We start from the raw sequence: 57,671 nt of genomic DNA on the forward strand, positions 1-57,671 counted from the left end.
TCATTGAGCCGATGTCTGTAACGTTGAATGCGATTCTTCCTGGATTTGCGGAACCGGTATCTGTGGTTGCATCAAATCCTGCCTCTGCAAGGAAAGATAATTCAAATCCATCTACATCAGACACGATAATATGATTACCATCTGTGCGGTATGTCGCCTGTGGGCCAAACATTGAATCTACTGCACCACCTGTTTTATGGACGTCAACCACTGCATCTGTTCCAACACTTTCAACAACTGCTGCATCGCCCCATGATGTTGTATCAAAACCAAGTGCCTGTGCAAATTCTTTTGACGAAAACTCAATCTTCAAATCTGCCTGAGCACCATATTTCAATGACCGAATTGAGAAGCCTGAGCCATCAGCTGGGTTAGAAATAATAGCTCCTGCAAGCTCGCAAGTATCTCTTAATAATTCATAAACACCTTCGCCTGATGTTCCTTGTGTAAGCGATACGCCCTTTCCATTGATAGTAATTGTTCCTGACATTCCAAGGCCAGAGCCTTCGCTGTGTGAAACAACATCGCCAGAGCTATTGTTTGTAACTTCCTGAACCCAAGTTGTGTTGTTAATAAACTCTTTGAAATCTGTACTTGCAACTGTATTAACTGTAGTTGTAGATGTTGTATTATCGTAACTATTAACTGTTGAACTTGTCACTGTTGTAGCACCTAATGGTGATACTCCAGATGTTCCTCGGGTTGCAGCCTGATTAATTGTAATCTGATAAACTCCAGCTGGAACTGTATTAGATGTCTGAATACGAGTTGCATGTTCAGCATAAGTTCTATTATCAAGTGAACCATTTAAAAGGTTGATTGTGTTGAACTCTGTTGTTTCTGCTACTCTATCAATTTCCTCTAAAAGAGAATCTATTTCTTTTTGAATTGTCTCACGCTCTGAATCTGAGTTTGTGCCATTTGCAGCTTGAACCGAAAGCTCTCTCATACGCTGAATCATATCTGTTACTTCATTAAGAGCACCTTCAGCTGTTTGAAGTACTGAAATTCCATCGCTACTGTTTGTTGAAGCTTTACCTAATCCATCAATCTGTGCCTGCATTTTGCCCGCAATAGCAATACCAGATGGATCATCTGATGCATGATTGATGTTAAATCCTGAACTTAACTTTTCCATTACATCTGCAAGGGAACTTTCTGTACCAAGAAGTTGGTTGTTGGTAATCACCGCTGACATGTTATTGTTAATTCTCATAGTTGCCTCCTAAATAGCCGTAATAAAAGCAAGTCTAGCATCCGTGCGGTGTATTTGAAATTGTTAGGTCTTCCATGTCCTTACACATTTAATATCGGACGAGCCCCCTTAAACTTAACCCAATATATGCAACTTTTCAGGTATAAAAAATGCAAGACCTTGTATTTCAAGGCCTTGCATTTCTTTTTTCCTCAATGAGGTTATTTTATTGTCTCTTTCTTAATCTTGCTATCTTTGCTTGTACCAACTCTATGTCCAATGGCATATCTTCAGCTTCCTGCGTTATTAATAAATCTTCTCCCAAATTATAATTTGAAGATTCATACTTTGCTAGCTTGTAAAAATTCTTTACAGCGTATTCTTCATCAGATGCCAACCCCAAATGTTCCCAGTATACTGTATTTCTTGTATTCAAATCTAAGATTGTAAAATCTGGAAATACCGTCGTACAGCCAAGCTCAAGCAATGCTTCATATTGATAAGGAATATTGTTTTGGTACAGCATATCAGCAATTATTTTTTCTGATTTAGATCTTACATACTCACCCCTATCTGTTTTATACAATCCATCTCCATAAAAGCTGTTCTGTCCTCCTGGATGTTCTTCATACCATCTCTCTATAAAATCTTCCTCAGCCTCTATAATAGGATCTATCATAAATTTTCTTCCATCACTATAATTATCATAGACTTTGTATATTTCTTCGAAGTCATATCGTTCCAAGAACCTCTCGAGTTCCTTTTTAAGCTTACACAATGTCTTATTGGCTTGTATTTCATATTGCTTTTGAATAATCTTCTTTACTTTTTCTATTTTGGGACCTGAAACATATTTTCTTTTATCCCCCTCTTTTAAATAATATAGGTGCCTTCTATTTCTAGATACTACCTCCACTGGTTCTATCTCTATATTCTCTAAACGTCTTATATTTTTATCAGATGTCTTTAGTAATGCGATAATTACTTCTAGCTGATTCTCCAATTCTTTCTTTATATTATTCATAAATATTCCTTTTCTATCATTTATTCCAAATTGTATGGGTTATACCACTTTTTCACTAATTCCCATACACCCATTTCCCCAAAGTGTATGGGAATAGCATGTTTTACTCCATTTCCCATACACTCAAAAATTTCAACTGTATGGGTTTTACTACTTTTTCCTCGAAACCCATACACTTTAAAATTTCGGCTGTATGGGTTTCATTACTTTTTCCTCGAAACCCATACACCTTAAAAAATCTACTGTATGGGGCTCACTGCTTTTTCCTCGAAACCCATACACTTTAAAATTTCAACTGTATGGGTTTCTCTACTTTTTCCTCGAAACCCATACACTTTAAAATTTCAGCTGTATGGGTTTTACTACTTTTTCTTCAAAACCCATACACTTTTCCTGTTTTGAGTTCTCTTTCGATTTTATCAGTTATTTAGTTACTAATAATTTGGGATATCTTGGCATTACTGAGTACGCGAGATAAATGCCTTTTGATTTGATATGGTTGATAATATATAAAAATATTTATTTTTTGTCAAATAAAAAAGAAGTATGCGCGCGGAAGCGCGCATACTCTCATTAAAACAATTCTGCAATTACATTTATATAGCCACGGGCGATGCTGTAGAGAGCCTGAGTCTGGATTTCGTCCTGGATAGCTGCGCCGGAAGCGCCCGCTGCTGCTAGTCCTTCATAATTTCCCTGCTCCATATTATAGATATCAGCTGCGCTGAGTCCGAAGGACTGTGTGAAGCTGAAGCTAAAAGCAAAGCCTGTTTCTTCCTGCATAATCTGTGCAATCATAGGTGCCTGGCTAGCAAACATTTCTCGCATCTGAGCAGTTTCGCATTCTACTGTAGCGCTAACTGAGCCTGCCTCATAGCGGAAGGAAGTTGATACTGTGCCAGTTGTCTGAAGGTGAAGTGCCATCTGGATTAAGCCAGATTCACCTTCACCACGGACAATTTTCAGGTTCATATTGCCGGCCTCATCAGCAACCATAATAGGAATGTGATATGTTTCACCTGTGCGTGCCATTTCAGACATAACCTTTGTCTGCTGCACGACAAGCTTCATTCCATCCATATCTACAGTGCGGACATCCTCCGTTTCAATCATTGTTTTCATGACATTCTCAGCCAAAGTTCCCAGCGCTTCCTGAGCCTCTGCCATTTCCTCAGGTGTATGGCAAGCATCAGCGAAACGTGAGTATGCCAATTCAATAATGTCGTCCACATCCATGCTTTCAAGAGCGCCAAAAGTGGTGGCTGCTCTGCCAGTTGCCTTAGAGAATAAATCCTTGAATACCTGGCCATTGTTTTCAACCATTGCCTCAACTGCTGCAATCATGTTTGCAGAATGAGGTAAGTTGTATTCATCTAATATAGAAGAAACTTTTGCATCCTCTGCAATAGTTGTCTTTAACTGTTCGGTTACATAATTGTTGTAGGCCACTTCAGCCTGTTCGTCAGAAGTCTCTTCCATGGCAGTTGCAAACTGGTCTACATTCATTTCCATAATTTGCTCTTCGCCAAAGACGTGCATCTTTGCAGGAGTCATAGCTTCCTTGGCATCGCGGCAACGGTTTGTAAGGAAGACTTTCTCAATCTGTTCTGTAATAGAAAGATCCTTCACAACCATTTCGTCCAGCTGGCCAAATTTGTCGTCTATTTCATACTCTCTGCCTGTGTGCTTGCTTGAGCGAACAGCAGTCATAAGATTTCGTAATGTTACCTCTGTGCCCTGACTTATCAACGCACCAATGACTGCGCCATCAGACTTTTCCACTTGATGAAGAAGTCTGTACACACCCACGTAAGCATCTCTTTCTGCTTCAGAGATTTCCGCGTTGTGCTCAGCCTTCCAAAGGAACTTTGAAAAGCTTTCTTCATCAGATGTGCTACCCAATTCAGCCTTAATGCTTTCTGCTTTTGCCTTAAGACTTTCCATAGTCATATCAAGAGGATTCTCTCCTCGCTTAATCATTTCTGCAACAACAGCTGGTGTCATGCTCTTGAATGTGCGAGCCACCATTTCTGTAGAAGCTTTCATTGTAGTAACAGACTCTGCTGTGATTTCCATTTTGTTGTAGGCAAGTACGCGAACTGCCTTCTGGCTAGATTCTGTTGCCTCGATGTCAAGGTCTGCCAAAATGTCGTCCACATTCTGGAATGCCTTGTTCATGCTGTCACCAAGGTCAGCTCTAACCTCTGTTCCAACAGATTCGTAAGTCATTTCCATGCGAGAATATTCTGCTGTAACCGACACACTGACTTCGTGTACGTAAGAGAATGTCTCTGCATTGATATTTGAAAATCTTCCGAGCATGGCAGCTGGCGCAGACTGGATGTCCGCCATCTCGTTCATTACCTGCTTGAACAGATTTACATTTGCATTTGTTGCTTCGTTATTTTCTGCCTTCATAAGAATCTGAAGGAGATTTGTTTCCTGTAATTTAAGCTTATCAAGGAGATCAGACAGGTCACTTGTGTTAACAGTTATGCCATTTTTCATCATTGTGAATGTGGCCTCAACTGTCATTGTGAGCTGGATTTCTGTAAGCTGGCGCTGAGCAGTAATAGATGAAAGGGAGCTTGCATCCATTCCCATGACTTCTTCAAAAGTTTTCTTGGCCTGATCCATAAGGGAGTAGCCAGGGATAAGATATGCGTCGGTTGGCTCTTTGCCTTCTGCCACGATATCGTCTATCGCATTTACGATATTTTCTTCCGATGGTTTTTCGTACTCGCCAAGCTCAACCATGTACTCAAGATGCTCCTTTGTGATAGGAACATCTTGCTTGAGCATGGTTGCCACAGTATCTTTCAATTCCTGTGGTGTCATAGGTTTCTGCGCAGACTCGGTTAACTCACCTTCGACTTGTTCGATAAGTGAATCTAGCTTATCTCCTAAATCTTCTAGCAGACTGATTATGTCTTCGTCGGTTGGCTCCGATGTGCCCTTTGGGCCTGTTGGTGCCGAATATGTGGCATTGTAGATATTTGTGATGGTTGGCTCAAGCTCGTTCTTTACAAGATATGCCTGGGCTTCCACTGGCAAAGTGTCAGAAAGGCCGCGAGTCATTTCAACTGCTTGTGCCACTGAGCCGGTCATTGCCTGAATCTCGTCCTGGTCCAGACCACCCATTTTGCTGATGTCTTTTCCAGCTTTTGCAAGATTCATTTTGATTTCGTCCACAACTGTAACGAGAGCCTCTGGCTCCATATCCATTGGATTGTGTCCGTCCTCACGAGCTTTTGCTGTAGCTTCTTCGTCCCAACCGCGCTCGATATTTTTCACCTTATCAACTGTAGACATGCCAAGAGCTGATGCCTCATTTACCTCCTTGGCAAAATCTTCATCAGTCATTTTTCCTCTATTATCATAGAATGCGTTGTCTACTGAAAGTGTTCTTAATTCTGTATTAAAATTTGCTTTGTTATCGTCCTTGATACCGCTGGTGCCTACGCCAAATCCCTGGTCTGAAGCACCTTCTGTTTTGATGTAATCCGTTACCTTGAGTCCTTCAATTTGCATATAGTTCCTCCGCGGTAATTTTTCTTACAATCTTTATTTCGGACGAGTTGTAAAAAAAATTAATGCCGAGGATTTTTTCCTCGGCATCTAATCTATATTATGAACAATTTACACTCATTGCTACGCTGGGCACCGGCTGGCTGACGCCCTTGTAATTATCATAAACATTTTTCAAATCCGCTGCTAAAAAACCTGGAAAACAAGCACAAAGCGTGTCGAAATCCATGCCACAGCTACACATTGCCTCTACGGCTCTCAAATCCTGTTCCTTCATACCGGTACCTCCCATTACATTTCTAGATACAATATCTAGCACTAACTTGAGTACTAGTATAACAATATCTTGTGAAAAAACAATGTTATTTTTCATAACCAAATCAATAAAAAAGCTCCCATTACCTGGGAGCCTGTTGGCAATCACATTATGAACAATTAGCTTCTTTTATCATCATGTTTTCCACGTTGATTAATCTGTAATCTGAATAACCTGTGTTCTCTGTTGTCTTCTTGTAACCTGGAAAGCATTTGCAAATTGAATCAAAATCCATTTCATTCTCTAATAATAATTGTAATGCCCTTAAGTCTTGTACTTTCATGTCTCGTCTTTCTTCCTCCCCGAAGATTCTTCTTTCCGAAGAACTACTACGGGAGCTAGTTTAACAATAGAATGTGAAAAAGCTATGACCAAACTTTTTAAAATTTATGATTCTTTTAAAGTAATTGCCGTGCTCCTGATTCCACTCGAAACTTATATAATCTTTGTATCCACTCCGGCTCATCAAGAATAGAATCACTTAACTTTTCTAGAGTCCTTTTTCCGGTTCTTCTATCAAGAAGTGCAAACATTTTGATAATAGGATTTTCTGAATATATGCTATCCTGAATCTCTTGATTGCGATACACATTAAGCGCTTTTGCAAATTCATCATCAGTATACTCTGTTCGTGTCTGCAATGGATATTGGTCTAATAGATTCCAGAAGTTCTCCCAATATTCTGCTATTGTCATATTCTCTGGCTTCTTTGCGATTCCATTTTTAATAAAATATGAATTCACTGTCTCCCACGAGAACTGTTTAAAAAGTTTTCCATCCAAAAATAGCTCAAATACGTGACAGCCATCCATTCCTGGATAGGTTGTACAGTTGTACCTCACACGTCCATGTAGAAAGTCCACCAGCATCTCTTTTTCAAGATACTTCCTCATTCCGCTCCATGATTTTTCTATTGCCATAGTTCTCCCATTTTATCTGTACGTATAAATCTTATATACGTTAATCTCTGCGTCGCAATCCAATTGTTAAGTGAAAAATTACATTTTATAGATTTCACTTAAAAACTGAGTGACCAGTTAAGTGAATATATAAAATTAAAAAATAAACTTAAAATAAGTTAAATAATTTTAGATAAAGTTAAGTGAATAACATAATGGTTGATTTTCACTTAACAAATCGCGTGCTACTCTTAAGTTTATTTTTATCTCTTCAGAATAAACTTAACTGGCCCAATTTTTTTGCTATAAAAGTTAAGTGGAAACGTATTTATTTTTAATTCACTTAACAGCAAGTTGTGATTTTAAGTGTAAGTTGCTCAATTTTCAAATCCACTTAACTCTCTTCCCTCTTTTATATAAGTGTATTTTGAAAACAAGCAAATAAACTTAATCTCCCAGTAAAATAATTATTTTTCTACTCCATCTGCAAGATACCATGATACTGGAGCCCATATTATTCTACGCTCATATGTTATATTTATGTATTTATCCATTCCATACGCTAGAATTTTCTCTTGTTCCTCCTTGGGTAGGCGTTCAAAATCATATATAGCCATATCACTCATTCCACCTACATTCCATATTTCTATGTGGCGCATTTTCCATTCTGAATTATGAAGTGTAACGTAATCTGACACATACTCTTCACCTTGCTCACATCTTATAATCATTTCTGCACGAACATGAGAATAATTTACATCAGAAACCCACGCCTTAGGTGTATTCACTATCTCTATGTCATCCGGCATACTCAAAGATTCTATAGCATTTATTGCATGATAGCATGTTATGCTGTACGCACATCTATTCACTAATAGTAGTGCAAGTACCACTATGGCCATCATTGCAATTACTTTCTTTTTATTATTCTTCATCTCCCTCGCATCCCCATCGCTTTAAATCTTTCTTTAGCTCCTGTTCTGCATATCTTGCATATTCTCTAAGATCTTTCTTCCCGATTTCAAAAGCACAATCTATTTTTCCATGAACTTCCTCTGAACTCCAGATAGCTTCCTCGGGAGACATGCCACCAAGATTTGTTTCAGAAGTAATTAATATTACATTCGCATACCCCAGAAAGGCCATTAAATCCATGTAGATTTTTTTATCCACTTCTGAACATGGCTCATGCAAGAATAATAAAATCTTATTGGATCTCTTAAATAAGCGTGGCTTGCCGTTAGTCTTTTTGATATAAATTCTATGTAAATATTTGAAGAAATTCTCAGCTGCTGTGTAATCAACAACTCGGCCTAGTTTAATTGGTATACATGGTTCCGATTCCAGCTCACTCCTACCAATATATTGCATACATTCATTGCCCAAACAAGCAATTTTTCCATTTTCTCTAAACATTAGTAAACAGCATTTTTCTTCATGTATGGACCTTGTCTTATAATCATAAATCCTTACGTCTGCTGCTGAATCAAATTTTCCCATTACAAATCGTCTCCTGTTTCATTATTCATAGCTCCACTCCAAACTATCTGCTTCTATATCACACATTTTAGTCTTAATTACTTTCTGCGTTGTATCTTCTTCCACGTCATAAACATAGACGCAGTCGTACGCTATTAAGAAATCATAGTCGATTGCCATGCAGTACATAATATATCTACCATCTTTGGAAATACGTACTATGCCTTGACGATTTATGAGCGTACCATTTCCTTCATTATCAACTACAAGAGAAATGGTTCCTGATGTAACATCAAACAGTTTAAGCTGACCACTGGCATTGTAATAAATCAAATTACTATCCACAGGTGATACCTGGAAATCGTATATCCAAGGTTCTTCAAATAACTTTTGTACTTCTTTAGATTCAATATCTACTTTATAAACTGAGTAAATAAAATCTTCCGATTCCTTTAGCATATAGTAAAAATTACCGTCACTATCAAAACATGTTTCTTTTACATACAAGTCATCCGGATTATCGATAAGTTTTAATATGCTTTCATCATCCAAGGTATCTGATTCTAATTCATCAGTCTCCCTTACAAGCTTGTTCTCTTGACTGTACCAATGAACTGACATCTCTTCTGGTGGGTCAAATGTTTCCCCTTGGAAGATAATATCAGGATACTTTTCAAGAGACTTATTCGTTTTGTATTGGATGTAAGTTCTAGCTAATCCTCCCAATGCTGATGCTAGCGCAATAAAAATGAAAATTATCATCAGGACTCTCTTTGTAAAGAATCCTTTTCTTACTAACATTATGATAAAGGCTACAATCCCGCATATTATTCCCAATATGATTTCGAGCGGGATAAGTAGCTGAATAATAAGTGCTGTCACATGAAAGTCTGGTGATGTAAACGCCAAAACTAGCTCTACAACAAGTACACCAATTGCCCCCAGTACATACTTCCCCTTTTTCATTACTCCTCCGCCTTCTTGTTCGTATATACGTTAATCTCTACGCCGGAGTACATGCCTTCTGGTTGTACCCAGAAAGTGTACCAGCCCTTTTCTGTTTCATAGGTGTAGTAATCAAGCTGGACATAGCCGTTATCGAAAGAGTTGTCGCTCTTTGTGAGTGTGCCGTACTTTTCCTGGAGATCATCAAGTGTGGCTTCGAACTCAACTCCCTGGGCAATCTTAAATGGAAAATCTTGATACTGGTTGAAACCAAAAATAGTTGCGCGGACGTACTGCACAGGGATGTCACCTAATTTAGCTTCCTCCTCACCATTATTGATGACTATAAAATTCATTTTGCTGTATTCATTTCCTAAATAGTATCCGGAAAATTCGTACTGCTCATCAGGTTGAACAATGGTATCTGCGCTATCGTCAAAAATGAATCCCAACTCTAACAACTGCTGATAAGTTGTTGGCAGCTGAATAACTGTGTTGTCAATCTGGATTGTGAAATCATCCAGGCTGTCTGAGAGGGCCAACTCAGGGAGGCCTGTATACTCTGCACCAGGACGATACTTGTCTGTCTTCGCTTTGATAGTCATTGCCTGGGCGTAGCTGTAGTTTGAGCCGTCTTCCTTAAGAGTGGTGTAGTACTGGTCCATGTTTTGCTGTCCGTTTAAAACAGATACAAATAGCACGAATGAACTAACCTTGCCATCTTCTTCTGTGATGCAGATTTTGCTCTTGTTATCGCTGTCATCTGAGATATAAAGCAAGATTGAATCTGTCATGTCATCATTTTCAATTTCGAATTTATCAATAACATCCCTGGCATCTTCCATGTCCATTCCGGACTTTATATCACCTGGAAGTGATACCTCTACATCTCCCAATGTGGCGGTGTCAATATAATCTACAAATCCGTACTGAACATCAGTGTAGCCTTCTGAAATAGCTTCGGTAGTGACTTTGATGGTCTTTCTGTTGCGGGTAAGCTTGATGGTGTCGTCTCTGTTGACGTCCAGCTCAGAAGGAGCATCCTTTATTTCCCAGCCGTTGTCTGTAAGTTGCTTGATAGTAAATGGGACATGATACAAATCACCATCGATTTCTATGTTGCCACTTGCTGGATTCTCACCAAGCTCAATTGGAGCAATGTAGCCTTGCACAAATTCAGGAGCTTTGCCCTCCAGGGACTTTATATCTACCTCCTCAGGCATTTCATCAAAATATGTAGAGTATGCTTCGCCTGTCAATTCCATATCATAATCGATTGCGTATGCGCCATCATAATATGCAGCCATTCCAACGAAAGCCTGCTGCAACACAACTCGGTATCCTACGCGAGATGCATCGCCACAATCCCCCTGTCCAACATGACACATATATCCAGTCACATAGTTGTCACCGTAATCGTCGAAGCTATCGAATTCCTGCTGAATCATCTTGGCAACAGGCACTGCATGCATCAGATACTGATTGAACTCTAAATCACCTGCGCAGTAGCTGGCCGCCAGAATCGACTCAGCTGTGCCCAAGTTGTAAGCTCTCTCATATGCTTTTGTATAATCTTCCTCCACCAATGCACTTGCTGCCTCTAACGCAGCATCCCCATCCTTTGCATTGTTTTCATTGAGGAATTTTTTTACTGTTTCTATATCCTCTGCTGTTGATTTGGTTCCACCAATCTGCTGCCAATCCAGGCCTTGGCCTTGAACCTCCACAGCAGTCGTTGCCAACAGCCATCTTACTAAATCATTACTCACATTGCTTTCAGTGCAATCTGAAAATGAATCATCCACTAATGGTATATCCACTAACTCCTTTTTATCGATTTCAGCCGCTTCTTCCTTTTCTGCATTTTCCTTGGCAGCTTTGAGGGCTTCATCGTGGATAGTGGTCACGCCACAACCTGCAAGAAGCACCGCCGACATAGAGAGAGCAGTTAACTCTACCATTTTCTTTTTCATAAAATATCCTCCGCGCATTATACAATTCTATTGCAATTGTTCTATTATCTCTTCCTCTGTATATTCTCCATATAATTCTTCAAAAGCGCAAGAATTATATTCCTCAACTCTGTTCTTCAATTCTTCAGGTGATAGTTGCTCATCAGTGTAATTATTATAATTTACGGTTTCTTCCTCGTAATAACAATCTTCTGAGTATGTAGTTACAAGCTTGTTGTTTTCTATTTTCATGAGTGTATAGCCGTATGTTTCCGTGCCATGTCCAAAGTATCTAAGACTATTTTTATAAGGTACATATTCGTAATTCACGCATCCACCTACACCATATCCACAGAATTCCATAGGCTCTGTCACTGTACTATTAGAAAAGCTATAAACGTTTATCCAGTATCCTGTATCATCAACAAGAAGTTCGGGTATATCATCTTCATCTATATAAACCAAACTATACTTCAAATCTGATGATTCATATTTTATTTGGTTAAACGCCACAATTGCCTTGTATGCATCACTATATGAACTGATTTCACCATTAACAAGTCCATTTGTAAGCGCATTTATAATATCCTCTGCAGAATAATCATCAGATAATTCTTTTTCTACATATGATTCTATATCATCATCATTTACAAAATAACACGTATCCTCTTCGTATTCGCGCACACAACTTCTGTAGAGCCAGAAATCCTTTTTTCCATGATTGTAACCAACAAAAACAATATCAACGTTTCCATCAAAATTATAATCACATGTTTCTATTTCTGTTATTTGCTCTGGGACTATAAAATTAAAATCACACTTCTTTTCACCATCAATTAGGTATTCTACTCTCTGATCTGAGCTGCCATTGTATTGAGGTATGATTAATTCGATTTCACCATCAACTAATTTAGACTCTAGTTTGACCCTTGATTCACTAGCACTCTCTTTGCTCCATAAAAATTCTATTTCCTTTGTTTCTACTGAACTTCCGTTCAAATCATGCACATTGGTGCCTGACCCCAATTTCTCGAACTCTTCCCTGGTCCCATTGAAGACATTTACATCAATGTATCTTTCTTCACCTTCGTATCCATTTAGTACTGTTCGATTAGAATACTGCCAAAATGTCCAATTTACATCTTTTGGAACCTTTGAGTAGACGCTTCGATACCATAAATCACAATCATCAAAATAGCCATTTACTATTGTGTCATAACTATTTTTTGTGACATAAAGCACAGGCTTCTGTCCATATTCTTCTTCCAGAATATCCACCATCTCTCTTAAATTTTTCCGAACGGAATCAACATCGATATCATCGACGCCTTTTTTATCTCCGTAGTATTCAACATCGATAACAGGTGGAAGCATACCTTCTGTTATACTTACATTTTTACAATAATTTTCGGCCTGTTTTCTTCCAGATGATTCGAAACTAAAAAAATGATATGCACCAACTCTAATGCCTGTTTTCAAAGCATTATTAAAGTTTGCATCATAGTATTCATCAACATGTGATGAACCTTCCGTAGCTTTTATATACGCAAAACTTATGTCTTGCTCTATAAGTTGATTCCAATCAATAGCCCCCTGATATTTCGATACATCTACACCAACTACTGGGTACTCTTCTCTACTTGGATTATTGAAATGTATTATCCCCATATAGAGCATTGAAGCTATTAGGATAAGAATTATACAAATAACTATCGAGGTTATTATGTATTTCTTTTTTATATGAATGTTTTTCAATCAACTCCCCCTGTATTACACTTATCTCAATATCGTATATACGTTATTATATTACTTTACTCATTTAGTAGTATTGTAATACTCTTCATTTCTGCTTTCAAGGGATAATTATAAGATTTTAAATAAAAAAATCGGCCCCCTAGGAGTCCGATTTTTCTGATTTGATATATTTGTCAATATTCCATTCTAAATACAACGGAATATTGTATGTTGTGGTTAACTCACAAAGGTTCTCTGCAATATTTTTTGCAAAACTGCTTATTTGTGCTAATTATGACAAAAGTCCTATGACTTTCGCAATTTAATTTGCAAAATCCATAGGACTTCTACTGATATTATTATTATCAAAATAAAATTCGGAGTCATATTCTTCATCACTCAATAACATGTAATAAGGATTTATATTTTCAGATGTATACGGAATTGTGTATATATATTCGCATCCAATTTGTGATGTACCAAAATATAACGTTAAACCATTTTTGTCCAAAGTCCATGCTACTTGCTCTTCATAATCATCTTGACCGTAATATGCATTATATAATAGGTATTCATAATACGAATAATCTTCCACGTACTGAATTTCTGGCGGATTAGAATTCAATTCTTCAATCACCGTCTTTTTAAATACAGTATAATCAATTACAACATCTGATAAATCAATATTTTCTTGTTTTTGAAAATCATAATTAAAACTACGATAACCTCCCATCCAATTTCCACCATATGTTTCACTAATTGAAACAATGGAACTATATAATAATTTATCATTCCGCTCTATATATTCTTTACATATATGCTTTTCACTATTCATGCCTTCTACAACATCTTTTTCTTTATATAAATCTGACTTTATATACTCTTCGAACTGCACTTTTCTCTTATCATAATCCTCATTAATAGTAGAAAAAAAATCTTCTCGGTCTTCTAAAAATGGAGATGATAAACACGCTCCCTCTAGCTCATAGTAATCTATTAATATATACATTGTTGTACTACGAGGTTCTGGTCCACATTCATCATAAGTGTAGGTATTATTTTTCACATCGACAGATATTTCATCTAATTTAGAAGAATCTTGTCGTTCGGTTTGTACCTCATTTTTATCTTGTAATTCTCTACCATGATTCAACTGAGAACATCCGTTAAAGACAAAAATACACAAAGTTATAATAACCGCAATTATTCTTTTTAATCGATTTATACCTTTACTATTTATAATCATCACTTTCAATCACTCTAAAAACTAATATACAGAGGAATAGCCTACTCTAATCCCTCCACATTGGTCCTCTAAGGCCGATTTTCTCCACTAAAATTACACTATTTTTACACTATTTTACATCCCGTACAAAATAAACATCTATCCATTCTGTAGTATTTTCAGGATAATATAACAATATCATCCCCTCATCTGCCAATGTTATATCTCCCACTCTATCAAAAGATGTTTTTTCTTTTGAATCCAGGTCTATTGCTTTCAGAGAGTAATTCCATGCTGAAACAGGGTCGTACCATTTAACCAAATCAATATATATTTTTCCATCTCTATACGCTATGTCATCATTGTTTACTGTGTCTTTCGATGATACACGATAAACCGTTTTATTATGTCCATCATTGTCTACTAACACAATTTTTTCTCTCTTCTTTTTTGCTCCATAGTAAATAATACTGTCATTCTCTTTAGCATATTTAACTGAATAAATTGTATCTACTTTCTTTTGAACATCTATGGTTTTTATTTCTTCTGTTTCCAAATTGTATTTAAGCAAAGAAAGGCCATCATTATTAACAGATGCCACCATGTAACCATCTGCTACATCTATTCCATAAGATATATACTCTGAGTCTATCGAAAAACTGTATATTACTTTATTCAGCCTAGACTCAATATCATATGAGCATATCTCTGCCACCATTTTTTCTCTATCAAGTTTTTCGTATATAATTGAATCGTTATAAAAATATACCCTAGGATTCTGCTTATTTCTTATATCTCCTTTCTCCGAATCAATAATCACATCTGCTTGAGTGGAAGTATCAAATACATGCCAATTACATACATCAGACAAACTGTATTCCATATAAGCAATTTTATTTCCATCAAAAGATATATACGTATTTTCGATAATATCTCCTGGCAATATCAACATGTCGTCTACATTATTTAAATCCACTTTTCCTAATTCGTCCGTCAGGTACACGCCTGTCTCTGTTTTATCGTTCTTTAGGAAATTACATATTAAAGCATAGTGACCATTTTCGCTTAATATCTTATCAATACTGACCGCATCCGATTTTTGATTAGTTAAGATTTTTTCGTATTGAGTAACATCGACTTCCTTTTTATTCAAAAAAATTACAACAAGCACCACTATGAATACTGATACTATCCCCACTGCTATTGCTGTCCCAATTTTATTTCTTTTAACAATTATTTTGTCCATTTCTTTATCCTAAAACTGTAGCCCACCAATGATATCAATTGTTTCTTTTCTTGATAAATCAACTTCTGGTCCAACGACTATTTCAGCCATGCCTCTGTTATCACTTACATATACAAAAACAGATACCTCTCGTCCATCGCTTTTATACTTAATATAATAATCATCAAAACTTGGCTTATTTGTTTCTCCAGAATCAACATAGTTTTCGACTGGCTCGTCCAATAAATACATTATTTCATAAGGCGAATCTATATTATTTATTTTTCCAATAATATTGTTGGAAAAACCAAACTTCTCTAAGACAGACTCATCTACCTTTTTACAATCCGCTCCAATTCCTAAAATTAGATAGTCCTCAGATTCAAGTACAACATAGTCACCTGCATTATATTCGGTGCATGTGTCATATATTCGCTTAGGGATAGTCATGCTTCCATCGCCCACCTTAACATGTTCATATTTCGAATTATTAATACATCCAAATATCATCCCTATTGCTACAATAAGCACCCAAATTATTAAAAATCGTTTCTGATTCTTACTTATTCTTTGCATACTTCATTTCAACCTCGTATATAGATCTTGCCCTCATTACGTATGTAGTATCTCATCTATTTCTCCTCGAGCATTCGCAAGTCAGCTTTCCAGTTAAAATAAGCATTAACAAACATATACATTGTGATTGATATTATTATTAAACATAAAATAATATATATCTTTGCATATTCAGGCATAGACATAGCTCTAACCTCATCCCTGAATAGTAAATATGTTCCTGGTAATATGCCTGAAACAATTCCAGCAATATTTTCACCTTTTTTCTGTTCTATTTTTTTAGTTTCCGCTCTTTTTCTAACTATATAACCCAAAATACTCATTATAATTATTGGAATCACAAATAAAGCTGAGTACCATACTGATTGTCCAGCAACTGTTAATTGACTTACCATCACCAAATAATATGCCAATAGCACTATTACTGTCTCCATTCTGGATACTCTAAGTAATTGCCTCACTTCTAAATTATTCTCATTAATATATTTTTCAGTAATAAGAAGCGAAACTACGCATATGCCTTCAACTAATATTATCCACGCATGCTGATTCCAATAATTTGACGTTAACGCAACGTCTAATACTACTCCGATTACAACAATTTCTATATAGTACTCTGTTAATTTTTTTATTTTAGTTACTATTTCTTCCATATTCTTATTCGTTATATATTAATGTATGCCTTCATCCAAATTCAAAACCATGTGCTTACCCCATTACGTCTGTAGTATCTCATCTATTTCTCCCAGAGCTTTCTTGCATGGAATCCAAAAGAATACCGTTAATACAAGTAAGACTAATAAAAGAATTGAAAGTACACTTATATCAAGTGATGTTGTAATCATTGGCCCTGCGAAGATAAGACACAATAATAAAACAGAAAAAATATGCAATATATTCATTCTCGCATCGATTGTTACTTTACTTCCATCTGTCTGCTCTGTTATATTGATTAAAATTTTCGGCAGCGCAATATTTTTTCTACTATAATGTTTAGTTTGTATTGGGTATAGCACTATCGGTTCATTATTAACATTTCCGACAAATAATACCTCAGCTTCATTTTCAGAATTGAAAGTGATTATGTCTTCATTAATGGTTATTGTTTCCAAAGATTCTTTCAATTCTTTTTTGCTTTTATTAGTAATATATTCTGCTCTATAAAATGGACAAAATATTGGTATAAGCAAATTTATTTTTTTCAATCTTCTCCCCACTCCTTGCACATAGATGGCCTGTCATAGAATTTCACACTGCATACAGATTCAATCTTTCTGCTTTTTTAATTTATATAGTATTGCAAATATGAACACTATTAGTAGATAAACTAGAATAATCATCACTATTTCACCAATACCAATACTCCCCACATTAGGAATAATTGCACCAAACAAAATGGTTGATAATGCCATTGGGCTCACTCGCAATAATAAAGATACAAATATTTCTTTGAAAGATCTGCTATCAATCTTCTCTATATGCTTTTTCTCTTCATTATTAGATTTCTTGGTTTTCCTTGCGCGAACTACTCGCTCCCATTGACTACTATATAAAGTATCTACATCAACATTATTTTGAATGATATAATCAACCACCTGATTAAATTTCTCATTGCCAATAATAGCTTGCGTTAAATCAATCCAAAATATTTTCTTGTAACTAAGTATAATCGCATCCGAACTCGAATATTGATTGTATTTAGCAGCATGTACATATCTACAACTATCAATTCTATTTCGTTTCAAAAATGGCGCATAAACTATAGTTATATTATTTCCATCGATAATTACTTTTTTGAACATCGATGAGAGCATGGCTATTATTATGGTGATTGCAATTAATGCTATAACACTCCCAAAAATTCTCAGATCCTTAAAGATAAAATTTACGTCAAGAAATAAAAATGTCCCAGCTGATACTATCAACGCAATCTGCAATGATTTATCATTTTTAATTATTGTTCTATTCACTGAAATCAAAATACCCCGCTTGTCCTTCGTTGTTCAACTTCATCGTACCTTCTACACATCCGGTTTGTATATTGTAAACATATAGGGTTCCGTAATTCGGTGTTGTAAATAGCCCCAAATGTAATACCGAATATGCTATATATTTTCCATCATTATTTATAGAAATCCATTTATCTGATGGCCTTTCGGCTATAATCTCCTTCTTACCTGTAACAAGATCATAACGAATTACATTTCCATCACATACGCCATAAACATATTTTTCTCTTATTCATCCTGGATGACCAACCAGTAGACATACTCTTCCCCTTTAACTGCACTTATTCATATATATCCGGAATAAATATTCCGTACCTTTCTATTCTTCCCGATTCATCGAATAATATTTTTTCGCTTTGATCAAAAACTTTAAGTCTGTCGTCAGCTTTTACAGCAATAACGCACTTTACTCCTTGCTTCTCTGTCTGTTTTGTATTTTTTGAATAATTCTCAATTAAAACAAAATATTTTTCACTGTCAGTCTCTATATAGTAATATGACTTAATCAATTTAATCTCATAATTGTTGTCTAATTCTTCAAATGAACTAGGTGGATCTGATTCCTCATATGAAATAACTGTGCCATCTATAAAATCACAAAGTCGTTGGATATCATTATCAATGTTCGCAGAATTGCTTACAGCATTCTCAGAAAATATGCTTTTTATAACATCTAAATCATCATTATTTATCCCAGCTATAATTTTATCCATTATTTCATTAGATATCTCTTCGTCACTATCTTCAAATAATTTATCTATATCATTTGTTGCCTCACTTTCGCCTATTATTGAACCGCACCCTATAATCATAGTTAACGATATAAAAAGTATAATCGAACACTTTATTAGTCTATGCATTGATTGCCCTCCCAAATACTGTGGTGCCTGACCCCATTACACTAGAGGTATTACCTATGACAAAATCATTTCTACCCACTGTACTGATTTCCATGTCATAGGTTACCTTTGCATTTCTTATTCTTCTGTTTTCTGCAATATTTATTTTTTCTGCTTCAAATCTTTATTCTCCGTTTGATATATTTTTTCACTCAACTTTTTCTACTATAGCCCATTTAGTATTCGTTAAATATGTCACTTTAACACGATTACCTTTCTTAATATCTTTGTCAGCCCATAGCACTCGATATTCTATTTCCTCATTTTCGTGTATTACTATAATTGATTTAAACAATCCAAGTGCGCCTCCGTCCACTACTTCCTGATATGCACTTCCGTTAGACTCTACATAATTTTTTTCAATACAACTTGGCGTATCTTTTATAATTGGAATAATTATATAAAAAGTGATAAATATTATAAAAATTACCACTGTGGATCGTACACTGATTTTTATTTTATTATTATTTTCCGATATTCTTATTCGTTCTTCCATCATAAACGGAGCTTCGCTTATACACAAAAAAATAGTCCAAATAACTGCTACTATATATAACAAGTATGATATTACCAAGTATTTGCAAAATATTGCTGAATAATCCATATGATTTATCCTCTCTTAACACATTGGGCCCTAAATCCAATATAGCTAGGCTGGCTTTCTAGTTACATCTGCTCTTTGTGTGTACCATAATTGCCATATACAAATATATTAGAAACGCGCTTATTACACTGCAAATACACAAATATAGTTTTGAAAATTGAATATCATTAATATTCCTAACAATATTTCTTATGAAAACAACTAATCCTATTGATATGGATGATGTTACCCCTACCCCAATTGGTGAATATCTTCTTCCTTTTGTCTTTGCTTTTTTTTCAATAACAAATGCTAGGATTGCTATCCCTGCAATTATGCCTAAATAAGCAATAATAAATGCATATGACATATTTAAAACAAGCATCTGACGTAATACAATCATTAAAAAAATGATTATAATTTCAGCAGTAGCAACTGATAATCTTACCTTTGTCTTCATATAGTCAATTTTTTCTCGTTTGCTTACCCATTCATATAATAAAACTAATACTACAATCCCCTGTACCTCTATTAGTATGATGGGAATATTTATCGTTTTTTGAATTAATCCTATTGCACAATCTATTAAAGCTAAACTACACAACAACAGGTACCCTTTTAGAAAATTTTCCTCAGCTTGTTTTCTATTTAAAGCCATGATTTCAACTCACTCCATCCTTATCTACAGTATCATTTATCGCCTTAACACCATCAGTTAAATATGAAACAGTGGTGCCTTAAGCTGAAAAGCCATGCTCTCATTGAAGATTGTAGTTATAACATTCCTTTATCATGAAAGTAATTTTTTATATCTTCATATCCCTGACAATGATATGGTATTTTTAGTCTCTTGTGAGACTCTGTATCTATAATTATTTGAGAATTTATATATCTACCGTAGTCTGCTAGCTCCACATTTTTTATCTCATCCAAATTAAAATGATATTTTTTATTTATGATATTGTTGTACACAAATATATTGTCATTTATATCAATTTTTTTATTAATAAAAATTAGTAACGTGTATATTCCTGACACCGAGAAAAATATAAGAATTACCCCAATGATATAATCCACCTTATCAGGCATAATTCTTGTTAAAAACACTGAAACACATGCATACATAATTACTAAACATGAATAAAACAAATAAATAAAACTCCTATATGTTACACTAATTGACTCTTTCAAACGTTCATTCTCCTAATCGCCTGAGACACGGAATTTGCCTCACCACAAATCAACGACTCTATATTAATTATGTCGTCTATTTACTTATTTAGTAGTATTGTAATACTCTCCATTGCAGCTTTCAAGGGATAATTGTTAGAATTTTTAGTGAAAAAATAAAGCTGCCTCAATTGAGACAGCTTTACTGCTATTGAACTGGTAATATTGTGGCCTGACCCCATTACGAATTTATTACATTGTGCTTTCTATGTAATAGGGTCAGGCAACTACTCCTTATCGGTTTGCAGAACTTAATGCAATATATGGATTTTTTGCATTTACCTCTGGAAGTGACGAAAAATATCTTAAATATATTCAATTGGTAATGCAATCAAGTTTTCTCTCAAATACATTTTTTTGTCAGTCAAACAAAGGATAACACCTAACCCTCTTTTCTTATCAGGAATTTTGTCTAAGATTTCGTTTGCACTACCCATTGACGCTTTTGGATTTCCGGTCATTTTTATTTCGACTGGATATAATTTACCATTTTCTTCAATTATTAAATCTATCTCATTTTCTTTGGTTGTAGTCTTATCCTTACCTCGATAGTAGAAAATAGAAAATCTATAATCTTGTCCTTCGTTTGCATATGTCTTAAGAATTTCAGAAACAACAAATGTTTCAAACATGTTTCCAGCAACTGCACTATTTTTCAGTGCATCAGCCGTCAACCATCTTGTTAAGTAGCAAGCTAAGCCTGTATCTCTAAAATATACTTTGGGTGCTTTAATAGCTCTGGTTAATGCATTGGCGCTATATGGTTGTAAAATGTAAACTATCCCAGTCCGCTCGAGTATAGATAGCCAACTCTTAACGGTTGGTTCTGTAACTCCTACATCTCCAGCAATGTTAGCATAATTGAGCATTTCACCAGTTCTTGCTGCAACAGCTGTTAGGAATTTCAAAAATGTAATACTATCTGTTGCTATTAATTCATTAATATCACGTTCCAAATATGTATCAACATAAGATGAATAAAAGTCTTGCCACTCTCGATTGACATCATATAACTCTGGATACGAACCTTTATGTATTATTTCCCATATGTCTTTATATTGAACGAGTTCTTTTTCTCGTTCAATAAAGTATTCTTCTGTTGGCACAAAGTGCTTGTTAAATTTTACATTGAAAATTTCTCGAAGCGATAACCCCAAAAGCTCCATAATTGAGACGCGTCCTGCTAAAGATTCGCTCATTCCCTTCATTAATTCCAATTTTTGAGAGCAAGAAAAAACAAATTGTCCTCTTTCATCTGAATCATCGACAATTGCTTTTATATCTTCTAGAATACTGTTTTCCTTTTGGACTTCATCAATAAATAAAGGCTTTGGATTGTTTAGAAAGAAAAGCTTAGGCTCCTCTTTAGCCTGTAGCCGAGTCATTTTATCATCAAATGTCACACGATTATACTTTGGGAATTCGTGCTTTAAAAGCGTTGATTTTCCCACTTGTCTAGCGCCTGTTAGTAATAAACATTTACTAGTATTTGCTCGTTCTACTATTTTATTTGTAATTGCTCTATTTATATATCCCATAAACATAACCTCGACCAATCTAAAATATGGTTTTATTATAGCCGCATTTAGTGACGTAGTCGACTGTACAGACTAATCTAAAATAGAACTTTATTATAGTCTCAATGTTTTCTCAAAAAATTAGTTGAAGTTGAGTTGGTTGAGTTGAGTTGAACGATGGTCACTTTTGTGCCCCCTGTATTTGTCAAAGGTAAAAATGCCTTGGGGCGTTCCATACTTTAGCAAGGAAATCGTTAAAATCGCCAATGACATTCTCGATATAGTAAGTTCTGATAAATAAACATTGGTGCCTAACCCCATTACGTAAAACTCTAAGTATAAACTTGTTATTCCAAATCAAATTTCATGGTTGCTTATTTATTCTTTTTATTACCCATTCTCCTTCCTTTTTTTCTATATCCACTGTAATCGTATCAGGTATTTCTTCAATCTTTATTGTTCCATCATCTTGTCTTATAACCCTTATTGCATTAACATCCACATACATCCTAGCTCTATCAATAAACATTATCACTCGTCTGCACCTTACAGAAACCTTGTAAAAATCATCTCTTGGGTAATATGATTCTAAATGTACTCTATTAACCTCATTTTCAATACTTTCCCCATGTATTGCTGCTTCAAAATCGTTTAATATACCTCCTATCTGCTTATACGCGTAGAATCTATACGATACAATCAATACACTTACTACTATTATAGACACCAGTATTTTTTGTCTCATTATTATCTCTCCAATTCATCATTTATTCTAACTACAACAACGCCATATTCTCCATCTGGTCCCAAATTATCAGACAAACTTTGATCAAATCGTCTTTTAGTATTTCCTGCATATAATATATCATCATTTGTAACATCACTTACAATTGCAGCATGATGCACCTTTCCATCTTCATTAATAAAGTAAACCAGATCTCCTGTTTGTATATTTGCCGATCCTACGGCTTCCTTCACTCCATCTGCAGATGTTATAGTTATAACTCCACTATCTGATTGTGAAACACCATTATTAGAAAACTCGACCTTATCAGTATTTATATAACCATTATCTGGATTACTAAAATATTCGTATTGTTTTGTTGCAACCGACCATGTCAAGCTATAGTCATATGTATACCAACTTCCAGCATAACCAAATTGATTATACATTTTGTATTCGGTTCTATAATGGTACCAATCATCATTATAGCCAACTCCACCTGCCGCAATACATTGTGATACAAAATTTGCACAATTGGCTGTCCTTCCATCCATATACATAGGGTTTCGAAAACCTGGATGAAGTAAAGACCATATATACTCATTAGTTGGTGATTCTCCTTGCCTTGGTGCAGCATACTTTTTAGCGTATTCTCTTACTGCATCTCTATCATATTTATATGTGTGGCTTTCACTTTCTTCGCACTCAGTAGGAGTATTGCCATTCCTGTCAACAAAGGATATAGCATTGCCAAAACAATAACTATATATATTCATAGTATATGGTCTATATACAGACCCCTTTACATTATCCTCACTTTGGAATCTACCTGTACTTGCATCATAGAATCTCGCCTGTGCAAACTTAAGGCCTGAAACCTCGTCTTCCTGGTAGCCAGTGAATGCAAATGGTTGGATGATATTTCCGTTTGTTGTGTAATCATGCTTTCTTTGCTTGCCTGTTCTTGGGTCGATGTTTCGTCCAAAGTCATCGAATGCATATGATGATACTGCTATACCATCGGTACCTGTCATGTACATTGGTGAGCCTAGCTCATCCTGGAGATAATAGTAGTTGCTTCCTGCCTTCGACATGCTGATTACGTTGTTGTCATAGATGAAGCTTTCTTTTTCTCCATTTACAGTTCTTTCAAGAAGATTGTAGTAATCTCTTGATAGGTCACATAAGTATTCTATTTTTTCTTCTGGTCTTGTAGATGCCACTCTAAAGCCAAGGCCGTTATACTGATTCTCTAGCTCGCCCTTTGTCACATCAGTTACTTTTGCAAGCATGTTTGTTGCATCAAAAGTAAAAGTCTTTTGTAAGAGACCGTCTACAAATTCTTTTGTCTGATTACCACGTTTATCGTAGTCATATGTTTTTACGATTGCCTGACTATTATTAAGCTCTTTTGCTTCTACTAGTCTATCAAGTACGTCATACTTATAAGCTGTAGTTGTATCTTTTTCTGTAAGTACAGCTCTATTTCCAAAAGCATCATACTCGTAAGCTGATTTAGTCTTACCATTTAAACTTGATTCTGTAAGGCGGCCTATTGCATCATACTTGTAATCATACTGACCTGATACTGCATCAAGGTCTCGTCTCTTTCTATTTATGCCACTGATAAGTCCTGTGTTGTCATAGGTATAGAAGTACTTATCAAGAACACCTTCTTTATCATGGCTTTCCATGCTTCTTAGGTTTCCACCTGGAAGGTATGAATACTCCTGCATTACTCCATTGGCAAAGCTTTTGTTTACAAGTCTTCCAAACTCATCATAGCTATAAGAAGTCTCTTCCCCATTTCCTACAACAGCTGAAAGCTTACCTTCTTCATCGTAGTTATATATGGCCACTCTTCCATCTGGATATGTAAGCTTTGTCTTTTCTCCTATTGAGTTATACTCATAGCCTACTGTTCTGTTTTGATAATCAGTTACCTTTGTAAGACGGCCTAAGATATCGCTCTCAAGTGTTGTTTTTCCAAGCCAATCATTTATCTCATTGAGTTGGTTTAATTCGTTATAAGAAAATTCTACACTTCTACCGTCTACATAACCTACCTCTGTCACTACTCCAAGGTCATTGTACTTATAGTTTGTGGCGTAGTTATCCCTATCAGTCTTAGTCTTAAGACGTCCATACTGGTCGTACTCGTATGTTTCTTCCTGACCAAGGGCATCTGTTACCTTTGTAAGCTGACCTGATAAGTTGTAAGAGTAGATTGTTACATGACCATCTTTTCCTACTGTTGGGAAGTATTCTGAATCCGTATTTACGATTCTTCCTTCTGCTCTATGAACTGACTGAAGGTTATCAAGCGCATCATAAGTGTAGGCGGTCTCGTTACCAAGTGCATCTACTACACTTTTAAGGCGACCTGTAGGAGTGTAGGTGTAAAGTGTAGTGCTTCTTCCATCCACTACCTTTGCGGCTCTTCCCATTGCATCATACTCGTATTCAACTGTACGTCCATCTGAGCCTTCTACTTTTGAAACTCTACTTAGTACGTCATAGCTATAGCTAATCTTATAGCCATCTGCAAATACTCTTGCTTCAACACGACCTACATTATCATATTTTAAAAGCTGCTCTATCTTGCCGCAAAAATAGATTACATTTAGTTTTCCTGCATTGGTGTATTCAAATCTTCTTACTCTTCCTGCAGCATCTGTGATTGTTTCTATTTCTCCAAGCCTGCTATAGGTGTAGCTTGTTTCATTTCCAAGTGGATCTGTCTCTTTTGTTACTCGACCAAGAAAATCATACTCTCTTGTGTACTTGTTTCCGAGAGTGTCTGTCATTTCTATGAGGTTGCCAGACTCGTCATAAGCATAAGATTTCTCATGACCTAAAGCATCAACCTCTTTTATGACTCTATTTAAGGCATCATAATCAAGGCTACGTACCTTTACGTCGCCTAAGTATTCTTCTATTACATTTCCATTTCTATCATAAGCATAACCTGTTGTTCTTCCCTCTGGGTCTGTTACTTTCATAAGTCTCATTAGAGGGTCGTAGTCATACTTTATGACACCGCCATTAGGCAGAAGTACTTTCTCCTGCTTTCCCATGGCATTATAAGTGATTTCTGTTACTCTTCCTGCCTCATCAACTACCTTTGATACTCTGCCCATGATGTTTATGTCATAGTTTTTAGTTGTTCCATCAGCCTCTTTTACTGATGTAACCTTTCCCATCTCATCATAGGTGTACTCTCTGGTGTTACCTAGGGCATCTATAGTTCTTGTGATGCGGTCAGCATTATCGTATTCGTATTTAGTGATTGCCCCGTCTGCATTTTTTGTTGCTACTACACGGTTTAGATCGTCATAGCTATACTCTGTTACAACGCCATCCGGATCCTTTATCGTATTTACGTTACTTCTATCATCGTATGTAAAGTAGGTTAGAGCTCCAGCAGCATTTCTTGTTTTTTCTAGATTTCCATCTCGATAGTAGAATCTATTTGTCTCATTAAGTGGATTTCTTATTTCAAAAAGCTTTCCATCAAGATCGTACTCATACTTATACTCTTCTCCCTTAACTCCCTTTACGGCCATAGGCTTTCCATCTGCTCTATAGGTAATGCTTGTTTTATTACCTAGGGCATCTACTATCTTTGTAAGATGGCCCTTATTGTCATAAGAAAACCTGGTAGTATTTCCTCTTTTATCTGTAAAGCTTGTCTTTTGATTTCTCTTGTTATAGGTGTATCTTTCTTCACCATCATAGTATTTTGTTTTTGTATGACGTCCCATGTCATCATGGCTATAAACCACCTGATTACCGTTTTGTTCTGTGGCAATAGTAGTCATCTTTTCATCATCATACTCATAAGTCATAGTAGTATCATCAGGGAAACTTTGCTTTGTAGTACGATTTTCACTGTCATACTCATTTGTGATTGCTACTACTCCCTTAGGATTTATTACTTCCTTAATCCTGTTTTTACTATCGTATGTAAACTTTCTTGTAGCACCATCTACTTCTGTGATGCTTACAAGTCTTTTATCTTCATAGGCATAGGAAACAGACCTACCTGTCTGGTCGGTCACTTTTTCTATAAGTCCTTTATTTTCATCTTTTAAATATGTGAATGTGAGGCTGTTTTTATTCTTTGCCTCTACTTTTGAAAGAAGCCATTTACCGCTATCTGACTTCTCATAAGATAGAGATACGCTATCTCCATCATTATCTCCCATGGCAACAAGCTTGCCTAAAACATCAAATCTTTCATAGTCCCCATTATCCTGTGTGATTACATAGCCATCTGTCAGTTTTTCTAAAATACCTGGTTCGCCATGCTCTTCCATGTATAAATGCTTCTTTTCATTTATACAAAAGAATGAACCTTTACTTCCATCAGGATAATCTATTTTAATCTTCTTTGTTATTTCATCTTCGTATATACGTTTTTCAAAGCTATGAGTCCAGCCTAATCCTAATGAGCCCTCTTTAGTACTTTGTGCATTATAAAATCTTTTAAAGGTTAATGTATATCTACCACCAAGACTTACATCTTCATGTTCATTGATGTAGTTACCATTACACATGTTTACAGGGTCATATCTATACACTGCACATCTTGGCTTCTTTCCCTGTAAATAATCTTCCATGTCATCACAGAACTGGTTGTACTCTTCTAGTGCTTCACCTGTAAGCACATCTCTTGGTGTTACCCATGGAAGCTTTCCACCTGTGGCATCATAAGTACTGATATCGTAATACTTTCCATTTCCAAACCCAGCCATAAATGTATCTAGGTTTGTTTTGATGGTATCAAAAATGGTCTTATAATCACTGCCACTTATGTCATCCTTATGGGCTTCATCAAAATCGTGAAGTGCCTGTTTTAATTCTGGAACTATACCTGATAAGCCATCATTACTTGTAATTTTTTCCAGTTCTTTATAGAAGTTTCTATAGTCTGGAACTGTAAATGTTCCTACCTCCCAGCATGTCTGCTTTAACATCTCAGCCATAGCTTCTATGGTCTTACCATTTGATTCCAGGCAGTCTTCGTAGGAGATAAAATCTAGCATTATCTGACGCAGTTGGGCTGTGCTTATTTTTGCAGTGGATGATGAATCTACAGTCTCACTAAAATCATCCATAAGGTTGTTCTGCAAATCCATAAGCTTTTGAATATCATTTGTGATATCTACTAGAAGTGGCTTTTGTCTTTCTTCTATGAAATGTTTTGCACTATCAGCCTCTGGGCCTTTATGAGTTTCATCATTCGCAAATGCTTCAAATGATTTGATTAAATCATCTGACATTTCCAAGAAATCGTTATAAACCTTTTGGCAGTCATCAAAATAACTTCTTAATGCTGCAACATCCCACTCTATATCTACTTCGCCTACTTCTATGTTCCCCTGTGCGTCTGCGTATGACATAAGCTCTTCTCCCTTTACTGTGCAAAAATTGTAGTACCTGTTCTAATTCCAAGCTCAGAAATGGTCATGTCCCCTTTGATTAAAGCTATTGGGTTTTCTGAGCGCATATGAAAACCTTTCGCATTTACTTCATCTACACCTAAATCAAAAGCAACATTTAGTCCATGAAGCAATTCATCCGCTGTTATACTGGTTGGAATCTCTACGTCTATTGTTTTTCCTGCGTTATTAAACATTATGATAATTGTATCTCGCATTTTTTCACCCAATTATTCCATAGTTTTTAATCTTATAATCTTGCCCTCTTTAGTGTAATATGCATCGCCTTTTGCATTTTCTTTTTTAATCTGCCTGATAGCTTGTGCTGGAATATTTACAAGCTTGATATTTTTCAAATCCTCGAAGAATAGCATGTTTCCTCTGTTTCTTACATCTAATAGGATTTGATTCGATCCTGCAGCCAATGCAATATTTGGCAAATTTGTAAAGATAAAACTTATTTTGCAGTTTGCATATGCACTTATTATCTGCAAATATTCTTGCTTTAGTTCAGCATGACTATTAATTACGTCTGCAACCTTTGGATCATTGAATACCACTACTTTCAATGGTTCATTCTCAAGACTTTCATTTCTTTCAAGTATCTCTTTACGATTAATTGCTGTTTGACGCAATGATTCCATGATATCAACTAATTCCATAGAATTATCTGTGTAGTCATGGATGGCTAATGTATCACATATCGCCTTCAAAGATCCCTTTGCATCATCTATAACAGTCAGCTTTATTGCATTGCTTCCTGCTTCTGTTGCCATCTTTTTAAGTATGTATCTAACATATGAATCACGTCCAAGCTCATCTCTACCATAGATTCCAGTTACAACATTTTCCAAAATATTGTTATATACTGGCTCTACATTTGAGTATGCCAAACCTACAACCAAATTGTAGTCCTTGATTTTTGTTGAACCGAATCTGCTGCTCCAATACTCATCATTAAGTGTTGGAGGGATAAACTTAACGGCTTCAGCTGTACTTTCACCATACTTATCATTACAAGCCTGAATAAACTCATTAATCTTTGATAAACGTTCGACCTCTTTACCCATTGAAAATGCCAAGTATGTTTGGAATTCCATGACTTCATTATCAATTTTGATAAGACCTCTACCTGGATTTTCATCAGGCTGCATTTTGCATCTATCAAGTAATTCAGAATACTGGCCTCGCTCGTTGCAGTTCATTGCTATCTTTGTCGAGAAGTTGGTTAGAAGTTTGTATCCTATTCCTGACATCTGCTGATTTGTTACAACTATAGAAATACCCAGTGCAACTCCATCTCGACATATTTTTATGAACTGAGCTTCTATTTCAGGGTAAGTCTCTCTAAAAGCGGTGTAATTTTCAAGGAATACTACGATTTGTGGTAAATCCTTATTTCCAGCTTCTTTATAAGCTCCAAAAGAACTTAATCCTATTGTGGAAAGAATTTCACGTCGTTCATCTATCTTCTTTTGCAACATTTCGATAAAGTTCTTTAGCTTTTCATCTTCCGCTAAAGTTACTACTGCACCAACATGATTTAGCTTTGAAAAAGCCTTTAGTGCCATCGATGCAAAATCTAATATATAAATATTTACCTCTGATGGAGAATACTGACTAGCCAATCCATAGATGAGGTTTTGAACTAGATATGTTTTACCTGCCAATGAGGCACCAAGTATAAACACATGGCTTTGTGTTAAATTCAAAATAAGCTCATTCTGAGACTGCCTTGCTGGGTCATCGTATATACCAACTGGTAAAGCAACATCACTTCCTTCAACTTTTATCTTAGAAGGATATTCAATGATTTCTGCAAGAGGTGGTAAACAGATTTCCTGTAGTTTCTTAATCTTTTCTTCCTTGCAGTATTCATCAATATATTTAACAATTGCATCTAATTCAGTAACAGTATTATCATTTTGCTCAGGTTTCTGAGAATAAACTACTGTTTTGCGTCCTGCTAAATCAACCTTTGAAATTTCAAACTTCTTGATGGCTTTCACTTTGCCATCTGAAATATAGGCCCCACTATATGCAGACTGAAACAGTTCAAAGATTTCATTATTACCTACTTGGAGATATGCTCTACCTGGCTCTCTGATTTCTGCAGCAAGTGGTGACTTCAATACTTCATTACTATCTGATTTATCTTGAACTTTCAGACATAGCTTAAACTTTGAATTACTCCAAATCTGGTCATTTACAACACCTGCTGGCTTCTGGGTTGCCAGTATCAGATGCACACCCAAGCTTCGTCCTATACGTGCAGCACTTATAAGTTCCTTCATAAATTCCGGCTGCTCGCTCTTAAGCTCTGCAAACTCATCTACTATCAATATCAAATGTGGTAATGGTGTTGGTGTAACTCCTTCTTTGAATAGTTTTATATAATCATCAATCCTATTCACATCATATTGTGCAAAAAGTTCCTGTCTTTTTATTAACTCAGCCTTAATAGACATCAATGATCTATTAATTTGCTTACCATCAATATTGGTGATTGCTCCATTTAAGTGTGGCAAGCTTCTGAACTGATTTGCCATACCACCACCTTTAAAATCGATGATAATAAAACTAACTTCGTATGGATGAAACAATGTGGCCATTGAAAGAATATATGTCTGCAAAATTTCAGATTTACCTGAACCTGTTGTACCTGCAACAAGTCCATGTGGACCATGATACTTTTCATGTATATCAAGATATACCACTTCACCACCCGACTTTACGCCTAATGGTGCTGCCATACTACTATAGACTTTTGATTCATTCCATCTATCTTCAAGAGATATATCCTCTACCTTCTTTACATCAAGCAACTCATACAGTGAGATATTCTTTCTTAAGTCACTTTCCAATGTTGGTTCTTTGATATATATAGGTGCAAGCTTATTAGAACATTGCTCTGCAACTTCTTTACTAATATGGGTATATGTAAAGTCTTGTAATTCTGTGCCATCTGATAAATCTTGTATGAAACCTTGGAAATTGTCATCATCCAAAAATACACCCAGCTCACAAGCTTTATTCAAAAATTCCTCTTTCTCCTCAAAGAAAAGAAATGTAAATCCAAGACTTCTAGCGACCTCAAAATATTTGCTAACTGGATGATCTGATAAACGTTCTGAACGAAACGCAAATACGATATAGTCCGGCAGTTCTTCTATCTGCTCTTTTTTTAATCCCTCTCGTTTAGATATTTCCGAATATAGATTACCTAATACGCTTTTAGCACTTTCGTCATCATACATTACATTGCGCATACCTGTATTTTCATCAAATGTATTAGGTAACCATCTAACCCATTCTAAGTATGGTGCATAGACTTCATCTAATAGAAAAATCATTTTTACATCTGTAAATGATTCTTGACCAGCTATAGTCAAAATCACATTTTTCATCATGTGATATAGTTTTGTTCTATTTCCAATGAAACCTATTGCATTGACCTTTCCAATAGGTAATGTTACCGGCATATCGGCAATATACTCATACTTATCATGAAGATATTCAGGATAGTCTATCAAATCATCATATACATGCAGATACTCCTGTTTTTTATACTCTACTTGAAGCTGGGATTTTACATTTCCTGTACCAATTCGAACATCCAAGTAGTCCTCATGAGATTTTTGTTTTTCAAAAAGATTAGGTGAAAAAGACTGAATCCTATCAATTGTTTCTTCTATTGATGGGTTTCGCTTAGTCATTATAAGTTTTTCTTCTGCTCTGGCTTTCTGTATATCTGCTTCCTTCTTTTCTATATAAGCAGCATATTTTTTTACTCTTTCTTTTGTCTTCTTCTTATAATCTTTGCCGTTATCGAAGTATGTCCATACAGACATGGCTGCGCCTACAAGCATTGTTGCAGCAAAATAAATGATGTACATAATACCGCCGCGCATCATTCTACTTCTTATAAATATCATCAATAAAAATGACACTACAACCGGTGTTAATGTCATCAATAAATTTCTCTTTGGCTCTTGTGGCGGTGTTTCCGGATTTAACACTTCCAGTTTTTCATCAGGGAGTTCATAAAGATATCTAGCATTTCTGTAGAATTCAGGATACACCATCGCTTTTCCTGACTCTGACAGATCTTTATTAGGAAACTGTGTTTTGATTCTATAGACCATTGATGTTTTGATGGTATATTCCTCAAAGAAAAAGGACACATTCCCGACAGTCAAAAAGCTATTTATTTTAAACGCATTTACACCTGATTCTGCTTCTACACCATTGATATAGTATTTAAAACTATCGCTCTCGCAGCTAGCTTCAAAACCATCTTTTGTTCTTTGAATTCTTATCTCTACACATGATTCTTCATCACATAAAAAAGAAATATCACTTCTAGAGGTATTACCTATGACAAACTCATTTCTACCCACTGTACTGATTTCCATGTCATAGATTACCTTTGCATTTCTTATTCTTCTGCCTTCTGTATTATTTGTTATTCCCGCTTCCAATCTTTATTCTCCGTTTAACTTAATTTTTAGTAATTATGTTTTTTATTATTGTAAATGGTAACAAAATTACATTTTTTATACCTATAAAAAAAATTACTGCCAAAGTCCATGGATAGAATACAATTGATAATATTTTCCATACTATCTCTTTTCTTTTAAACCAAGCAATAAACTCACCTACTCCAGCCGAAACGAATAAGAATAACACAATCCCGCTCAAAAAAATAAGTAAAAAATTATTCACAGTCACATCATACGTAGGTGAATTGTATATATACATCAATGCTATTAAGAGTGACAATACTATACCAACTCCAAATGTTAGCTTAAACAACTTTGAACAAAATACGTTTTCGTAATTATTCAATTCTTTATGACTTTTATTCTTTTTTACTATAGCTTTAATCTCATTCAAATCGTCTTTTTGAAGAGTTGAATTATCTAAAAAAGCCATACCTCCACCATTAAAGTGAAAGAATGAATATTGTTTTACTATAAGAAAAGACTGAATATCTGCAAGCTTATACTCGCTGGTATCCTTTAACGCATTTCCATTATATATTTCAAATAATATATTTTTTTTATCAATCGTATATAAATATCTGAATTCCCTATCACCAAATATTTTATGTGCTTTTCTTCCAGCGACAATCGCCCTAAAAATAATCACCACTGTTGCTATTAATATAACCAGCATTGGAATAATAAGTTCGTAATTTCCTGCAAAAACTCCCACAACTAAATTACAGAAAAAAACAATATCAACAACAAAAAAACATCTAGAATTATGATTCCCCCATAACTCTTCCTCTATTGTCATTGTTTTTATTTTCTCTCTATTTATAATAAATTCGCCAGTCATTATTAATATCCTTTACTCAAATGTACATAGTTGTTTTGCTATATTTCCTCGTTTATCATACTCGTATGACATGGCCTTTGAATCATGCATCTCAAGACTTCTAAGATAACCACCTGAAAGACATGACATTACTTCTTTATTAGCATTTGGAAGTATCTTTTCTGATAATCTATTAAACTCATCATATATATAGCTTGTTTTATCTGCTCCACTAATCAGCAATAATAACTTAATTATCTTTAGATTCTGTTATTTTCTCGATAACTGCATATTCTGAATTAGGTAGATACGTAACTTTAACTATATCTCCCTCCTCTATTTCTCCCACTGTTTTAAGAACATTCAACTCATACTCGTCATCGTTATATGAAACTATTATTGTTTTAAATAGCCCCAATAACCCACCATCAGTAACTTCTTGAACAACAACTGCATCATTAATTACAACATAGCTATTGCGCTTGATATACGGTATATCTCTAAACATTGGCAATGCAACAACCCCTAAATATAACACTACACTTATAGGTATTAACAATTTATTCACAATGAGTCTATATTTATTATTTTTTAATGATTCAAACTGTTTCCAATATTCTTTATTTATAGTAAAAAAAATGGCAATAAAAATACCTATAATCAACATGAGTATAATTTGATACAATTTTTTATTAAATATAATATTATAATTCATAACTTTCCTCTCTACTCTCCGAAACACTTTTGAAATTTGTCAGTTATATATGTATCTGCATAATTCATTATAATATTTGTTCCTCCATTCAATCCAAAAGCTGCTCTTCCAAAATCATCAATAATATTTTTAACACTTCTAGTATCAAAATTTGAAATAAGTCCTAATGGATTTGTCAAAGATTCGACTTCTGCTTTTACAGCCCCTGGCTTAATCCCTTTCAGTGCCCATGAACCAAAATCAAATGCTCCACCTATTATTGCGCCCCTTAAAGTGTCACTTAGCATTTTACCATTTTCAACATGCTTATCTGTTACTGAATTGGTAAGCATATCATTCATAAACGCACTAGCAGCTCCTCCTTTTGCATTTGCTAATGATATGTTTTCAGTATTAGCAATTGCTCCTCCGAACGATGAAGCTGCATATGTCTCTGGAGAAGATAATTCACCATTTATAAGATCTGTCACTGCTTGCCCACCAAATCCTAATATTGTGCCTGCAGGATTTGCTGCAAATGATGCCACCATTACCGATGTATCAGCCATTCCTCTAGCAAAACCTTTTTCAAACCCATCTTTGCTAGTTGCGCCCATAACTATTCCACCGCCAACACTCATAGCTCCTACAGCAAGTGCTGTGCCAGCACCACAAGTAGCAACAGTTACAGTAACCGCAGCAGCTGTGATTAGTGTTGCATTGATAATTTCCTTGTGATCATGATAAAACTCCCCAGCAGCATTTACTGCTTTTTTTGCTCCATCTGCTACAGCTGTAGTAGCCTTATTTACTGTGTCCCCCACTGCATCCGCAGCATTAGTAATCCACTTCGGCCAATTACCATTATTATCAGCTATTCCAATAGGATTACTAAAGCAGTATCCATAGTGATTCAAAGTGAATGGAGCATTAGTAAAGCCCTTTACATTATCTTCACTCTGGAATCTACCTGCGCTTGCATCATAAAATCTCGCCTGTGCAAACTTAAGGCCTGAAACCTCGTCTTCCTGGTAACCAGTAAAGGCAAATGGTTGGATGATATTGCCATTTGTTGTGTAATCATGCTTTCTTTGCTTGCCGGTTCTTGGGTCGATGTTTCTACCAAAGTCATCGAATGCATATGATGATACTGCTACTCCATCTGTGCCTGTCATGTACATAGGACTTCCCAGTTCATCCTGGAGATAATAGTAGTTGCTTCCTGCCTTCGACATGCTGATTACGTTGTTGTCATAGATGAAGCTTTCTTTTTCTCCATTTACTGTGCGCTCAAGAAGATTGTAGTAATCTCTTGACAGGTCACATAAGTATTCTATTTTTTCTTCCGGTCTTGTAGATGCCACCCTAAAGCCAAGGCCGTTGTACTGATTCTCTAACTCGCCCTTTGTAGCATCTGTTACTTTTGCAAGCATGTTTGTTGCATCAAAAGTAAAGGTCTTTTCTAAGAGACCATCTACAAACTCTTTTGTCTGGTTACCACGTTTATCGTAGTCATAGGTCTTTACGATAGCCTGACTATTATTAAACTCTTTTGCTTCTACTAGTCTATCAAGGACATCGTAGTTGTATGTTGTCTTTGTTTCATTTTCTACAAGACTTGTCCTATTACCAAAAGCATCATACTCATAAGCAGATTTAACTAAGCCATTTAAACTTGATTCTGTAAGTCGACCTATTGCATCATACTTGTAATCATACTGACCTGATACTGCATCAAGGCCTCTTCTCTTTCTATTTATGCCACTGATAAGTCCTGTGTTGTCATAGGTATAGAAATACTTATCAAGAACACCTTCTTTATCATGGCTTTCCATACTTCTTAGGTTTCCACCTGGAAGGTATGAGTACTCCTGCATTACTCCATTAGCAAAGCTTTTATTTACAAGTCTTCCAAACTCATCATAGCTATAAGAAGTCTCTTCTTCGTTTCCTACAACAGCTGAAAGCTTACCTTCTTCATCGTAGTTGTATTCGGCTACTCTTCCATCTGGATATGTAAGCTTTGTCTTTTCTCCTATTGAGTTATACTCATAGCCTACTGTTCTATTTTGATAATCAGTTACCTTTGTAAGGCGGCCTAAGATATCATTCTCAAGTGTTGTCTTTCCAAGCCAGTCATTTATCTCATTAAGCTGGTTTAATTCGTTATAAGAAAAGGCTACACTTCTACCATCTGCATAACCTACCTCTGTCACTACACCAAGGTCATTGTACTTATAGTTTGTAGCGTAGTTATCTCTATCAGTCTTTGTCTTTAATCTTCCATACTGGTCGTACTCGTATGTTTCTTCCTGGCCAAGAGCATCTGTTACCTTTGTAAGCTGACCTGATAAGTTGTAAGAGTAGAGTGTGACATGACCATCTTTACCTACTACAGGCATTCTCTCGTCTTTGCTTTCAATAGTGCCTTCTGCTCTATGAACTGACTGAAGGTTATCAAGGGTATCATAGGTGTAGGCGGTCTCGTTTCCAAGTGCATCTACTACACTCTTTAGTCTTCCCGTTTGTGTGTATGTGTAAAGTGTAGTGCTTCTTCCATCCACTACCTTTGTGGCTCTTCCCATTGCATCATACTCGTATGATACTGTTCGTCCATCTGAGCCTTCTACTTTTGATACTCTGCTTAGTACGTCATAGCTATAGCTAATCTTATAGCCATCTGCAAATACTCTTGCTTCAACACGACCTACCTTGTCATACTTTAAAAGCTGCTCTATTTTTCCACAGAAATAGATTACATTTAGTTTTCCGGCATTGGTGTATTCAAATCTTCTTACTCTACCTGCAGCATCTGTGATTGTTTCTATTTCTCCAAGCCTGCTATAAGTATAGCTTGTTTCATTTCCAAGTGGATCTGTCTCTTTTGTTACTCGGCCAAGAAGGTCATACTCTCTTGTGTACTTATTTCCGAGAGTATCTGTCATTTCTATGAGGTTGCCAGACTCGTCATAGGCATAAGTTTTCTCATGCCCTAAAGCATCAACCTCTTTTATGATTCTATTTAAAGCATCATAATCAAGGCTACGTACCTTTACGTCGCCTAAATATTCTTCTATTACATTTCCATTTCTATCATAAGCATAACCTGTTGTTCTTCCCTCTGGGTCTGTTACTTTCATAAGTCTCATTAGAGGGTCGTAGTCATACTTTATGACACCGCCATTTGGCAGAAGTACTTTCTCCTGCTTTCCCATGGCATTATAAGTGATTTCTGTTACTCGTCCTGCTTCATCAACTACCTTTGATACTCTGCCCATGATGTTTATATCATAGTTTTTAATTGTTCCATCAGCCTCTTTTACTGATGTAACCTTTCCCATCTCATCATAGGTGTACTCTCTGGTGTTACCTAGGGCATCTATAGTTCTTGTGATGCGGTCAGCATTATCGTATTCGTATTTAGTGATTGCCCCGTCTGCATTTTTTGTTGCTACTACACGGTTTAGATTGTCATAGCTATACTCTGTTACAACACCATCCGGATCCTTTATCGTATTTACGTTACTTCTATCATCGTATGAAAACCACGTAAGAGCCCCAGCAGCATTTCTTGTTTTTTCTAGATTTCCATCTCTATAGTAGAATCTATTTGTCTCATTAAGTGGATTTCTTATTTCAAAAAGCTTTCCATCAAGGTCGTACTCATACTTATACTCTTCACCCTTAACTCCCTTTACAGCCATAGGCTTTCCATCTGCTCTATAGGTAATGCTTGTTTTATTACCAAGGGCATCTACTATCTTTGTAAGATGGCCCTTATTGTCATATGAAAACCTGGTAGTATTTCCTCTTTTATCTGTAAAGCTTGTCTTTTGATTTCTCTTGTTATAGGTGTATCTTTCTTCACCATCATAGTATTTTGTCTTTGTATGACGTCCCATGTCATCATGGGTATAAACTACCTGATTGCCGTTTTGTTCTGTGGCAACTGTAGTCATCTTTTCATCATCATACTCATAAGTCATAGTAGTCTCATCAGGGAAACTTTGCTTTGTAGTTCTTCCCTTACTGTCGTACTCATTTGTGATTGCTACTATTCCCTTAGGATTTATTACTTCCTTAATCCTGTTTTTACTATCGTATGTAAACTTTCTTATAGCACCATCTACTTCTGTGATGCTTACAAGTCTTTTATCTTCATAGGCATAAGAAACAGACCTACCTGTCTGGTCGGTCACTTTCTCTATAAGTCCTTTATTTTCATCTTTTAAATATGTGAATGTGAGGCTGTTTTTATTCTTTGCCTCTACTTTTGAAAGAAGCCATTTACCGCTATCTGACTTCTCATAAGATAGAGATACGTTATCTCCATCATTATCTCCCATGGCTACCAGCTTGCCTAAAACATCAAATCTTTCATAGTCTCCATTATCCTGTGTGATTACATAGCCATCTGTCAGCTTTTCAAGTATTCCTGGTTCGCCATGCTCTTCCATGTATAAATGCTTCTTTTCATTTATACAAAAGAATGAACCTTTACTTCCATCAGAATAATCTATTTTAATCTTCTTTGTTGTTTCATCTTCGTATATACGTTTTTCAAAGCTATGAGTCCAGCCTAATCCTAATGAGCCCTCTTTAGTGCTTTGTGCATTATAAAAGCGTTTGAAACTAAGTGTATATCTACCACCAAGACTTACATCTTCATGTTCATTGATGTAATTACCATTACACATGTTTACAGGGTCATATCTATACACTGCACATCTTGGTTTCTTTCCCTGCAAATAATCTTCCATGTCATCACAGTACTGGTTATACTCTTCTAGTGCTTCACCTGTAAGCACATCTCTTGGTGTTACCCATGGAAGCTTTCCACCTGTGGCATCATAAGTACTGATATCGTAATACTTTCCATTTCCAAACCCAGCCATAAATGTATCCAGGTTTGTTTTGATGGTATCAAAAATAGTTTTATAATCACTGCCACTTATGTCATCCTTGTGGGCTTCATCAAAATCGTGAAGTGCTTGTTTTAGTTCAGGAACTATACCTGACAGACCATCATTACTTGTTATCTTTTCCAGTTCTTTATAGAAGTTTCTATAGTCTGGAACTGTATATGTTCCTACCTCCCAGCATGTCTGCTTTAACATCTCAGCCATAGCTTCTATGGTCTTACCATTTGATTCCAGGCAGTCTTCGTAGGAGATAAAATCTAGCATTATCTGACGCAGTTGGGCTGTGCTTATTTTTGCAGTGGAAGATGAATCTACAGTCTCACTAAAATCATCCATAAGGTTGTTCTGCAAATCCATAAGCTTTTGGATATCATTTGTTATATCCATTAGAAGTGGTTTCTGTCTTTCTTCTATGAAATGTTTTGCACTATCAGCCTCTGGCCCTTTATGCGTTTCATCATTTGCAAATGCTTCAAATGCGGTAATTAACGCATCTGACATCAATAAAAAGTCATTATATATCTTCTGACAGTCATCAAAATAACTTCTTAGTGCTGCAACATCCCACTCTATATCTACTTCGCCTACTTCTATTTTCCCCTGTGCGTCTGCGTATGACATAATAAATCTCCCTTTTATCAAATCTTAGGCAATAGTTTGCCCTGTCATTCTTACACTTTCTGTTTGAGCTGTTCTTTTACTTTCTTCATCAACATTAAGATAGTTCTCTTTAATGTTGTTCATAGTTTCTGTAATCATAAAAACCTGTTCTCTTAACTGCTTTAATAAGTCAACCATATTGTGGTCTTCTTCCTCAAATTTAGGAACAGTAACATTGTTGCTTGTAAAAGCATCTACTTCTGAATATGCTTGATCTGTACTTATTATTAATTCAGCCTGATCTTCTATTCCTTTGACCAGCTCTTCATATACTTCCTGGTCAATTTGGATTTCTCCTGAACTAGGACCAGATCCGCACTCACGCCTTTCCTGTGCATCTGCAAATGCCATAGGTCTACCTCCCTTACTATAATTGTGATTCTAATTCAGCTATTCTATCTTCTAAATCATCCCTCTTACTATACAGTTTTGCTAATATTTCATTAGTTGTGTCTACCGCCGAATCAATATCACTGCTCAAACTATCAGTATCCGAAATGTATAGTGTCTTTTCTGCTTTAGCTGTCATCAAATCTGTAACCGCTAAATTCTCTTTATTACCTCCCCAAGGAGTATCAGCTTTTAAATCGTAGCTTCCTACATAATCATATACAAAAGTTGTTAAATCATTTTTTATAAGCACTAAAGAATTTCCCGACTCTTGTAATATGCTAAGGATTCCCTCGTAGTGCTTAATTAAACCATTGACTACGGCAAGCTCGGCTTTTAGTGCCGCTATTAAAGCCAATATGGCTGCTCTTCTAGCCGCATCGTCAATTTCTGCTGTCGATCCCATTTTTTACCTCCCTCTATACAATATTCATATGGCGGACAACGCCGCCATATGACATAATTTTAACCTACTGTATATGTAGGAACTGAAGCTAATGCAACAGCATCAACTTCTTCAAAATCATTAGCCTTTTGCTGAAGCCCGCTACCATATGTTTCTAATTCCTCAACATATTGCTTTAGCTTTAAATCTAAATCCTCATAATTATCTAATAATGCTGGAGATGATTTTCCTTTTGTTGCTTCTGCTATTGTTGTAATATTATTTCTTATTTGATTAAGTCTAGCCTCTAAGTCTGAACTAAAGGTAGTCAGCTTATTACTAGTATCAGCCATATCATCGGTCTGTCCGTAAATAATGTCTGCCATTGTTTATCCCTCCCTTTCTAATATGTATTACTTCCGTCAGTGGCAACTTCTTCATAATTGTTTCTTAATACAACTGTCCAATCATGAATAGCCATAATAGCATCTGACATCGATTTCATATTCTGTCCAAGTTCTGCTAGGTATGCTATATTATCCTCAGCATTACCGCCTTTCCAAGCCTCACTTAAAGGCTCAGCCAACCCAAAAACAGAATCTGCTATAATGTCCAACTCTGCTGCCTCTGTCACTATCGTGTTTAATGCAGTAGTGACTTCTTCCGTATTCATACCTGTTTCTGCCATTATTCTTTCCTCCTATTATAAAATTTTTATTTAAACCCATTTTTTATGGTGTTTAATACAACTTGCTATATAGTTCTATCAGTTCCAGTTATCACTATGTCTTCTTCTATCTCAAATCCACTTGGTACCTCTGTCAATAACTGTGTTTCATCATTTAACAATTCTGTTGAACTATCTAAGATTTCCGTTTCTGGACATTCATACACCTTTTTTGTTTTTAACATCTCAGATGTATTCCAGTTAAGAACAGCGTTTGACTTTTGTACCCCTGGAGTCTTTGTAATCGCTACATCCTTGTTTGTGCCTATTCTTGTTAATACTCTAATCGAATGAGCTATATCAAATACAAACCACAAAACAACGGCCACTATGAGAAATGTAATCGCTGTAACAGCTAAAACTATGGCTATATTATTGAGTAATTGTGTTTGTTGAACTGTATCCACTTTTATTAATTCTCCTGTTCCGCCAATGAAATAGTCTGTCTTGCTTTTTCTATATTGGTTCGCAATTCTTCTTCCATCGTCGTTACTCTTTCGATATTTACAGCGTCTGTGCTATCAATATCATTCTTTACATGTTCCTCAATGTTTTGTAATGCCAGTTCCATATCGTCATACGCGACACCATCTCTATGAAACTTTTCGGCATTGCTTGAAATCTGACTTGCAAGTTCCTTATATATAACCAAGGCTGTGGTTGCATTATCCAATTCAGCAATATTGCCATCTGACAATGCCATTAGATCGTCCCAGTAGTCACTATATGAGACACCACCATCCCCTGATTTATCTATTGTTCCTAGGGAAATATAATAATCTGCTATACTTCCCAATCGCACAGCTCTCTCCTTTTGACTCTGTTCCAAGTCTCCCTCAGCCGCTTTTTTGAACCAATAAGCTGACTGCTGTTTATTTCCCGTGCCTTCATAGCTATAGAAATAAGCCAAGCCTAATCGATATGCAAACAGTGCATACTCAGATCCATTTTGACTAAGGATATCCTCATATGTGCGATTTCCACTGGTAGTTATCAACAATTGCCTGAGCTCTGTCGCCTCTTCTTCTGAAAAGTTTTCATCTGCCAAATAAACTTTATCTACCAGATTTATATATGCATCTGCCTTAGATGGATCAATATTTATTGCCTCTATATAATTTGTTTCCATATCAGCAGAATTCTGATTTTTATCAGCATTGTCTATATGTGTTTCATAGCCTGATTGTTGCAGATTGCTAGCATATACATGACATGTTATTGCAGCTACACCTGTAATCAGAGCCATGCTCATTGCTGCAACAAAAGTTCCTAGCTTTACTTTTTCTTTTTTACGATAGTTTTGATCCAACTCATAATAGTGCTCTAAATCGTAAATTATAGATGAACATTTTTGATAGCGTTTTTCAGGATCAAGCTGTGTACACTTAAGTATTATTTGCTCCAATCCCTGTGAAAACTCCTGATTCCAATACCGTATTGGATATATTTCATAAGGTGGTTCACTAGGATTTTTCCCAGTCAAAAGATGATACATAGTTGTTCCAAGGCAATATATATCTGTTCTTGCATCTGTTTGGCCATGACCACCAAACTGTTCAGGTGCAGCATATCCTCTTGTACCAAGACAGGTAGTATCTTCTATGTTGTCTACTTTGTACTGTCTTGCTGTTCCAAAATCTATGAGCACAATAGTGCCATCCGGCTTTAGCATTATATTTGATGGTTTCAAATCCCTGTAAATAATCGGCGGATTCTGAGAATGTAAATATCCCAATACATCACACAACTGCTTTGCCCATTCAATAACAAATTCTTGTGGTTGTGGGCCATATTCCTCTAGCGCTTTTCCTAATGTATTACCTTCTATATAGTCCATTACGATTAGAATGCTATCTTCGTAATCTATTATGTCTATAATGCTTGGCAAATTAGGATGTGATAAGTTTTTTAGCAACTCTGTTTCGGTCTTGATGCTTTGCAGATTTACATCAGAATCTATCATTGCATCTTTACGTATCTCTTTTATTGCCCATTGCTTATTTGCACGCTCATTCATTGCAAGATAGACAATGCTCATTCCACCTTTGCCAATTCTATTTAGTATTTTGTATTTGTTGTCAATTACGCTTCCTATTTCCAGCATTTTAAATACTAATTAATAACCCTGATATGTTATCTGTCTCTCCTCTATTTATTACTAACTCAGTGAGCTTCTTTAACCCATCCCTTTGGGCTGCAAATTTCACTATTTCATTTGGATCTAGCTTTCTCCATAATCCATCTGAACACAGTAAATAGTTTTCTCCTTTGTTACAGGATCCTGTATGAAAATCCGGCCTTACTTCTTCGGATGCTCCTATGCACTGAAGAAGTATGCTTTTCTTATCGCTATTCACAGCTTCTTCATATGTCATTTTTCCTAAATCCATTTGTTGCTGCACATAACTATGATCATGTGTTAAAAGACCTATTTGAGAATTCGTAAATACGTATGCCCTTGAATCTCCAACATTCATTACTAAGTATTCATCATTAACAATCACCATCATTACAACAGTTGTTCCTATTCTGAATCCCTGAGTGCGACCATACTCTTTTAGTTTTTCATTCATCTGCTGCACTATTAGATTTAACTGTATTTGAACCTGCTTTAACGACTTATTATCCATGTCGTTGGCGCTAAGCTCTTCCGTTTTTTCCTCTTTACTAAGCGCTCCTGGCAGTTCATTTCTAAACCACTCATCTATTCTACGAACAAAGCTTGAGCTTGCCATTTCCCCTTGGGATAAACCTCCCATTCCATCACATAAACATGCTACACACACTACATCTCCCGCAGCTGTTTTCCCTTGTTTTACCAGTAACGAATCTTGGTTTACTTCTTTTTTTGTTCCTATGTCAGTATTGACGTCTGTTTTATAACTCATATTTAAACTCTTCGTTTGAAATCTTAATTACTGAACCATTTGAAAGTTTTTGCTTGCCACCCTTTTCCAGCTTTACTCCATTCAACCAGGTTCCATTTGTGGAATTACAATCCTCTAGGAAAATACCATTATTTGTTTGACGAATTGCAGCATGTTGCCTACTAATCGTTCCATTATCTTTTACATAATAATCTGCATGTAGGCTGTCCTTTCCTATGGTGAAATAACCTTTATTCAGTGGTATTTTTTCTCCAGTTTTTACTCTTATAAGTGTTCCCATTTTAATCTGCTGGGAAATCCCTTGCCCTTGACCAAGGATAGTAGTTTCGCTGGAAGCTGGTTTACCAGCTAATATCACAGTGTCTGTTGGCCCATAATTGTCATTGGAAGATTCAAACTTAAACGGATCATTTGGAGTTTTTACTCCCGGCTTATTAATAAAGCTTTGCATTCGGGCTTCTTCCTCTTGCTTAAGCTGCTTCTTTGACTTCTTTTTAGGTTTATCTTTATTGATTACAATAACAATTACTGTGGTCGTTATACCTGCAACAACTGCAACTATGCCAACGCATATTATTACTATTACGTATGTAGGTATTCCCTTATCTTTTGTATCAGATACCTCAGTTTCAGGGGCTTCCTCTTCCTCTACAGGTCTTTCATATTCACAGGAATATTGAATTCCAAGGCCATCTAAAAGCTTTGTTATTTTGGTTGAGTCCAGTGCACATGAATACATTCCATCACTTGTAAGAAGATTCATTCCTATAACATATCCATACTCGTCTACAAGTGGACCGCCACAGTTATTTGCTCCTACTGCCGCATCACTTTCTATCACTTGAACATTTTGTAGATTTACAAGGTTTACGATATGCCCCATGGTCATAGCCACTTGTTCATCTGAATAGTACTGGGTTTCAGAATCATAAGTTATTGCATCTGGATATCCCATCGCATATACGGTATCTGCTATCGCATAAGGCAGATTAGCCACCTCATAATTTTGTGATGTAAGAAGTGTAAGTGGACTCTTTGTATATATAGGTTGTGGCAATTGCAAAACAGCCAAGTCTAATTCTGCGCTGGTATTTACAACCGTTGTACTAAGAACAACATCTCCTTCTACTACCACCTCTGTGGAAAATGAAATTTTCGCTACATCTTCCTCTGAATTTGGTAATTCAAGGTATTCTAAAGCAGCAGTAATAGTCTCATCATCAGGATTAAGGATGTGATTGCAGGTTATTACGTACTCACTTCCCTCTGAATCTCCAATTAAAAATCCCGATGCACCACATATAATATGTTTGACATTGCTTTCATCCGTAAATACGATATTAACTTGAACAACACCATCTTTTGCACTTTCAGCATTTGATGTGTCGTCTGCAGCCTGCACTTTATAAACAGGCGAGAATGCCATTATTAAACCTAACGACAATACACAAAGAGCCTTAAATCCCTTCATTAATAAATCTCCTACTATCTAGTCTTTATCTTTTTAAATGCAAATACTCCAACTCCTGCACCTGCTGCACCAACTGAAGCAACAGCAGCTATGGCTATTGGAAGAGCCGCGCCAGCAGCTTTTGGTCCTGGAACCTCACTAATAATCTCGTTATCTCTTAGTTCTTCCGCTTTCTGAGAAACAAGCAAATTGTTATAACTAAGATTTGTTACGTTACCAGCAACATCAGAACATGTTATTTCGATATTTTGCAAGTCTTCCTTTTCAGGAATAGTCAGAGTCTTTGTTCCACCACTTTCTGCCAATTCCTCGCTTGTATAGCTTCCTAGCTCTTCTCCATTTAGCGTGATAGTCATTGCTGATACACCAATTGTGTCTGTAGCATTTACTGAAAAATCATGATTTGCTTCTTCGTAAGTTCCGTTATCTTCAATTCCTGATACAACTACACTTGGAGCTGTCATATCCATTAAAAATTCTATTTCAGCATCTTTGGATTGATTACTTTGCTTATTAGTCGCTCTATCCTCTGAGAATACAGTCACATTGTATATTCCATCATTGTTGAAATTATTTTTCCCAACAACATAACTTATAGAATGCCAACCACGATCATTAACCAAATCACTAGTGGTATATCCTCTACCTTCTGATAGTGTTTTTACATTTCCTTCAAATCCCACTGATACTTCCTTATAGGTAAGGCTATCAACATTAATTTCTGTTATAACCACATCCTGTGGAGATGTAACATAATATCCATCTACCATAGACTTAGTGGCTTGCGAAAGAACATAAACAGAACCAAATCTATTTACTGAATACTCAATTTTTCGCTCAGATTTATTTCCTGCCAAATCAGTGATAACTGCATTAAGGGTATATAAATCATCTTTATCCTTTTCATGGGCGATATCAGAAACCTTGATTTGATACCCATCGGCAATTGTAGTCATAGTCATACCACCATTCACAAGTCCGTTATTTGAACCTGTAAGGGTTACTTCTAAACTTTTTTCCTCTAAGTTTTTGTCCGTTACACTTATGAGTGGCTCAACTGCACCTTTATTTGCAGACATGTTTTCTACGCCTGTTATATCTATAACAGGAACTGTCGTATCAATAACAAATGAACTACATGTATATGCATCAGATACATTTCCTGCCAAATCTTCACAAGATACCTTGAATCCGTACGAACCATCTTTCTCAAATTTAATAGTTACCTCATGGTCTTGATCAGAATCATAGTATCCACTGATTTCAGGTAATTCATTTAGTCCTTCTTCCGAAGATTTTGTTATTACAGCCTGAGAAGCCTTTGCATTTGGATCCTTGATTTTTATTTTTGCTGTTCTTGCAGAATTAAAATACTTTCCATTTTGTGCTGAATTATTATCAAATTCTACAGACACTTCAGGCGCTTTTGTATCTATTACAAATTCATTAACTGATTTTGTTTCAGAAACATTTGTGGCTTTATCTTTACAGCTAAATTTAAAACTGTATGTTCCGTCTTCTGAAAACTTTACAGTCTTTGTATATGTATCCTCACCCGCCTGCTGCCAAGCACCAATCTCTGCCTTACCACCACTAGATGTTATCTCTAAGCTTGTGAATTTATCGTCTGTACTGAAATTCTTTTCTTGAATCTTAATAGTTGCAGTTCTTGCTACCTTGTAGAATTTTCCATTTTTTCCTTCGTTGTTATCAAATGTTATCTCTGCTACTACTGGAGCAGTTTTATCAATCGTAAAATTAGCTTGATCAAATGAATCTTCTTTATTACTGTTTCCAGCTTTATCGGTTACGCATCCGGCAACATGATAATCGCCTTCTGCAGAAACCTTTGCTTCATACGTATATACGATATCGCCATTCTCTAATGGTTCGGAAACTGTTTTCTTTTCGAAGGGTATTTCTTCTGTTGAATTTCCTACTACTGTTAATCCTGGTAATACATCCACCGCATCAAAGTTGGCCTCAGTAATCTTGGCAACAACTGTTACATCATTATTGTAAAATCCAACTTCCGCTCCCTCCGAGCCTGCTGGTGCTGGTTGATTGTTATATGTTATTTCAAGCTTCGGAGGTTCGTTATCTATGAATGTTTTTATGGTTTTTGTATAAGTATTTGTTTTGTCACCCTCTATTGTATAGGACACTGTGTATGTATTAGATGAATCTGTAGGTAACTTGGCTTCATAAATGTTGTCTACTACCCATACATTGATGTCCCAAGTCCATTCGAATCCAAAGATAGAAAAAGTAATCTGTCTTTTCTCAAAGCGGCCATTCCCATCTTTTCTTTTAAATTCAATTGCCTGTTCTTGACCATCTTTAATACTATTTACTTGAATCTTGGTATTTGCTTTTCCTTCGATTTTTAGGTTTAATTTATCCTCACTGTTACCATTGTTTGAATACCACTTTATTTCGTTATCTTTAACATCCTGCTCTGTTAATGTATATGTGCCATCACTACTACTTATTGTGTATTTAAATTTGCTGTTCTCTTTTGCTGCATCAGCATTGCCTACTATGTCATTAAGCTCATATTTATCTGCTGCAATCGAAACATTATCGTTTATCTTATTGACTGCTACGACGTAACCAAGAGAATACATCTTTCCCTCTTCGGGTTCTAATGTCCAGGTCACTGTTAGAGTTCCATTAGCACCGCTTCTTTCAGGAGTGCATATACTATTCAGACTAAATCCCGATTGATTGTCTGTTGATGTTTCATCACTATAATCATATGCACATATATCTACATCAACGTTATCTAGGTTTTTATCTTTTGCATATCCTTCAACTTGTACTGTTGCTTTAATTGTTGTTTTGGAATGAAAGATTTTCTCTTGCTCTTCTGCCTCTTCGCCTTTAACTTCTACCTTTGTAATTACAGGCTTTGTTGACTCTTCCTTTGTATAATCGCAATTTTCATTTTGGCATTTATATATGAGTTTGGTGCCATCATCACTATAGACGGGCTCAGCCAATTTATGATTAGTACATACTTTATCGTCTTGGTTGTCATCCCCGCCACCATTATCGTCGTTTCCACCTGTTTCCTGTCCTGATTTCTCTACTTTTGATTCATTTAAATCCGCTCCACTAGATTCTGGGACAGCATCTACCGTAAAAGTTTGTTGTTTTTCTTCCTCTGTGTTCTCTTGTGTTTTTGGCTCTTCTTCTACCGTTTTCTCCTCTTCTGTACCCTGTTCTTCTGGCTGGACATCCTTATCTACAACAATATCTTCCTGTCCATTTTGTGTTTCAGCTAATACACCTATTTCTGATGTGGAAAAAAGTAATGCAGATAGCATTACTGCCGCCACTACTCGCTTCGTGGCGCATAGAATTTTATTGTTTCCCAAAATACATTCTCCTCCGCTTTGTTGTGCTAATGGTAATTATTTCACAATTAATTCAATTTTATCCCTTTTACTATTCATTTTCAATCTTTAACTAATTTATATTAAAAAAATCTATAACGCCTGTATTTTAAGCATTTTTATGTATCTCGAATCAATGCATTTTATTGTTTGCGCCACAATATTAAAGATATTTGTCATATTTTTTATCACATTCTGAGTAGTATCCTAATACTTACAATCTTTCATGTCAATACTTATAACAAAAAATACCGAGGAATTCCTTCCTCGGTATTTCTTAGACTTTAACCTTATTGAACTAGATATTTTAGTTTTTGAAGTTCAGTTAACTCGGCATCTCCATATTTTTCTTTTACTTTTTCTATCAAATCATCCTGTGTTTTAACATTAAATTCTGTCAACGATTTACCATATGCACTTACAATCACTTGCGATTGTGGGATGTATAATCGTCCGTACTCAGCATAATCCAAAAATCCATACGAATTCAAATCAATTATGTACATATCTGAATAATTGAAAATAGATAATTGGTTCTTTTCTTCGTCATAAATCGTGTATGACAAGTCGTTAATCTGGTTGCTCATCAAGAATACATTCTTATCCTGTTGCCTATCGTATATACGGAAATACAAATCATCTCCCTGTAAGTACAACTGATTGTTGTCTTTTGAGAATTCGACATAAGAATAATTGTCACCATAATACTCTATAGTGTTTTCTGCTTTCTTTGTCTCCCAATTATATACTCTTAAATAGCCATCTTCTGTGATTACAGCAATTATATTGTCATCCTGGCTTGTCTTTATATCATTTACTTTATAATCCTCGAAAATTGATTTTGACTTTCCTGAGATGGCATTAACCTTGTATGCTTTGCCATAAACATCAATTCCATATACAGTCTTTCCATCGTTAGATACAGCAATGTTCCAGAAATTGAAGTCAACCTCTCCACTGTATATTATTTTTCGAGCTTGTGTATCGATTACATAGAATTCCTTATCGTCACCATAAGCAACATATTTCAAATTTGTAGATATTGCATAATCTGTGCTAATAAGATCTTCTTCTGATATTTTGACTTCCTCAGTCTTTTTATCACTAACTGAGTAATATAATACTGATCCCCCATAGGTTGGAAAGATGATTGTATCTTCATCTAGATAATACAATTTTCCATATCGCCCATCGTCGATATCAATTGTTCCAATTTCTTCGCCGGTAGCTGTTTCAAAGACTCTACAGGTGTATGCATTGGAAGCAGCATCATTGCTAGTCTGCAAAACATATGTGTCCCCGGAAGGGCTCATAGCTGCTCCGCCATAAAATCCTGTTTCCATCTCTGTTTGTGCCAGATAATCGTCATCTTCTTTAAACTTCAATACCATAAGATTTGGACTTCTAAATCCAGAAGATACAAATACCGCATTTTTTATATCAAAATCAATTAATGAATCCGAAACATCTACCAAGCCATCATCTGCCACTTCACCTGTTAATGCATCGTAATATGAAAGCTTTCCATCCGAAGTTCCTACAAATAGCAATTGGCTGCTTCCGCTCATCATATAATTTTGAATAAAGCCGTTTGTGGAGAAGGAGCATACATCTTCACCTGAGTACAAATCCAAGATGTACATCTTCTTTGTGCCATTTATTATCAATTGAGGATATTCCACTCCATCAATTTCTAAGATTCTACTTCCTATATGAGAATAGCTTGTGCTAAGTGCTCCTCCTATGTAATCTACATCGCGGAACCACTTTATTTCACCAGTTTTTCTATCACACTTAATTATATGCATTGGTGCATTTTCATATGACATCAACGCATCGTAACTCATACTTGCAACGGCAAAATCTCCATCTTTAGTCGGAACAATATCAATAATTGCTCCACCTTCAACAGGAATATCAATCATATCATCTGTTGTAAGATCAATTACTGTTGCATAGTTTGGATCTTCATCATTACCAGGCAAATGTTCAATATAGAATGTTTTACCATCTTTATCAAACATCATTGTGGCTCCAAAAGCAGTCTGCGTTTGATTCTCATATTTCTTTAAAGATTCACCTGTTGTAGCGTCTACTATTTCAACATAATCGTGTTTCTCGTATTCATCATCATAATACGCTGTTTTTATAGCCACATACTTCCCAAAGTCATCTACTTTTGCAAATGTGATGCCATCCTCAGGCACGTATTCATACTGAAGTTCACCCTGGTCATTATAGCCACGAAGATAATAATCTGATGCAACAACAGCAATATCTCCTGCGAACCCTACAGCCCTAATTCTGTCATCTTCCTCTTCAACAACATCAACCGGCTTTTTAAAAGTGCATTCACCGTTATCCAAATTCCAGATATAAATCTTGTTATTGTTATCTACTGATATAACTCTGTTGCCATCTTCATTAATGGCAAAATCAGAAATATTTACATCGTGATTCAGCTTTAAATCGTGCTCCAGATTTAATCCCAGATTGTAAGTACCAAGAGCCTGAGACAGTGCAAACACTGGATCTGTCACATATGGACGACCGTTTTCTTTGGTACCGATTCCTTCCATTGCAACTAAGGCTGCTGTTTTGGCATCGCCATCATCTAGCACATCAAGTGATGTGGCTGCAATTACTCTTGCCTCATTTACAAGCTTCTGCTGATACTCTTCATTTATCTTTGCAAGGTTGTAAGCTGTGTATCCACCAAACGCCACTGCGATGGCTGCAATAGCTGCTGCAATCCCAACATTTCGGCGCATCTGGCGCTCTCTATGACGCTGCTTTAAATCGTCATAATCTACGTGCAAAATAGAAGCAGCCAGACGAAGTGTCTCTGTCTTGAGCTTCTTCTTTACCTCTTTCTTGTTTTTACCTCTAACATCTGCTGCAAGAGGCTCCACAAGATTGCCATTTTCATCTGTTAAAAGCTGTGGTGGAAATGAATCTGCTGGTTCTCCATCTACAAGCACTGCTAAGATATTTTCACGGCCGTGCATCTCAATGAAGGTGTCGATTTCCTTCATTACCCAATATGAATCTTTTGTCTGTGGAGAACAAATGACAACTAGAAAGGCTGCCTCTCTAAGAGCTGCCTCAATATTAGAGCCCAGGTCGCTTCCGATTGGAAGCTCCTCCTGGTCTCTGAAAACTCTATCTATCTTTTTTCTGCCAATTTCCTTCTGAATCTTTCTAGGAATCTTGGTTGTCTCTAGAGCCTTGTGTACTCTCTTTGCCACAAACATATCCCGCTCCAAATGTCTGTAGCTAATAAATGCATCGTATTTCATAATCATTCTTCCCTTTTGTTTTTCTATAACTCTGTTCTGCCGTCTAACGCTCTAAGCAATGTGACCTCGTCGATGTATTCCAGGTTTCCGCCTACTGGAACACCGGATGCAATTCGGCTTACCTTGATGCCTGTTGGTTTTATCAGCTTGCTGATGTAGGCCGCTGTGGTTTCACCTTCCAATGATGAGTTGGTGGCGATGATAACCTCCTCTACATCTGTCTGCTGCAAGCGAACCATCAATTCCTTCAGCTTGATATCTCCTGGGCCTATGCCGGCCATTGGAGAGATTGCTCCGTGAAGCACATGGTAAACACCCTCGAATTTGCCTGTCTTTTCATAGGCAGCCAAATCCCTGGTATCCTCCACAACCATGATGATGTTTTGGTTGCGCTTTGGGTTAGAGCAGATTGGGCAAAGCTCATCGTCAGTAAGTGTGAAACACTGCTTGCAATATCTCACATTTTTCCTGGCCTGCACGATGGCATTGGCCAAATCGTTAACCTTTTCCTCATCCATCCCTAATATATGGAAAGCCAGCCTCTGGGCTGACTTACTTCCAATACTAGGCAAATCACTTAGCTCCGCTATTAAGTTGCTAATTTCTTTGCTGTAATATTCCATCTATTAAAATCCTAGTCCACCTGGCATCTTTGGCATAGATGCTGCTGTGATTTCATCAATCTTGTGAAGTGCTTCGTTTGTAGCTGCCATAACAAGGTCTTCAAGCATCTCTACATCATCTGGATCTACTGCTTCTGGATCGATGTGTACCTTTGTGATTTCCTTTGAACCTGTAACTGTAACTTCAACAACACCGCCACCGGCTGTGCCTGTAACTTCTGTCTCCTCAAGCTTTGCCTGAGCCTCTTCCATCTGGCGCTGCATACGCTGTGCCTGCTTCATAAGGTTGGCCATGTTGGCTCCACCCATTGCTCCTCCTGGAAATCCGCCTCTTCCTTTTCCCATATTTAAATCCTCCTATTACTCTGGGTCAGTTTCAATTTCTATACCTAATCCCGCGAAGTAGTCTCTTACGTCTGTCTTTGTGTTCTGTGAACTAACACCGCTGGAATTAATCTCTACTTTAATGGTTACTGTCTTGTGAATCATGCCTTCGATTGCTGCCACGATTTCATCCAGCACTTCTGGGCGATTAACAAAATCTCCTGCCATACGCTCGGAACCTGCTGGCTGGTCAAATATCAGCACAAGCTCTCCCAAGTCGTTGGTGGTAACTGTTGTAACCTCTTTCAAATACATCTTTATGTTAGGTGCCACCTTGCCAAGCACTGCGTTCCAGTTGCTTGCCACCTGCTTTACCTCTTCTTTTACTGCTGCTGGTAATGGCTCCTTTTTTACAGGAGCTGCACTGGGTGTGGCGCCTTGTGCCTGAGGTGCTGCCATCACTACTGGCACTCCCTCTTCCACCTTTTTCTCAAGGTTTGCCATTCGATTGTTGAGCGCTGAAATATCCTGCTCCATCTGTGGCTTGCAAAGCTTTATCAGGGCTATCTCTATCAGTACTCGCTTTTGGCTGGCATACTTGATATCGTTAGAAAGTGCTGACAGAACTTGAATGTATCTCATTAATATCTCTGTGTCAACCATCTGGGCTTCTTCTTTTAGAAGAGCCAGGTTATCAGAAGACATTTCAAGCACATCTTCCATATCATCTGAGCTCTTGATAAGCATCAGGTTTCGTAAATACCAAGTGAAGTCATTTACGAACTGATTCAAATCGCGGCCCTGGGTGATGATTTCCTCAAGGATGCCAATGCACTGGGTGATTTCGCCATTAATGATGTGGCGAAGCAGTCTTGAGAACACCTCTGTATCAATGGCACCAAGTACCTTTAACACATTGTCATATGTAAGGGTCTGTCCGATGTAAAATGCAATACACTGATCCAGCAAACTAAGGCCATCACGCATTGAACCATCCGCAGCCTTTGCGATGTAGCGCAAAGCTTTTTCCTCAACCTGCACGCCTTCCTTATCCATCAGCTCCTGCAAACGAGCAGCAATTGTGTCGATGGAAATACGATGGAAGTCGTAACGCTGGCATCGGCTAAGGATTGTGATTGGAATCTTGTGCACTTCTGTTGTGGCCAAAATGAACACAACATAAGAAGGTGGCTCCTCCAAAGTTTTCAGCAAGGCATTGAAGGCACCGGTACTAAGCATATGTACCTCATCGATGATGTATACCTTGTATTTACCTTCTGTAGGAGGGTATGCCACCTCCTCAACAATCTGTCTGATGCTGTCTACACCGTTGTTTGATGCAGCATCCATTTCTATTACGTTCATGGAATTGCCGGCTGTGATTGATTTACACATGGCACATTCCATACAAGGGCAACCATCCTGTGGGTTCTCGCAGTTGATTGTACGGGCGAGAATCTTGGCGATAGTTGTTTTACCTGTTCCTCTTGTTCCTGTAAAAAGATATGCATGTCCTATACGGTCACTTTTTATTTGGTTTTGAAGAGTTGTAACGATATGGTCCTGTCCTTTTACATCGTCAAATGTCTGTGGACGGAACTTTCTGTATAATGCCATATAAGACATGTCAATTACCTACCTATTATTTATTAGCCTGGCTTAGTCGCCGAAGCTTATTCCGATTCGTTTCGCTTCCTCTATCATCTGGCAATCTGGCTCAACTACCTTGAGCTTACCAGCCACCTTTTCAAGTGGGATGCGCTTTGTCTTGCCATCTACCATTGCAATCATGTTGCCGAAATCGCCATCCATGATAGCCTGGGCTGCTGCAGAACCAAGGCGTGTGCAAAGCACTCTATCAAATGGATCTGGGCTTCCGCCTCGCTGCATATGACCTGGAACTGTAACACGAACTTCGATTCCTGTTTCCTTCTGGATGCGGTCTGCAATCTCGTAAGAAACTGATGGATACTTTGAAGTCTCAAGCTTCTTTTTGTAATCCTTCTTTGAAAGCTTTGCATCTTCCTTGGAAATTGCACCCTCGGCAACTGCAAGAATTGTGAAGCCCTTGCCTTCTTCTGCACGATGATTGATGGCCTTGATGACCTTCTTGATATCGTATGGAATCTCTGGAAGCAGGATGATATCTGCACCTGATGCAACACCAGCATAAAGGGTGAGCCAGCCAACCTTGTGGCCCATAACCTCTACGATAAACACACGGCTGTGTGATGATGCTGTGGTGTGGATGCAGTCGATTGTGTTACATGCAATGTCGATTGCACTCTGGAATCCGAATGTCACATCTGTGCCGAAGATATCGTTATCGATTGTCTTTGGAAGATGAATGATATTTAATCCTTCCTCGCGAAGGAGGTTTGCTGTCTTCTGAGTACCGTTTCCACCAAGGATAACCAGGCAATTAAGATTGAGCTTGTAGTAGTTTGACTTCATAGCCTCTACCTTATCAAGTCCGTTTTCATCTGGCTCACGCATGAGCTTGAATGGCTGACGGCTTGAGCCCAAGATTGTTCCTCCTCGTGTAAGGATTCCTGAAAAGTCCTGGCTAGTAAGGAGTCTGTAGTCCCCATAAATCAAACCCTTGTAGCCATTGAAGAAGCCGTACACCTCCAGGTCCTTTACATTTGCTGCAAGTCCCTTTACAACACCACGCATTGCAGCGTTCAGTGCCTGGCAATCTCCACCACTTGTAAGCATTCCGATTCTCAACATAAAAACCTCCTCTTCTTAAGTTTGTTACGGTTTTAGTTCATATCCTCAATAACTTTTCTTACATAATTGTAAACACGCTCTGTTGAAGCGATTGATAAACGCTCCTTTGGAGTGTGAATATCGTACATCTCTGGTCCGATTGAAACTGCATCAAGTCCTGGAAGCTTTGAAGCTAAAAGTCCGCACTCAACACCTGCGTGGATTGTCTCTACGATTGGTGCTTCGCCATACATATCTGTGTAAATCTTTACCATTTCATCTCTGAAGCTAGACTCTCTTAAGTACTCCCAAGCTGGGTACTCGCCGTGGATTGATGTCTGGCAACCGAATGCCTTTGCAACCATAAGTACCTTGCGGATAAGTGCGTTCTTTGCGCTATCTACTGAGCTTCTAAGTGAGCATGAATACTTGATTTCGTCATCTAATACATTAAGGATACCAAGGTTAAGTGATGTCTCTACTAAGCCTTCGATATCGTGGCTCATTGTCTGAACGCCGTTTGGCATAGACTGAAGGAGCTGAATGAAACGCTCTGACTGAGCTGCGTTTACGCCATCTACTACAACGTTGCCTTCGTTTGTGATAACGATTTCCATCTCTGGGTCTGTGATTGCAAACTCATTCTTAATTGCATCTGCTTCTTTTGTCATAGCTTCAACAACTGCTGGAGTTGTAACAACCTTTGCGCTTGTAGCACGTGGGATTGCATTGTCCTTTGTTCCACCAACTAAATCTACGATGCAAACCTCGCCTGCCTCAAGACCTGCTGCAAGAACTCTGTTTGCTACATAAGAAGCGTTTGCTCTACCCTTATCGATTTCTGCACCTGAGTGTCCACCTGTGCAGTTCTTTACTTCGATTGAAACAAGTGCGCCCTTTAAAGACTCCTTCTTTACAGGGAGCTCAACATCTACACGACATCCACCTGCGCAACCTGCAAGGAAATGTCCTTCTTCTTCTGAGTCAAGGTTGAGAAGCTTGCGGCCCTTGAGCATTGAAACATCGATGCCTGCTGCACCTTCCATACCTACTTCTTCTGATACTGTGATGATAACCTCGATACGTGGGTGCTTAAGCTCCTCGTCCTCAAGGATTGCAAGTGCCATTGCTACTGCGATTCCGTCATCGCCACCAAGTGTTGTGCCCTTTGCTGTAACGAAACCATCAACGATTTCAAGGTCAAGACCTTCTGTAAGCATGTCCTTCTTGCAGTCGTCATCCTGCTCTGCAACCATATCCATGTGGCCCTGAAGGATGATTGGAGATGCGTTCTCCATTCCCTCAGATGCTTCCTTAATCATAATTACGTTGTATAAATCATCCTGATAATA

Annotated in this window: 45 protein-coding genes (2 of these 45 only partly in view); all 45 read right to left on the minus strand. The window is 36.8% G+C overall.

The annotated features are described in order from the left end of the window. Positions 1–1,216, minus strand: partial view of a flagellin N-terminal helical domain-containing protein gene (locus CRN97_RS04605; protein ID WP_097076035.1) — the 5' portion only. It extends 383 nt beyond the left edge of the window; 1,216 of the gene's 1,599 nt are visible here — the first part of the coding sequence; its start codon is at positions 1,214–1,216; its stop codon lies beyond the left edge, outside the window. A 205-nt stretch (positions 1,217–1,421) separates the two neighbouring features. Next, on the minus strand, positions 1,422–2,219 hold the full coding sequence (locus CRN97_RS04610; protein WP_097076036.1) for a hypothetical protein: 798 nt from the start codon (positions 2,217–2,219) through the stop codon (positions 1,422–1,424). A gap of 573 nt (positions 2,220–2,792) precedes the next feature. After that, positions 2,793–5,750: a DUF6240 domain-containing protein gene (locus CRN97_RS04615; protein WP_097076037.1), complete on the minus strand. Its 2,958-nt coding sequence runs from the start codon at positions 5,748–5,750 to the stop codon at positions 2,793–2,795. A 97-nt stretch (positions 5,751–5,847) separates the two neighbouring features. Then, positions 5,848–6,024, minus strand: coding sequence for a hypothetical protein (locus CRN97_RS14105; protein ID WP_155952460.1), 177 nt, complete (start codon positions 6,022–6,024; stop codon positions 5,848–5,850). A 148-nt stretch (positions 6,025–6,172) separates the two neighbouring features. After that, entirely contained in the window at positions 6,173–6,346 is a 174-nt protein-coding gene (locus CRN97_RS14110; RefSeq protein ID WP_177175715.1) for a hypothetical protein, read from the minus strand. A 115-nt stretch (positions 6,347–6,461) separates the two neighbouring features. Continuing rightward, positions 6,462–6,983 (minus strand): SF0329 family protein, encoded by a 522-nt coding sequence (locus CRN97_RS04620; RefSeq protein ID WP_097076038.1) that lies wholly within the window; start codon positions 6,981–6,983, stop codon positions 6,462–6,464. A 446-nt stretch (positions 6,984–7,429) separates the two neighbouring features. Then, positions 7,430–7,897: a hypothetical protein gene (locus CRN97_RS04625; protein WP_097076039.1), complete on the minus strand. Its 468-nt coding sequence runs from the start codon at positions 7,895–7,897 to the stop codon at positions 7,430–7,432. Then, complete coding sequence (locus CRN97_RS04630; RefSeq protein WP_097076040.1) at positions 7,887–8,462, minus strand: acetate and sugar kinases/Hsc70/actin family protein; 576 nt, start codon at positions 8,460–8,462, stop codon at positions 7,887–7,889. Before CRN97_RS04630 ends, CRN97_RS04625 begins: the two co-directional genes overlap by 11 nt. Positions 8,463–8,483: 21 nt before the next feature. Beyond that, complete coding sequence (locus CRN97_RS04635) at positions 8,484–9,407, minus strand: WD40 repeat domain-containing protein (protein ID WP_097076041.1); 924 nt, start codon at positions 9,405–9,407, stop codon at positions 8,484–8,486. Then, positions 9,407–11,359, minus strand: a complete 1,953-nt coding sequence (locus tag CRN97_RS04640) for a DUF1266 domain-containing protein (protein ID WP_179670678.1) — start codon at positions 11,357–11,359, stop codon at positions 9,407–9,409. Before CRN97_RS04640 ends, CRN97_RS04635 begins: the two co-directional genes overlap by 1 nt. Positions 11,360–11,386: 27 nt before the next feature. Then, a complete protein-coding gene (locus CRN97_RS04645) occupies positions 11,387–13,006 on the minus strand; it encodes a GH25 family lysozyme (protein ID WP_207653199.1) in 1,620 nt (539 codons plus the stop codon). Between the two features lie 388 nt (positions 13,007–13,394). Beyond that, positions 13,395–14,321, minus strand: a complete 927-nt coding sequence (locus tag CRN97_RS04650; RefSeq protein ID WP_143483241.1) for a hypothetical protein — start codon at positions 14,319–14,321, stop codon at positions 13,395–13,397. 106 nt (positions 14,322–14,427) lie between these two features. Next, positions 14,428–15,543, minus strand: a complete 1,116-nt coding sequence (locus tag CRN97_RS04655; RefSeq protein WP_097076044.1) for a hypothetical protein — start codon at positions 15,541–15,543, stop codon at positions 14,428–14,430. A 9-nt stretch (positions 15,544–15,552) separates the two neighbouring features. Continuing rightward, the gene (locus tag CRN97_RS04660) at positions 15,553–16,098 is read right to left on the minus strand and encodes a hypothetical protein (RefSeq protein WP_143483242.1); all 546 of its coding nucleotides are present in this window, start codon (positions 16,096–16,098) and stop codon (positions 15,553–15,555) included. A 56-nt stretch (positions 16,099–16,154) separates the two neighbouring features. After that, entirely contained in the window at positions 16,155–16,751 is a 597-nt protein-coding gene (locus tag CRN97_RS04665) for a hypothetical protein (protein WP_097076046.1), read from the minus strand. A gap of 63 nt (positions 16,752–16,814) precedes the next feature. Beyond that, positions 16,815–17,303: a hypothetical protein gene (locus CRN97_RS04670; protein WP_097076047.1), complete on the minus strand. Its 489-nt coding sequence runs from the start codon at positions 17,301–17,303 to the stop codon at positions 16,815–16,817. A 60-nt stretch (positions 17,304–17,363) separates the two neighbouring features. Continuing rightward, positions 17,364–18,068, minus strand: a complete 705-nt coding sequence (locus tag CRN97_RS04675; RefSeq protein ID WP_179670679.1) for a hypothetical protein — start codon at positions 18,066–18,068, stop codon at positions 17,364–17,366. Positions 18,069–18,388: 320 nt separating this feature from the next. After that, entirely contained in the window at positions 18,389–18,967 is a 579-nt protein-coding gene (locus CRN97_RS04680; protein ID WP_097076049.1) for a DUF5104 domain-containing protein, read from the minus strand. A 187-nt stretch (positions 18,968–19,154) separates the two neighbouring features. Beyond that, on the minus strand, positions 19,155–19,610 hold the full coding sequence (locus CRN97_RS04685; RefSeq protein ID WP_097076050.1) for a hypothetical protein: 456 nt from the start codon (positions 19,608–19,610) through the stop codon (positions 19,155–19,157). A 58-nt stretch (positions 19,611–19,668) separates the two neighbouring features. Further along, positions 19,669–20,247: a hypothetical protein gene (locus tag CRN97_RS04690; protein ID WP_097076051.1), complete on the minus strand. Its 579-nt coding sequence runs from the start codon at positions 20,245–20,247 to the stop codon at positions 19,669–19,671. A 116-nt stretch (positions 20,248–20,363) separates the two neighbouring features. Further along, entirely contained in the window at positions 20,364–20,780 is a 417-nt protein-coding gene (locus CRN97_RS04695) for a hypothetical protein (RefSeq protein WP_143483243.1), read from the minus strand. Between the two features lie 344 nt (positions 20,781–21,124). Then, entirely contained in the window at positions 21,125–22,363 is a 1,239-nt protein-coding gene (locus tag CRN97_RS04700) for an ATP-binding protein (protein ID WP_330400080.1), read from the minus strand. A gap of 337 nt (positions 22,364–22,700) precedes the next feature. Then, positions 22,701–23,081 (minus strand): hypothetical protein, encoded by a 381-nt coding sequence (locus tag CRN97_RS04705; protein ID WP_097076054.1) that lies wholly within the window; start codon positions 23,079–23,081, stop codon positions 22,701–22,703. Between the two features lie 2 nt (positions 23,082–23,083). Continuing rightward, a complete protein-coding gene (locus tag CRN97_RS04710; RefSeq protein WP_097076055.1) occupies positions 23,084–28,465 on the minus strand; it encodes a DUF6531 domain-containing protein in 5,382 nt (1,793 codons plus the stop codon). 14 nt (positions 28,466–28,479) lie between these two features. Continuing rightward, the gene (locus CRN97_RS04715) at positions 28,480–28,722 is read right to left on the minus strand and encodes an EsaB/YukD family protein (RefSeq protein ID WP_143483244.1); all 243 of its coding nucleotides are present in this window, start codon (positions 28,720–28,722) and stop codon (positions 28,480–28,482) included. A 12-nt stretch (positions 28,723–28,734) separates the two neighbouring features. Then, on the minus strand, positions 28,735–32,985 hold the full coding sequence (essC, locus tag CRN97_RS04720) for a type VII secretion protein EssC (RefSeq protein WP_097076057.1): 4,251 nt from the start codon (positions 32,983–32,985) through the stop codon (positions 28,735–28,737). A 19-nt stretch (positions 32,986–33,004) separates the two neighbouring features. Further along, the gene (locus CRN97_RS04725) at positions 33,005–33,847 is read right to left on the minus strand and encodes a hypothetical protein (protein WP_097076058.1); all 843 of its coding nucleotides are present in this window, start codon (positions 33,845–33,847) and stop codon (positions 33,005–33,007) included. 12 nt (positions 33,848–33,859) lie between these two features. After that, positions 33,860–34,069: a hypothetical protein gene (locus CRN97_RS04730; protein WP_097076059.1), complete on the minus strand. Its 210-nt coding sequence runs from the start codon at positions 34,067–34,069 to the stop codon at positions 33,860–33,862. A 7-nt stretch (positions 34,070–34,076) separates the two neighbouring features. After that, positions 34,077–34,541, minus strand: a complete 465-nt coding sequence (locus tag CRN97_RS04735) for a hypothetical protein (protein WP_097076060.1) — start codon at positions 34,539–34,541, stop codon at positions 34,077–34,079. Between the two features lie 11 nt (positions 34,542–34,552). Further along, the gene (locus tag CRN97_RS04740; RefSeq protein ID WP_097076061.1) at positions 34,553–40,063 is read right to left on the minus strand and encodes a DUF6531 domain-containing protein; all 5,511 of its coding nucleotides are present in this window, start codon (positions 40,061–40,063) and stop codon (positions 34,553–34,555) included. A gap of 24 nt (positions 40,064–40,087) precedes the next feature. Further along, positions 40,088–40,453 (minus strand): hypothetical protein, encoded by a 366-nt coding sequence (locus CRN97_RS04745; RefSeq protein ID WP_097076062.1) that lies wholly within the window; start codon positions 40,451–40,453, stop codon positions 40,088–40,090. 16 nt (positions 40,454–40,469) lie between these two features. Continuing rightward, complete coding sequence (locus CRN97_RS04750; protein ID WP_097076063.1) at positions 40,470–40,898, minus strand: hypothetical protein; 429 nt, start codon at positions 40,896–40,898, stop codon at positions 40,470–40,472. 59 nt (positions 40,899–40,957) lie between these two features. Beyond that, positions 40,958–41,263, minus strand: coding sequence for a WXG100 family type VII secretion target (locus tag CRN97_RS04755; protein WP_097076064.1), 306 nt, complete (start codon positions 41,261–41,263; stop codon positions 40,958–40,960). A 17-nt stretch (positions 41,264–41,280) separates the two neighbouring features. After that, positions 41,281–41,565 carry a hypothetical protein gene (locus CRN97_RS04760; RefSeq protein WP_090482472.1) on the minus strand — a complete coding sequence of 95 codons (285 nt, stop codon included), beginning with the start codon at positions 41,563–41,565 and terminating at the stop codon, positions 41,281–41,283. Positions 41,566–41,630: 65 nt separating this feature from the next. Beyond that, complete coding sequence (locus CRN97_RS04765; protein WP_097076065.1) at positions 41,631–42,011, minus strand: hypothetical protein; 381 nt, start codon at positions 42,009–42,011, stop codon at positions 41,631–41,633. A gap of 5 nt (positions 42,012–42,016) precedes the next feature. Beyond that, on the minus strand, positions 42,017–43,708 hold the full coding sequence (locus CRN97_RS04770) for a serine/threonine protein kinase (protein WP_097076066.1): 1,692 nt from the start codon (positions 43,706–43,708) through the stop codon (positions 42,017–42,019). Between the two features lies 1 nt (position 43,709). Next, on the minus strand, positions 43,710–44,492 hold the full coding sequence (locus tag CRN97_RS04775) for a PP2C family protein-serine/threonine phosphatase (protein ID WP_097076067.1): 783 nt from the start codon (positions 44,490–44,492) through the stop codon (positions 43,710–43,712). After that, positions 44,482–45,963, minus strand: a complete 1,482-nt coding sequence (locus CRN97_RS04780) for a trypsin-like peptidase domain-containing protein (RefSeq protein ID WP_097076068.1) — start codon at positions 45,961–45,963, stop codon at positions 44,482–44,484. The genes CRN97_RS04775 and CRN97_RS04780 overlap by 11 nt, the downstream gene beginning before the upstream one ends. Positions 45,964–45,977: 14 nt before the next feature. Beyond that, positions 45,978–49,343 carry an Ig-like domain-containing protein gene (locus CRN97_RS04785; protein ID WP_097076069.1) on the minus strand — a complete coding sequence of 1,122 codons (3,366 nt, stop codon included), beginning with the start codon at positions 49,341–49,343 and terminating at the stop codon, positions 45,978–45,980. Positions 49,344–49,651: 308 nt separating this feature from the next. Beyond that, positions 49,652–52,660, minus strand: coding sequence for a TIR domain-containing protein (locus tag CRN97_RS04790; RefSeq protein WP_179670680.1), 3,009 nt, complete (start codon positions 52,658–52,660; stop codon positions 49,652–49,654). A gap of 23 nt (positions 52,661–52,683) precedes the next feature. Then, complete coding sequence (gene recR, locus CRN97_RS04795; RefSeq protein ID WP_033152660.1) at positions 52,684–53,283, minus strand: recombination mediator RecR; 600 nt, start codon at positions 53,281–53,283, stop codon at positions 52,684–52,686. 3 nt (positions 53,284–53,286) lie between these two features. Then, positions 53,287–53,628 (minus strand): YbaB/EbfC family nucleoid-associated protein, encoded by a 342-nt coding sequence (locus CRN97_RS04800; protein WP_028243206.1) that lies wholly within the window; start codon positions 53,626–53,628, stop codon positions 53,287–53,289. Between the two features lie 15 nt (positions 53,629–53,643). After that, positions 53,644–55,233 (minus strand): DNA polymerase III subunit gamma/tau, encoded by a 1,590-nt coding sequence (dnaX, locus tag CRN97_RS04805; RefSeq protein ID WP_044936674.1) that lies wholly within the window; start codon positions 55,231–55,233, stop codon positions 53,644–53,646. Between the two features lie 33 nt (positions 55,234–55,266). Then, complete coding sequence (locus tag CRN97_RS04810) at positions 55,267–56,340, minus strand: 6-phosphofructokinase (RefSeq protein ID WP_044936676.1); 1,074 nt, start codon at positions 56,338–56,340, stop codon at positions 55,267–55,269. A 32-nt stretch (positions 56,341–56,372) separates the two neighbouring features. Then, a protein-coding gene (locus CRN97_RS04815) for an aminoacyl-histidine dipeptidase (RefSeq protein ID WP_097076071.1) crosses the window boundary here: on the minus strand, positions 56,373–57,671 show its 3' portion. It continues 138 nt past the right edge of the window; 1,299 of the gene's 1,437 nt are visible here — the last part of the coding sequence; its start codon lies beyond the right edge, outside the window; it ends in the stop codon at positions 56,373–56,375.

Origin of the sequence: Pseudobutyrivibrio ruminis DSM 9787, from assembly GCF_900218035.1 — a bacterium.
Classification (GTDB): Bacteria; Bacillota; Clostridia; order Lachnospirales; family Lachnospiraceae; genus Pseudobutyrivibrio; species Pseudobutyrivibrio ruminis.

Bases quoted from the DNA above. Each gene is read 5' to 3' on its own strand.
- CRN97_RS04610 (WP_097076036.1), bottom strand. From the start codon at position 2,219: ATGAATAATATAAAGAAAGAATTGGAGAATCAGCTAGAAGTAATTATC.
- CRN97_RS04615 (WP_097076037.1), bottom strand. From the start codon at position 5,750: ATGCAAATTGAAGGACTCAAGGTAACGGATTACATCAAAACAGAAGGT.
- CRN97_RS14105 (WP_155952460.1), bottom strand. From the start codon at position 6,024: ATGAAGGAACAGGATTTGAGAGCCGTAGAGGCAATGTGTAGCTGTGGC.
- CRN97_RS14110 (WP_177175715.1), bottom strand. From the start codon at position 6,346: ATGAAAGTACAAGACTTAAGGGCATTACAATTATTATTAGAGAATGAA.
- CRN97_RS04620 (WP_097076038.1), bottom strand. From the start codon at position 6,983: ATGGCAATAGAAAAATCATGGAGCGGAATGAGGAAGTATCTTGAAAAA.
- CRN97_RS04625 (WP_097076039.1), bottom strand. From the start codon at position 7,897: ATGAAGAATAATAAAAAGAAAGTAATTGCAATGATGGCCATAGTGGTA.
- CRN97_RS04630 (WP_097076040.1), bottom strand. From the start codon at position 8,462: ATGGGAAAATTTGATTCAGCAGCAGACGTAAGGATTTATGATTATAAG.
- CRN97_RS04635 (WP_097076041.1), bottom strand. From the start codon at position 9,407: ATGAAAAAGGGGAAGTATGTACTGGGGGCAATTGGTGTACTTGTTGTA.
- CRN97_RS04640 (WP_179670678.1), bottom strand. From the start codon at position 11,359: ATGAAAAAGAAAATGGTAGAGTTAACTGCTCTCTCTATGTCGGCGGTG.
- CRN97_RS04645 (WP_207653199.1), bottom strand. From the start codon at position 13,006: ATGGGGATAATACATTTCAATAATCCAAGTAGAGAAGAGTACCCAGTA.
- CRN97_RS04655 (WP_097076044.1), bottom strand. From the start codon at position 15,543: ATGGACAAAATAATTGTTAAAAGAAATAAAATTGGGACAGCAATAGCA.
- CRN97_RS04660 (WP_143483242.1), bottom strand. From the start codon at position 16,098: ATGCAAAGAATAAGTAAGAATCAGAAACGATTTTTAATAATTTGGGTG.
- CRN97_RS04665 (WP_097076046.1), bottom strand. From the start codon at position 16,751: ATGGAAGAAATAGTAACTAAAATAAAAAAATTAACAGAGTACTATATA.
- CRN97_RS04680 (WP_097076049.1), bottom strand. From the start codon at position 18,967: ATGCATAGACTAATAAAGTGTTCGATTATACTTTTTATATCGTTAACT.
- CRN97_RS04685 (WP_097076050.1), bottom strand. From the start codon at position 19,610: ATGGATTATTCAGCAATATTTTGCAAATACTTGGTAATATCATACTTG.
- CRN97_RS04690 (WP_097076051.1), bottom strand. From the start codon at position 20,247: ATGGCTTTAAATAGAAAACAAGCTGAGGAAAATTTTCTAAAAGGGTAC.
- CRN97_RS04700 (WP_330400080.1), bottom strand. From the start codon at position 22,363: ATGTTTATGGGATATATAAATAGAGCAATTACAAATAAAATAGTAGAA.
- CRN97_RS04705 (WP_097076054.1), bottom strand. From the start codon at position 23,081: ATGAGACAAAAAATACTGGTGTCTATAATAGTAGTAAGTGTATTGATT.
- CRN97_RS04710 (WP_097076055.1), bottom strand. From the start codon at position 28,465: ATGTCATACGCAGACGCACAGGGGAACATAGAAGTAGGCGAAGTAGAT.
- CRN97_RS04715 (WP_143483244.1), bottom strand. From the start codon at position 28,722: ATGCGAGATACAATTATCATAATGTTTAATAACGCAGGAAAAACAATA.
- CRN97_RS04725 (WP_097076058.1), bottom strand. From the start codon at position 33,847: ATGACTGGCGAATTTATTATAAATAGAGAGAAAATAAAAACAATGACA.
- CRN97_RS04735 (WP_097076060.1), bottom strand. From the start codon at position 34,541: ATGAATTATAATATTATATTTAATAAAAAATTGTATCAAATTATACTC.
- CRN97_RS04740 (WP_097076061.1), bottom strand. From the start codon at position 40,063: ATGTCATACGCAGACGCACAGGGGAAAATAGAAGTAGGCGAAGTAGAT.
- CRN97_RS04745 (WP_097076062.1), bottom strand. From the start codon at position 40,453: ATGGCATTTGCAGATGCACAGGAAAGGCGTGAGTGCGGATCTGGTCCT.
- CRN97_RS04750 (WP_097076063.1), bottom strand. From the start codon at position 40,898: ATGGGATCGACAGCAGAAATTGACGATGCGGCTAGAAGAGCAGCCATA.
- CRN97_RS04755 (WP_097076064.1), bottom strand. From the start codon at position 41,263: ATGGCAGACATTATTTACGGACAGACCGATGATATGGCTGATACTAGT.
- CRN97_RS04760 (WP_090482472.1), bottom strand. From the start codon at position 41,565: ATGGCAGAAACAGGTATGAATACGGAAGAAGTCACTACTGCATTAAAC.
- CRN97_RS04770 (WP_097076066.1), bottom strand. From the start codon at position 43,708: ATGCTGGAAATAGGAAGCGTAATTGACAACAAATACAAAATACTAAAT.
- CRN97_RS04775 (WP_097076067.1), bottom strand. From the start codon at position 44,492: ATGAGTTATAAAACAGACGTCAATACTGACATAGGAACAAAAAAAGAA.
- CRN97_RS04780 (WP_097076068.1), bottom strand. From the start codon at position 45,963: ATGAAGGGATTTAAGGCTCTTTGTGTATTGTCGTTAGGTTTAATAATG.
- CRN97_RS04790 (WP_179670680.1), bottom strand. From the start codon at position 52,660: ATGAAATACGATGCATTTATTAGCTACAGACATTTGGAGCGGGATATG.
- recR (WP_033152660.1), bottom strand. From the start codon at position 53,283: ATGGAATATTACAGCAAAGAAATTAGCAACTTAATAGCGGAGCTAAGT.
- CRN97_RS04800 (WP_028243206.1), bottom strand. From the start codon at position 53,628: ATGGGAAAAGGAAGAGGCGGATTTCCAGGAGGAGCAATGGGTGGAGCC.
- dnaX (WP_044936674.1), bottom strand. From the start codon at position 55,233: ATGTCTTATATGGCATTATACAGAAAGTTCCGTCCACAGACATTTGAC.
- CRN97_RS04810 (WP_044936676.1), bottom strand. From the start codon at position 56,340: ATGTTGAGAATCGGAATGCTTACAAGTGGTGGAGATTGCCAGGCACTG.